Origin of the sequence: Streptomyces sp. NPDC005494, assembly GCF_042872025.1 — a bacterium.
GTDB lineage: Bacteria > Actinomycetota > Actinomycetes > Streptomycetales > Streptomycetaceae > Streptomyces.
This window is the reverse complement of record NZ_JBIAJR010000007.1, coordinates 112,668-167,650: the sequence shown is the minus strand read 5'-3', so window position 1 is coordinate 167,650 and position 54,983 is coordinate 112,668. Positions and strand designations below refer to the sequence as shown.

Annotated in this window: 53 protein-coding genes, 2 pseudogenes and 1 riboswitch (2 of these 56 cut by a window edge); of the genes and pseudogenes, 31 read left to right on the top strand and 24 right to left on the bottom strand. The window is 70.8% G+C overall.

What is annotated here, in order from left to right; genetic code table 11:
• Window positions 1-260, bottom strand: the 5' portion of a protein-coding gene (locus tag ACFYQ6_RS21410) for an ATP-binding protein (protein ID WP_388764311.1). Its footprint begins 181 nt before the window's first position; 260 of the gene's 441 nt are visible here — the first part of the coding sequence; the start codon lies at window positions 258-260; its stop codon lies off the left edge, out of view.
• Window positions 261-608: 348 nt separating this feature from the next.
• Between ACFYQ6_RS21410 and ACFYQ6_RS21405 the strand changes: the two genes are divergently transcribed.
• Complete coding sequence (locus ACFYQ6_RS21405) at window positions 609-1,049, top strand: hypothetical protein (protein ID WP_388764309.1); 441 nt, start codon at window positions 609-611, stop codon at window positions 1,047-1,049.
• A gap of 370 nt (window positions 1,050-1,419) precedes the next feature.
• Window positions 1,420-2,073, top strand: coding sequence for a hypothetical protein (locus tag ACFYQ6_RS21400; RefSeq protein WP_388764307.1), 654 nt, complete (start codon window positions 1,420-1,422; stop codon window positions 2,071-2,073).
• Window positions 2,074-2,306: 233 nt separating this feature from the next.
• Here the strand turns inward: ACFYQ6_RS21400 and ACFYQ6_RS21395 are convergent.
• Window positions 2,307-2,543: pseudogene (locus tag ACFYQ6_RS21395) on the bottom strand (asparagine synthase-related protein); the annotation flags it as partial.
• On the opposite strand from ACFYQ6_RS21395, the gene ACFYQ6_RS21390 reads away from it, so the two are divergent.
• Window positions 2,493-2,651 carry a hypothetical protein gene (locus ACFYQ6_RS21390; RefSeq protein WP_388764305.1) on the top strand — a complete coding sequence of 53 codons (159 nt, stop codon included), beginning with the start codon at window positions 2,493-2,495 and terminating at the stop codon, window positions 2,649-2,651. The pseudogene ACFYQ6_RS21395 and the gene ACFYQ6_RS21390 overlap by 51 nt on opposite strands.
• Here the strand turns inward: ACFYQ6_RS21390 and ACFYQ6_RS21385 are convergent.
• Complete coding sequence (locus ACFYQ6_RS21385) at window positions 2,639-3,865, bottom strand: MFS transporter (protein WP_361580631.1); 1,227 nt, start codon at window positions 3,863-3,865, stop codon at window positions 2,639-2,641. The two genes, ACFYQ6_RS21390 and ACFYQ6_RS21385, sit on opposite strands and share 13 nt — an antisense overlap.
• Before the next feature lie 578 nt (window positions 3,866-4,443).
• Here ACFYQ6_RS21385 and ACFYQ6_RS21380 point away from each other — a divergent pair.
• A pseudogene (locus ACFYQ6_RS21380) lies at window positions 4,444-4,530 on the top strand (2-phosphosulfolactate phosphatase); the annotation flags it as partial.
• 206 nt (window positions 4,531-4,736) lie between these two features.
• Here ACFYQ6_RS21380 and ACFYQ6_RS21375 read toward each other — a convergent pair.
• Entirely contained in the window at window positions 4,737-5,159 is a 423-nt protein-coding gene (locus tag ACFYQ6_RS21375; protein WP_361580649.1) for a secondary thiamine-phosphate synthase enzyme YjbQ, read from the bottom strand.
• Between the two features lie 109 nt (window positions 5,160-5,268).
• Between ACFYQ6_RS21375 and ACFYQ6_RS21370 the strand changes: the two genes are divergently transcribed.
• A complete protein-coding gene (locus ACFYQ6_RS21370; RefSeq protein WP_388764302.1) occupies window positions 5,269-6,351 on the top strand; it encodes an NAD(P)-binding domain-containing protein in 1,083 nt (360 codons plus the stop codon).
• Window positions 6,352-6,765: 414 nt separating this feature from the next.
• Here the strand turns inward: ACFYQ6_RS21370 and ACFYQ6_RS21365 are convergent, their stop codons facing one another.
• Complete coding sequence (locus ACFYQ6_RS21365; RefSeq protein WP_361580655.1) at window positions 6,766-7,392, bottom strand: hypothetical protein; 627 nt, start codon at window positions 7,390-7,392, stop codon at window positions 6,766-6,768.
• A gap of 50 nt (window positions 7,393-7,442) precedes the next feature.
• Complete coding sequence (locus ACFYQ6_RS21360) at window positions 7,443-9,251, bottom strand: ABC transporter ATP-binding protein (protein ID WP_388764300.1); 1,809 nt, start codon at window positions 9,249-9,251, stop codon at window positions 7,443-7,445.
• Window positions 9,252-9,412: 161 nt separating this feature from the next.
• Between ACFYQ6_RS21360 and ACFYQ6_RS21355 the strand changes: the two genes are divergently transcribed.
• From ACFYQ6_RS21355 to ACFYQ6_RS21335, 5 genes are all read left to right on the top strand, one after another.
• Window positions 9,413-9,859, top strand: a complete 447-nt coding sequence (locus tag ACFYQ6_RS21355) for a MarR family transcriptional regulator (RefSeq protein ID WP_361580661.1) — start codon at window positions 9,413-9,415, stop codon at window positions 9,857-9,859.
• Window positions 9,860-9,905: 46 nt separating this feature from the next.
• Window positions 9,906-12,848, top strand: a complete 2,943-nt coding sequence (locus ACFYQ6_RS21350) for an FAD-binding and (Fe-S)-binding domain-containing protein (RefSeq protein ID WP_388764298.1) — start codon at window positions 9,906-9,908, stop codon at window positions 12,846-12,848.
• 230 nt (window positions 12,849-13,078) lie between these two features.
• Complete coding sequence (locus ACFYQ6_RS21345) at window positions 13,079-14,908, top strand: ABC transporter transmembrane domain-containing protein (protein ID WP_388764296.1); 1,830 nt, start codon at window positions 13,079-13,081, stop codon at window positions 14,906-14,908.
• Window positions 14,905-16,686 (top strand): ABC transporter ATP-binding protein, encoded by a 1,782-nt coding sequence (locus ACFYQ6_RS21340; RefSeq protein ID WP_361580670.1) that lies wholly within the window; start codon window positions 14,905-14,907, stop codon window positions 16,684-16,686. The genes ACFYQ6_RS21345 and ACFYQ6_RS21340 overlap by 4 nt, the downstream gene beginning before the upstream one ends.
• 455 nt (window positions 16,687-17,141) lie before the next feature.
• A complete protein-coding gene (locus ACFYQ6_RS21335) occupies window positions 17,142-18,503 on the top strand; it encodes an NAD(P)/FAD-dependent oxidoreductase (protein WP_361580673.1) in 1,362 nt (453 codons plus the stop codon).
• A gap of 90 nt (window positions 18,504-18,593) precedes the next feature.
• Here ACFYQ6_RS21335 and ACFYQ6_RS21330 read toward each other — a convergent pair whose 3' ends face one another.
• Together ACFYQ6_RS21330 and ACFYQ6_RS21325 are read right to left on the bottom strand one after the other, a co-directional pair.
• On the bottom strand, window positions 18,594-20,132 hold the full coding sequence (locus tag ACFYQ6_RS21330) for an ATP-dependent DNA ligase (protein WP_388764294.1): 1,539 nt from the start codon (window positions 20,130-20,132) through the stop codon (window positions 18,594-18,596).
• A gap of 158 nt (window positions 20,133-20,290) precedes the next feature.
• The gene (locus ACFYQ6_RS21325; RefSeq protein WP_361580679.1) at window positions 20,291-21,082 is read right to left on the bottom strand and encodes a metal-dependent hydrolase; all 792 of its coding nucleotides are present in this window, start codon (window positions 21,080-21,082) and stop codon (window positions 20,291-20,293) included.
• A 155-nt stretch (window positions 21,083-21,237) separates the two neighbouring features.
• On the opposite strand from ACFYQ6_RS21325, the gene ACFYQ6_RS21320 reads away from it, so the two are divergent.
• The gene (locus ACFYQ6_RS21320; RefSeq protein WP_361580682.1) at window positions 21,238-23,751 is read left to right on the top strand and encodes a DUF3516 domain-containing protein; all 2,514 of its coding nucleotides are present in this window, start codon (window positions 21,238-21,240) and stop codon (window positions 23,749-23,751) included.
• Window positions 23,752-23,785: 34 nt separating this feature from the next.
• Window positions 23,786-24,661, top strand: a complete 876-nt coding sequence (locus ACFYQ6_RS21315; RefSeq protein WP_053931274.1) for an acyl-CoA thioesterase II — start codon at window positions 23,786-23,788, stop codon at window positions 24,659-24,661.
• Between the two features lie 15 nt (window positions 24,662-24,676).
• Here the strand turns inward: ACFYQ6_RS21315 and ACFYQ6_RS21310 are convergent, their stop codons facing one another.
• Window positions 24,677-24,904, bottom strand: a complete 228-nt coding sequence (locus tag ACFYQ6_RS21310) for a DUF6011 domain-containing protein (RefSeq protein ID WP_361580685.1) — start codon at window positions 24,902-24,904, stop codon at window positions 24,677-24,679.
• 73 nt (window positions 24,905-24,977) lie between these two features.
• Between ACFYQ6_RS21310 and ACFYQ6_RS21305 the strand changes: the two genes are divergently transcribed.
• The 4 genes from ACFYQ6_RS21305 (at window position 24,978) to ACFYQ6_RS21290 (ending at window position 29,743) form a co-directional block, all read left to right on the top strand.
• The gene (locus ACFYQ6_RS21305; RefSeq protein ID WP_361580688.1) at window positions 24,978-25,652 is read left to right on the top strand and encodes a hypothetical protein; all 675 of its coding nucleotides are present in this window, start codon (window positions 24,978-24,980) and stop codon (window positions 25,650-25,652) included.
• A 151-nt stretch (window positions 25,653-25,803) separates the two neighbouring features.
• Window positions 25,804-26,751: a DUF389 domain-containing protein gene (locus ACFYQ6_RS21300; RefSeq protein WP_361580690.1), complete on the top strand. Its 948-nt coding sequence runs from the start codon at window positions 25,804-25,806 to the stop codon at window positions 26,749-26,751.
• Window positions 26,752-26,851: 100 nt separating this feature from the next.
• Complete coding sequence (locus tag ACFYQ6_RS21295) at window positions 26,852-28,282, top strand: DUF2252 domain-containing protein (RefSeq protein WP_388764291.1); 1,431 nt, start codon at window positions 26,852-26,854, stop codon at window positions 28,280-28,282.
• Between the two features lie 129 nt (window positions 28,283-28,411).
• Complete coding sequence (locus tag ACFYQ6_RS21290; protein WP_361580695.1) at window positions 28,412-29,743, top strand: chloride channel protein; 1,332 nt, start codon at window positions 28,412-28,414, stop codon at window positions 29,741-29,743.
• Here the strand turns inward: ACFYQ6_RS21290 and ACFYQ6_RS21285 are convergent.
• Window positions 29,700-30,128, bottom strand: a complete 429-nt coding sequence (locus ACFYQ6_RS21285; protein ID WP_361580698.1) for a hypothetical protein — start codon at window positions 30,126-30,128, stop codon at window positions 29,700-29,702. The two genes, ACFYQ6_RS21290 and ACFYQ6_RS21285, sit on opposite strands and share 44 nt — an antisense overlap.
• Window positions 30,129-30,276: 148 nt before the next feature.
• On the opposite strand from ACFYQ6_RS21285, the gene ACFYQ6_RS21280 reads away from it, so the two are divergent.
• Genes ACFYQ6_RS21280 through ACFYQ6_RS21270 form a run of 3 tightly spaced genes read left to right on the top strand, consistent with a single transcriptional unit; the run spans window position 30,277 to window position 31,944 of the window.
• The gene (locus tag ACFYQ6_RS21280) at window positions 30,277-30,852 is read left to right on the top strand and encodes an XRE family transcriptional regulator (protein ID WP_361580701.1); all 576 of its coding nucleotides are present in this window, start codon (window positions 30,277-30,279) and stop codon (window positions 30,850-30,852) included.
• A 20-nt stretch (window positions 30,853-30,872) separates the two neighbouring features.
• Window positions 30,873-31,424, top strand: coding sequence for a GNAT family N-acetyltransferase (locus tag ACFYQ6_RS21275; protein ID WP_388764288.1), 552 nt, complete (start codon window positions 30,873-30,875; stop codon window positions 31,422-31,424).
• Window positions 31,425-31,455: 31 nt separating this feature from the next.
• Window positions 31,456-31,944 (top strand): glutathione peroxidase, encoded by a 489-nt coding sequence (locus ACFYQ6_RS21270; RefSeq protein ID WP_361580706.1) that lies wholly within the window; start codon window positions 31,456-31,458, stop codon window positions 31,942-31,944.
• Between the two features lie 117 nt (window positions 31,945-32,061).
• Here ACFYQ6_RS21270 and ACFYQ6_RS21265 read toward each other — a convergent pair whose 3' ends face one another.
• The gene (locus ACFYQ6_RS21265) at window positions 32,062-33,288 is read right to left on the bottom strand and encodes an acyl-CoA dehydrogenase family protein (RefSeq protein ID WP_361580708.1); all 1,227 of its coding nucleotides are present in this window, start codon (window positions 33,286-33,288) and stop codon (window positions 32,062-32,064) included.
• 173 nt (window positions 33,289-33,461) lie between these two features.
• Here ACFYQ6_RS21265 and ACFYQ6_RS21260 point away from each other — a divergent pair, with 173 nt between their 5' ends.
• On the top strand, window positions 33,462-34,112 hold the full coding sequence (locus ACFYQ6_RS21260; protein ID WP_356743983.1) for a TetR family transcriptional regulator: 651 nt from the start codon (window positions 33,462-33,464) through the stop codon (window positions 34,110-34,112).
• A 74-nt stretch (window positions 34,113-34,186) separates the two neighbouring features.
• Here ACFYQ6_RS21260 and def read toward each other — a convergent pair whose 3' ends face one another.
• On the bottom strand, window positions 34,187-34,738 hold the full coding sequence (gene def, locus ACFYQ6_RS21255; protein WP_388764285.1) for a peptide deformylase: 552 nt from the start codon (window positions 34,736-34,738) through the stop codon (window positions 34,187-34,189).
• 114 nt (window positions 34,739-34,852) lie between these two features.
• Here def and ACFYQ6_RS21250 point away from each other — a divergent pair, with 114 nt between their 5' ends.
• From ACFYQ6_RS21250 to ACFYQ6_RS21230, 5 genes are all read left to right on the top strand, one after another.
• Complete coding sequence (locus tag ACFYQ6_RS21250) at window positions 34,853-36,091, top strand: MurT ligase domain-containing protein (protein WP_329035149.1); 1,239 nt, start codon at window positions 34,853-34,855, stop codon at window positions 36,089-36,091.
• A 34-nt stretch (window positions 36,092-36,125) separates the two neighbouring features.
• Window positions 36,126-36,854, top strand: a complete 729-nt coding sequence (locus ACFYQ6_RS21245) for a glutamine amidotransferase (RefSeq protein WP_361580715.1) — start codon at window positions 36,126-36,128, stop codon at window positions 36,852-36,854.
• A gap of 187 nt (window positions 36,855-37,041) precedes the next feature.
• Window positions 37,042-38,067 (top strand): 6-phosphofructokinase, encoded by a 1,026-nt coding sequence (locus tag ACFYQ6_RS21240; protein WP_361580717.1) that lies wholly within the window; start codon window positions 37,042-37,044, stop codon window positions 38,065-38,067.
• Window positions 38,068-38,179: 112 nt separating this feature from the next.
• The gene (locus ACFYQ6_RS21235) at window positions 38,180-39,130 is read left to right on the top strand and encodes a cytochrome c oxidase assembly protein (RefSeq protein ID WP_388764283.1); all 951 of its coding nucleotides are present in this window, start codon (window positions 38,180-38,182) and stop codon (window positions 39,128-39,130) included.
• 67 nt (window positions 39,131-39,197) lie between these two features.
• Window positions 39,198-39,356, top strand: coding sequence for a hypothetical protein (locus ACFYQ6_RS21230; RefSeq protein WP_327121010.1), 159 nt, complete (start codon window positions 39,198-39,200; stop codon window positions 39,354-39,356).
• A 113-nt stretch (window positions 39,357-39,469) separates the two neighbouring features.
• Here the strand turns inward: ACFYQ6_RS21230 and ACFYQ6_RS21225 are convergent, their stop codons facing one another.
• A complete protein-coding gene (locus ACFYQ6_RS21225) occupies window positions 39,470-40,525 on the bottom strand; it encodes a PP2C family protein-serine/threonine phosphatase (RefSeq protein WP_361580724.1) in 1,056 nt (351 codons plus the stop codon).
• Window positions 40,526-41,081: 556 nt separating this feature from the next.
• Window positions 41,082-41,639, bottom strand: coding sequence for a putative immunity protein (locus tag ACFYQ6_RS21220; RefSeq protein WP_388764281.1), 558 nt, complete (start codon window positions 41,637-41,639; stop codon window positions 41,082-41,084).
• A 387-nt stretch (window positions 41,640-42,026) separates the two neighbouring features.
• On the opposite strand from ACFYQ6_RS21220, the gene ACFYQ6_RS21215 reads away from it, so the two are divergent.
• Both ACFYQ6_RS21215 and ACFYQ6_RS21210 read left to right on the top strand, forming a co-directional pair.
• Window positions 42,027-42,737, top strand: coding sequence for a lysophospholipid acyltransferase family protein (locus ACFYQ6_RS21215; protein WP_361584021.1), 711 nt, complete (start codon window positions 42,027-42,029; stop codon window positions 42,735-42,737).
• Window positions 42,738-42,824: 87 nt separating this feature from the next.
• Window positions 42,825-43,868, top strand: a complete 1,044-nt coding sequence (locus tag ACFYQ6_RS21210) for an NAD-dependent epimerase/dehydratase family protein (protein ID WP_388764536.1) — start codon at window positions 42,825-42,827, stop codon at window positions 43,866-43,868.
• Window positions 43,869-43,901: 33 nt separating this feature from the next.
• On the opposite strand, the gene ACFYQ6_RS21205 is transcribed toward ACFYQ6_RS21210, so the two are convergent.
• From ACFYQ6_RS21205 to ACFYQ6_RS21170, 8 genes are all read right to left on the bottom strand, one after another.
• Entirely contained in the window at window positions 43,902-45,479 is a 1,578-nt protein-coding gene (locus ACFYQ6_RS21205; protein WP_388764279.1) for an alpha/beta hydrolase, read from the bottom strand.
• Between the two features lie 151 nt (window positions 45,480-45,630).
• Window positions 45,631-46,416: an urease accessory protein UreD gene (locus tag ACFYQ6_RS21200; protein ID WP_388764277.1), complete on the bottom strand. Its 786-nt coding sequence runs from the start codon at window positions 46,414-46,416 to the stop codon at window positions 45,631-45,633.
• Window positions 46,413-47,090, bottom strand: coding sequence for an urease accessory protein UreG (gene ureG, locus ACFYQ6_RS21195; RefSeq protein WP_361584028.1), 678 nt, complete (start codon window positions 47,088-47,090; stop codon window positions 46,413-46,415). Before ureG ends, ACFYQ6_RS21200 begins: the two co-directional genes overlap by 4 nt.
• 45 nt (window positions 47,091-47,135) lie before the next feature.
• The gene (locus tag ACFYQ6_RS21190) at window positions 47,136-47,801 is read right to left on the bottom strand and encodes an urease accessory protein UreF (protein WP_388764275.1); all 666 of its coding nucleotides are present in this window, start codon (window positions 47,799-47,801) and stop codon (window positions 47,136-47,138) included.
• A 17-nt stretch (window positions 47,802-47,818) separates the two neighbouring features.
• Entirely contained in the window at window positions 47,819-49,540 is a 1,722-nt protein-coding gene (locus ACFYQ6_RS21185) for an urease subunit alpha (protein WP_388764273.1), read from the bottom strand.
• Window positions 49,533-49,844, bottom strand: a complete 312-nt coding sequence (locus ACFYQ6_RS21180; RefSeq protein ID WP_361584035.1) for an urease subunit beta — start codon at window positions 49,842-49,844, stop codon at window positions 49,533-49,535. Before ACFYQ6_RS21180 ends, ACFYQ6_RS21185 begins: the two co-directional genes overlap by 8 nt.
• Before the next feature lie 14 nt (window positions 49,845-49,858).
• Window positions 49,859-50,161: an urease subunit gamma gene (locus tag ACFYQ6_RS21175; RefSeq protein ID WP_145811582.1), complete on the bottom strand. Its 303-nt coding sequence runs from the start codon at window positions 50,159-50,161 to the stop codon at window positions 49,859-49,861.
• A gap of 139 nt (window positions 50,162-50,300) precedes the next feature.
• A complete protein-coding gene (locus tag ACFYQ6_RS21170) occupies window positions 50,301-50,921 on the bottom strand; it encodes a TetR/AcrR family transcriptional regulator (protein WP_361584038.1) in 621 nt (206 codons plus the stop codon).
• Between the two features lie 108 nt (window positions 50,922-51,029).
• Here ACFYQ6_RS21170 and ACFYQ6_RS21165 point away from each other — a divergent pair, with 108 nt between their 5' ends.
• Window positions 51,030-52,025: an ABC transporter permease gene (locus ACFYQ6_RS21165; protein ID WP_361584041.1), complete on the top strand. Its 996-nt coding sequence runs from the start codon at window positions 51,030-51,032 to the stop codon at window positions 52,023-52,025.
• Between the two features lie 121 nt (window positions 52,026-52,146).
• On the opposite strand, the gene ACFYQ6_RS21160 is transcribed toward ACFYQ6_RS21165, so the two are convergent.
• Entirely contained in the window at window positions 52,147-52,428 is a 282-nt protein-coding gene (locus ACFYQ6_RS21160; RefSeq protein ID WP_361584044.1) for a type II toxin-antitoxin system Phd/YefM family antitoxin, read from the bottom strand.
• Between the two features lie 97 nt (window positions 52,429-52,525).
• Here ACFYQ6_RS21160 and ACFYQ6_RS21155 point away from each other — a divergent pair, with 97 nt between their 5' ends.
• The 3 genes from ACFYQ6_RS21155 (at window position 52,526) to ACFYQ6_RS21145 (ending at window position 54,489) form a co-directional block, all read left to right on the top strand.
• A complete protein-coding gene (locus ACFYQ6_RS21155) occupies window positions 52,526-53,161 on the top strand; it encodes an ATP-dependent Clp protease proteolytic subunit (RefSeq protein ID WP_361584047.1) in 636 nt (211 codons plus the stop codon).
• Window positions 53,162-53,168: 7 nt separating this feature from the next.
• A complete protein-coding gene (locus tag ACFYQ6_RS21150) occupies window positions 53,169-53,477 on the top strand; it encodes a hypothetical protein (protein WP_361584050.1) in 309 nt (102 codons plus the stop codon).
• A 341-nt stretch (window positions 53,478-53,818) separates the two neighbouring features.
• A riboswitch (cyclic di-AMP (ydaO/yuaA leader) is annotated at window positions 53,819-54,015 on the top strand.
• A 3-nt stretch (window positions 54,016-54,018) separates the two neighbouring features.
• The gene (locus ACFYQ6_RS21145; protein WP_361584053.1) at window positions 54,019-54,489 is read left to right on the top strand and encodes a C40 family peptidase; all 471 of its coding nucleotides are present in this window, start codon (window positions 54,019-54,021) and stop codon (window positions 54,487-54,489) included.
• An 18-nt stretch (window positions 54,490-54,507) separates the two neighbouring features.
• Here the strand turns inward: ACFYQ6_RS21145 and ACFYQ6_RS21140 are convergent, their stop codons facing one another.
• Window positions 54,508-54,983 carry the 3' portion of a LysE family translocator gene (locus ACFYQ6_RS21140; RefSeq protein WP_361584056.1) on the bottom strand. 166 nt of this gene lie beyond the right edge of the window, so only the last 476 of its 642 coding nucleotides appear in the window; its start codon lies off the right edge, out of view — the gene reads right to left on this strand; it ends in the stop codon at window positions 54,508-54,510.

The window sequence follows — 54,983 nt, the reverse complement described above, 5'->3', positions numbered from 1 at the left end:
TCGGAGTCGTGGACACTCACATGCAGGCAGTGGCTGTCCCAGGTCAGAACCAGCTGGGCGTCACTGTGCGCGTGCACGTGCGCGTTGGTGACCAGCTCGGAAACAATGAGCAGTATCGCGTCAACCGTTTCGGGGGCGTCCCTTGTCCACTCCAGGGAGGCAAGGTGCTCACGCGTCCAACGGCGGCCGGCCCGCACACCTTGCGAGACCGGAAACGACTGAGCCCATCCCACCGCGCGCAGCGATGTGTCCTTCGTCATCGTCCCTCCCTCGCTCGGCACTTGTCATCCCTGTACCCCCGTCTTCGATGAACACCCCCGGCCCCGAGCCGCTTCCGGATCGAAGTCTTTCTGCAGGTGTCAGCACACCTCGCCCTCTGAGGCGGCACTCCATGCTCGATCTCCGCCACCTGCCCGGCAACAGCATTCGTCCTGCGGCCGACACGGCCCACGCACTGAGGACATGCTCCGGTCTGTCCGATCCCCTGACTTGCATCGAGATCCACCACCTGCCGGTGCTCTGTGGGGACGGGCTCGAGCAGTGAGCATGGGGGTCCCGCCAGGGCCCTGGTGCGGGAGACGGAGGACAGGCAGGCTAGTTTTGCTCGGATGAGTCTCCTTGATGACGTGGCCGAGCGCGACGGCTGGCGATGCTGGGTGTGTGACGAAGCAGTCGACCCCGACGAGTCGGTGAACGACCCGCGAGGGCCCAGCGTCGACAGCCGGACCGCCGACCGGAAGGCGAAGGTCGCCGAGCGACTCGCACACCGCGGATGCAACACCCGCAAGGGCGCCGTCAAGGTGGTCATCCCCTGGCCGGACAGTCTCTACGTGGTCGACCCCGCGCCGCTGATCACCGTTGCCGGGAGGCTGGAGCGCAAGGGGGGCCGCGAGATGGTGGGCCGCTGTCCGACCGAGCGGGACGCCCAAGAGGCGGCGGACTGGCTGGTGGACCGGTTCTCCCGACTGGTACCGGGGCTGCCGGTGACCGCCGCCGTCGAACCGGGCGGCGGCCAGTACCTCGTCGTCCTGGCGGCCGGCCGCCGCTGACCATCACCGGCGCACCCTCACGTCGAGCTGAATCGTCTTCCCACACTGATTCCGGGACTTCAGCGTCACTGCCGGTTCGGGCCCGGCGGCCTTCACGGGGCACCGCCCCGCCGGCGAGCGTCGCCCGCCGCCTACCGGCCAGTCTGCCTGTAGTGCACGAGAGCTGGAGGGAGAACGGGAACGTCGGCGGCTTCGCCGCCGTGCCCGGGAGGTACCGGAAGCGGGGCGGTAGCCTGCGGACCTGGCTACCCGCGCGCCGGGCTGAGGCTCCGGTGCCGTCGGCGCTTCTGGCGGCAGCGATGAACGGCAGGTCCGTCTGCTCCGATGCGACTACGCTTCGGGCGCTGTCAAACGTGAACGAAGGACGCATATGGCTCGCCCTTACAACCCCGGACCGAAGCAGTTCGTCTTCGCTGTCGGTGACGGCAACGACCAGCAAATCTCCGTGGGTGACCCTCAGGAAGCGTACGTAGCATTCTCCGCGTTCTTCCGGGGGCGAGATTCCGACACCTACACCATCGAAGATGTACCGGCGAGCCAGAAATTGGTGCTCATGCCCGGTCAAGGCGTGATCGCCCGGATCGAAATGGCGGACCAGCTCCGGTCCGAATACCTCAAGGTCGACATGGCCAATCGCTACATGCCGAGCGCGATGCTGTTCTTCGAGAACGGATATGCAGGCCTCGACCACTTCGGCCAGTGGTTCTCGGACCTTGCCGATCTCGACGCGTCACCGGAGGCTCGCGGTGCTGCCCGCGCCGCCACGATCACGACCGAAGCCGCGGCAATCGAAGAAGTCGCTCGGATCTGGGCGAATTCGGGGATCGTGGACCCGAGCGACCAGTACTACGTCTTCTTCGACTCGCATGGTGCCGACGATGACCTAGCCGAACGAGCTGAACTGCTCAGGCTGATCGAATTCCTCGGTCTCGAACGAGTCGACGCCCCGGCCGAGGCCGCAGACGGCGAGGTCCGAGTGCGCACCGACACGCGCCTCGACGTCGAATTTGAACGGTGGTCATGAACTGCGTCCCCCGATACCCACCGCGACCACGTCCGGCACAGTACCCGCACCGGCGGGAACAGCACGCCGTCCGCATCCAGCGCCATCCCAGCCGGTGAAGAAGTGGTGACCCGTGCATTGCGCTGCGCCGGGGTCACGCTCGCCGCCCTGGCCGAGCTCACTGCTTGCGGCGGGCGTCCGGAACGGTGCCCGGCGCTCGACCTCATCCCGACGGTCGGCGTGCTCATGAACTTCTCCAGGCCGGTCTCACCTGCCAGGACCGGGACTTCGGCAATGGCGTCGCCGCAGCTGGAGCGCCGGTATGCGGGAATGTCGAGGGTTCCCAGCAAGCCGCCGTCGACCAGCGGTGTGCCGTCGTGGAACGGTCCCGGAGTCGTGGTCAGCCAGGGGAAAGTTTCGGCGGTGAGGACCTCGGGGTCGTGGAACCAGCTGTAGCTGCCGAAGAGTTCGTCGGCGGATTCGCCGGACAGTGCGACCGTGGAGCGTTCCCGTACCGGCCCTTCGCAGCGGCGTGGCTGCGGCGGACCGAACGCCGGACAGGAGCCCTGGGTGAGGAGCCGTGGCCCTACGGCTGGTGAGCCGGCTCGGGCCAGGTGACCTTTCGGGCGTGGTGAACGCCGGTGGCCACCACGGTGAAGACCGCGGCCGTGCCGGCGAGTGCCATGACCATGGACGGGGAGGACCGGTCGACCACCACGCCTCCGGCCAGGGCGCCCATCGAGATGGTGGCCTGGAACGACGCCGTGAAGAGCACCGATGAGGCCTCGGCGGAATCGGGACATGCCTTGGCGAACCAGGTCTGGGAGCAGACCGGAACGGCCCCGTACGCGACACCCCACAGGATCAGCAAACTCACCGCCCCGAGCCGGCTGCCGCCGAGCACCGGGAGCAGCAGGGTCGCCCCGCCGATCATCGCGGCGGCTGCCGCGAAGGTGGCCCTCGGGTATCGCCCCACGAGTGATCCGCCCAGGAAGTTCCCGGCGATGCCGGCTGCCCCGTAGATGAGGAGAAACACGGTGATGAGCCCGGCGCCCACCTGCGTCACCTGTTCCAGGAACGCGGTGACGTAGGTGTAGGCCCCGAAGTGGGCGAGCACGACCAGGAAGGTGATCACCAGCGCGAACCTGGTGTTGACGCTTTTCAGCATGCCGGTGAGCACGCGCAGACGTGTGGGCTCCTCCGCGGGCAGGGACGGGACCACCAGGATCAGCAGGACGAACACGGCGAGAGTCAGCACTCCCATCACCAGGAAGGCTGTACGCCACCCCGCGACGTCCCCGATGAACGTGCCCATCGGTACGCCGAGCACAGATCCGAGCGGTACCGCGGAAAAGATCACGGCGGTGGCGCGGCCGACCGACTCCGGAGGCACCAGCCGGCCGGCCAGTCCCGCCCCGATCGACCAGAACCCTCCGATGGTGATGCCCACCATTACCCGGGAGACCAGGACCAGCCAGTAGCTGGACGCGGCGGCCGCCAGGAAGTTCGCCAGCGCCAGCAGGAGGATGAACGCCCCCAGCATGAGACGCCGGTCGAGGCGCCCCGTTGCCACGGTGACCAGAGGTGCCGAGATGGCCGCCAGGAAGCCCGGCATGGTCATCATCAGGCCGGCCATTCCATCGGAGATGGTGAAACTCGACCCGATGGAGGTAAGCAATCCGATCGGCAGGATCTCGGTGGTGACGATCGAGAAAATTCCCAGCATCACCGAGATCACAGCCAGCCACGAGACAAGTGGCGACCGTGCCGGCAGTTCAGCGGGGTCGATGGAAGTAGTCGTTGCTGTGGACACGAATCCCGTCCTGTTATGGGGCCACACACATGGTTGTGAGCACTATTGCAGCAGGGACAGGAGACGCCTTCTGGCAGTTTTCCGACGTCAACAAGAGCGCCCGGGCACCCCGCCGACCCGTCGGCCGAATTGCGTCAGGGCCGGAGAGCCCGGCGTTGCGGCTGTTCAGGCGGTTCCGGGTGGGCTGGGAGGCCGGTGACGGGACGCCCCTCATTCGGCGGCAAGTGCACGCTACTTCGTCAAGTCGGCGAGCGCAGAGAAGGCGAACTCCCGAGCGAAGAGAGGGCACGGGATCGGCGCGTTCAAATTTTCACTTTCCTCCAACAGAAATGCATGAACCAGAAAGGAAGCGGTCAACTCGGACTGCTGCCCGGTCCGGAGATCAGCGCTGCGGGTTCGCCGTAGTGCTCGGGCGCACAACGCGATCGGCTCTCGTCGCCGGCACGCTGGGACCCGTCGGCGACGAGAGCCCGGGACGAAGGAGTGCGCGGAGGTGCCATATGGGGCGACGACCTCTCAGTAGGGGGCGGAAAAGATCGTCCTCGCCACGTCGCTGGACGAAGCCCTGGCGCTCAAGGGCGCTGGCGGTCAAGGAGGCGCGACTGGTGCTGTGCGCCAGCTTCGTCGTGGCGGAGGCAACGACCCGGCTCCTGCGGACACGCGGGGGTTGAGGTGTCACGAGGCCTCGGCCTCCGATGCACGATCGCCGCGCGTTCCACAACGTGCGTCGTCCGGAACAGAGGGTCGGTCCGGGAGGGCGCCCACCAGAGGTGGAACCACACTCGGCGACCCGGGGACCGGCGGGCAGCCGCGCCCACCACTCAGTTGGCGCGGCCGGACTTCTCCTCCACAGTTCCTTCGAAGCGACTCACTAACTCAGGAAGCTCAGCCGCACCTGCCGGTCCCTGTTGTCGACGTTGGTGTCCACGAGACAGACCGACTGCCACGTCCCCAGCTCCAGCCGCCCCCCGATCACCGGCAACGTCGCATGCGGCGGTACCAGCGCGGGCAGGACGTGGTCGCGCCCGTGGCCCGGGGTGCCGTGGCGGTGGCGCCAGCGGTCGTCGGCGGGGAGCAGGGTCTGCAGGGCGGTGAGGAGGTCGTCGTCGCTGCCGGCGCCGGTCTCCAGGATGGCGATCCCGGCCGTCGCGTGGGGCACGAAGATGTTGAGCAGGCCGTCCCTGCCGTGGGAGGCGCGGGCGAGGAACTGCGTGCAGTCGTCGGTCAGGTCCAGGACCGTCTCGGTCCGTCCCGTGGTGACGTTCAGTACGTGCGTGGTGAAGGTGTCGGGCATGACCCCATTGTGTCGTCGGCCTGTGCAGTCGGCCCGGCGGATCGGCCTGTGCAGTCGGCCCGGTGGATCGCCCGGGAAGATCCGGAGCTTCTCACGGGTTGGTAGAACCGTGAACGATTTCGGGACGCGCGAGCTCGACGTGGTGGTCATCGGTGCCGGGCAGGCGGGGCTGTCCGCCGCCTACCATCTGCGGCGCATCGGGCTCCTGCCCGGCGAGAACTTCGTCGTCCTGGACCACGCACCCCGGCCGGGCGGAGCCTGGCAGTTCCGGTGGCCCTCGCTCACGTACGGCAAGGTGCACGGCATGCACTCCCTGCCCGGAATGGAGCTGACGGACGCCGACGACGACCGCCCCTCCTCCGAGGTGATCGGCGCGTACTTCGAGGCGTACGAGCGCCGCTTCGGCCTCCAGGTGCACCGTCCCGTCGAGGTGAGCGCCGTGCGCGAGGGCCAGGAGGGCCGGCTGCTCGTCGAGACCTCCGAGGGCACCTACTCCTCGCGCGCGCTGATCAGCGCCACCGGCACCTGGGACCGGCCGTTCTGGCCGCGCTATCCGGGCCAGGAGACCTTCAGAGGGAGGCAGTTGCACACCGCGAACTACCCGGGGCCCGGGGAGTTCGCCGGCCTGAGGGTGGTGGTGGTCGGCGGGGGCGCCTCGGGCACTCAGCACTTGATGGAGATCGCCGAGGTCGCGGCGGAGACGTACTGGGTGACACGGCGTCCTCCCGTGTTCCGCGAGGGACCGTTCGGCGAGGAGCAGGGACGCGCCGCCGTGGCCATGGTGGAGGAGCGGGTACGCCGTGGACTCCCGCCGCAGAGCGTGGTGAGTGTGACCGGACTGCCGCTCAACGACGCTGTCCGGCGCGCCCGCGAGCAGGGGGTCCTCGACCGGCTCCCGATGTTCGAACGGCTCACCCCGGACGGGGTGGCCTGGGCCGACGGCCGGTCGGTGGAGGCCGACGTGATCCTGTGGGCCACGGGCTTCCGCGCTGCCGTCGACCACCTGGCGCCGCTGCGACTCCGCGAGCCCGGAGGGGGCATCCGCATCGAGGACACGAGGGCCGTACGCGACGGGCGTGTGCACCTCGTCGGCTACGGACCGTCCGCCAGCACCATCGGAGCCAACCGTGCCGGCCGGGCGGCCGCGCGTTCGGTGAGCCGGCTGCTGGACCTGGACGGCGTGCCGGCCTGACCGGCGGCCGGGTCCAGCGGCCCGGGCATCAGAGCGGGGCGGCCCACGCGCTCCGCCGCCCGGCCGACCGGGCCGTACGCAGGAACCACCGCATCACCAGAACACACGAACACGGGATCGGGTGTTCGCTCGAACGCGTGGTCGTTCCGGTTTTGGTTGCCCGTCACCCCTTCGGCAGCTGATGCTTACTGAGCGCACACGGCGGGCTGCAGACCGCTACGGCGCATGTCCCACAGATGCACCACGCACTAGGAGAAAACCCGATGAACTTCCTGACCAACCTGCTTGCCGGTGTCGTCCACTTCGTGGGTTGGCTCGTCTGACCGTCGCTGCACCACGGCGCCGCCGCTCCCCGTCCCACGGGAGCGGCGGCGCTGCCGTGTGGCTCGACGCGTCAGGCCCCGGCCCGCCGCGTCACGCTCGGGCTGCCGGCCCGGCGAACGGCGGCAGAGCCGCGAAACCGGGGTCCACGGTGACGGCCTCCGCGAGCGCGTCCAGCGTCCGGCGCACCCGGCTCAGCGGGTGGTCGGGGAATTCCGCGTCCCACCGGGCGTGGTCCGCCGCGTGGAAGGGAAGGCCGCCCTGCACCTCGGGTGCGTAGGGGTGCGGCCGGAAGTACGAGTCGGGGCCGACCTTCGCCATGACGACGGCTTCCCGCATCCCCGTCATACCGCGCTCGGGAGCCTGGATCTTGACCACGGTGCTGCACCCCTGGCGCGGCACCGTGAAACTGCCGATGAAGACCTGCCCGCTGGGTTGCTGAGGCAGCGGCACCTTGAGTATCTGCCGCAGGGCGGGCAGTTCACCCAGTCGTTTCACCGTGGCCTCGATCAGCCCGCCGCCCGCCTGAGCCGTCCAGTGGGTGAGGGTGTGACGCAGGGCCGGGCCGTCCTCCAAGGCCGCCGGAAGATCCGGCGGCAGTGCGAAGCAGTGCAGGGACAGCACGTCGCCTTCGTCGTTCATCCAGGCGTCGCCGTGCTCTGGGCCGCTGTTGTCCAGCGGCCGGAATCCGGGGAGTTCGACCCCGAGCAGTGCTCTCATGGGCCGTGATCATGCCGCACCGTTCGACAGCCGTGGGGCCCGGTCCGCCTTCAGGTCGCCGCAGGTGCCGCCACGCCGCTGTCGCGGCGGATCAGAGCGGCATAGCGCCCGTCCAGGGCGAGCAACTCCTCGTGCGTACCGCGCTCGGCCACCCTGCCGTCGTCCAGCACGACGATCTCGTCCGCGTCCCGGACGGTGGAGAGCCGGTGGGCGATGGTGATCGTGGTGCGCCCCTTCGACAGGGCGTCGATGGCCTGCTGCACCGCGTGTTCCGTACGGGTGTCGAGAGCGCTGGTCGCTTCGTCGAGGATCAGCACGGGCGGGTCGCGCAGGATCGTGCGCGCGATCGCCAGCCGCTGCTTCTCGCCGCCGGAGAACCGGTACCCGCGCTCACCGACAAGGGTGTCGTAGCCGTCGGGCAGGCCGGCGATGTGGTCGTGGATCTGCGCGGCACGGGCGGCGGTCTCGATCTCCTCGTCGGTGGCGTCCGGCTTCGCGAAGCGGAGGTTCTCGGCGACCGAGGCGTGGAAGAGGTAGGTCTCCTGGGAGACCACGCCCACGGCCCGGGCGAGCGTGTCGAAGTCCAGGTCCCGCACGTCGACCCCGTCGAGGGTGACCCGGCCGCCGGTGACGTCGTAGAGCCGCGGCACCAGATAACTGAGCGTGGACTTGCCGGATCCTGTGGGACCGACGACGGCCAGACTGTTCCCCGCGGGCACGGTCACGTCGATGCCGCTCAGCGTCGGGCCGCTCTTCTCGTCGTAGCTGAAGGCGACGTCCTCGAAGGCGATCTCGCCCCGGACCTTGTCCAGCCGGACGGGCTTCTCGGGCTCGGTGATGTCCACGTCGAGGTCGAGGTACTCGAAGATGCGCGCGAACAGGGCCAAGGACGTCTGCATCTGCACACCGGTGGAGAGCAGGCTCACAGCCGGCCGGAACAGCCCCTGCTGGAGCGAGACGAAGGCGACGAGCGTGCCGACGGAGACAGCGCTGACTCCTGACTGGAGGGTGAGTCCCGCAGCCCAGTAGATGACTGCGGGCATCGCGGCCATCACGATCCCTATGGTCGACATCCGCCAGCGTCCGGCCATGTTGGAGCGCACTTCGAGGTCGACCAGGCGCTCCGACTCCTCCGTGAACGTCTTGGTCAGGGAGTCCGAGCGCCCCATGGTCCGGCCGAGCAGGATGCCGCTGACCGAGAGCGATTCGGTGACCGTTGCCGCCATCGCCGCCATCTGACGCTGGCGCTGGGTGGTGATCTTCTTGCGCTCCCGGCCGACACGACGGCTGATCCAGACGAAGACGGGGAGCAGGAGCAGCGAGACGACGGTGAGCCGCCAGTCCAGCGCGAGCATGGCGACCACGGTGGCGACGACCGAGGTGAGGTTGGAGACCAGCGAGGTCGCGGTGGAGGTGACCGTCGCCTGCATCCCGCCGATGTCGTTGGCGATGCGGGACTGGACCTCACCCGTGCGGGTGCGGGCGAAGAAGGCGAGCGGCATCCGCTGCAGCTGGGTGTAGACGGCGGTACGCAGATCGTGCATGACGCGCTGGCCGACCGTGGTGGAGATCAGGGTCTGCAGGACTCCGAAGACGCTGGTCATCACGGCGGTGAGGATCATGCCGAGCGCGAGCAGCGTGAGCAGCCCCGTGCGCCCCTGCGGAATCGCGGTGTCCAGGATCTCGCGGAGCAGGAACGGGGAGGCGACCGTGACCAGCGAGGCGGCGCCGACCAGCAGCCCGACCACGGCGAGTCGGCCGCGGTACGGACGGAAGAGCCGGAAGATGCGGCGCAGCTCCGCGGGCGGCTGACCGGCCTCCGCCGAGGGGGGTGTCCAGGTGGGTTCGTCGGGTTTCATGGGCTCCTTCGACTGCGTGCGGGAGGGAGGGGGCGCGGGTCGCGGCAGCTCCCGCATGCGTCCGGGAGCCGAGGTATGAGGCGGCAGGTGAGCCGATCATCGAGAGCCTAGCTCATTGTTACCTCTATTCACAATGAACGAGATCCTGATATTGTTCCCTCATGGACTCCCCCGACTCCGACGGCATGCTCGCCGAACAGCTGCTGCGGCTCACACGCCGCCTCCAGCGCATCCAGAGCCGTCAGCTGGAGCCGATAGGCATCACACCGGCGCAGTTCCGTCTCCTGCGCACGACCGCGCACTACGACGGCCCGCCACGGATGGCCGATCTCGCCGAGCGGCTGGACGTCGTCCCCCGCGCGGTGACCACTCTGGTGGACGGCCTGGAGGCCGCGGGCCGGGTGCGCCGCGCCCCGGATCCGACCAACCGCCGGGTGATCCGCATCGAGATCACCGAGGAGGGCCGTTCCGTACTCCGTTCGATGCGCGACGCGCGCAAGGCCGCCGCGGAGGAGATCCTGGCTCCACTGACCGCCGATCAGCGCGAAGTGCTCGGCGGTCTGCTGACCGCTCTGGTCGACGGAATGCCGGAGCGTCGCCGCTGCTGAGGCATGCGGTGCGGCCACCGCACCGCGCCGTCGAGGGGACTGTGACATGCCGCTGCTGGAGCCCAAGCCCGAGGCCCTGCGCCCCCGCACGGCGCGGGCGCCGTCCCCCGATCGGGTGCCCGACCGGCAGTCGTCCGGAACCCCCGCTGAGCTGCGGGCCGCCCTGACCGCACTCCTCGGCCCGGAGAAGGTGCTGTGGAAGATCTCCGACCTCGTGCGGTACGCATCCGATGCCAGCCCCTACCGCTTCCTGCCGCAGGTCGTGCTGGTCCCCGAGGATCTGGACGACATCTCGGCCATCCTCTCGTACGCACACGGGAACGGACGCGACGTCGTCTTCAGGGCCGCCGGCACGAGCCTCAACGGCCAGGCACAGGGCGAGGACATCCTCGTGGACGTGCGCCACCACTGGAGGGGGATCGAGGTACTGGACGGCGGCGCCAGGGCCCGCATCCGTCCTGGCACCACCGTGATGCGGGCCAACGCCGCACTGGCCCGGCACGGCAGGATCCTGGGCCCGGATCCGGCCAGCGCCATCGCTTGCACCATCGGCGGCGTCGTCGCGAACAACGCCTCCGGGATGACCGCGGGCACCACCCGGAACTCGTACCGCACGGTCTCCTCCCTGACGTTCGTCCTGCCGAGCGGCACCGTGGTGGACACGGGTGAGACGGAGGCCGACGAGCTGCTGCGCCACGCGGAGCCGCGTCTGTGCGACGAGCTGCTGGCCATCAAGGCGGCCATCGAGGCGGACGAGCGGCTCACCGCCCGGATCCGCGCCAAGTACGAGATCAAGAACACCAACGGCTACCGCCTCGACGCCTATCTCGACGGATCGACGCCCGTGGAGATCCTGCGGGGGCTCATGGTCGGCTCCGAGGGCACCTTCGGTTTCATCTCCGAGGTCGTCTTCGACACCCTGCCCCTGGAGCGCCTCGTCTCGTCCGCGTTGCTGTTCTTCCCCTCGCTCCCTGCCGCCGCCGCGGCGGTCCCGGGATTCAACGAGGCGGGCGCGGTCGCCGTCGAGCTGATGGACGGCAACACACTGCGCGCCTCGGTGCGCGTCCAGGGCGTCCCCGCGGACTGGGCGGGACTGCCGGAGGGGACGACGGCGCTCCTCGTGGAGTTCCGCGCACCCGACGAAAGCACCCTCACGGCCTACGAGAGGGAGGCCGCCGCCGTCGTCGCGGGCCTCGACCTGGTGACACCGGTCGTGTCCGTGACCAACGAGTTCACCCGGGACGCCGCCACCGTCTCCGGGTACTGGAAGGCGCGCAAGGCGTTCGTGACCGCCGTCGGCGGCTCCCGGCCCTCGGGGACGACGCTGATCACGGAGGACTTCGCCGTCCCGCCGTCCCGTCTCTCGGAGGCCTGCGAAGCGCTGCTCGCCCTCCAGGCCGTCCACGGTTTCGACGCCGCCGTCGCGGGCCACGCCGCACACGGGAACCTGCACTTCCTGCTCGCCTTCGACGCCGCGAAGCCCTCCGACGTCGACCGCTACGCCGCGTTCATGGACGAGTTCTGCACGCTGGTCGTCGACCGGTTCGACGGGTCCCTCAAGGCGGAGCACGCGACCGGCCGCAACATCGCGCCGTTCCTCGAGCGGGAGTGGGGTACCGAGGCGACAGCGCTCATGTGGCGTACGAAGCAGGCGATCGACCCTGACGGCGTACTGGCGCCGCGGATCGTCCTCGACCGCGATCCGCGGGCGCATCTGCGCGGGCTCAAGACCATCCCCAAGGTGGAGCCGGTCGCGGACCCGTGCATCGAGTGCGGGTTCTGCGAACCGACCTGCCCCAGCGAGGACCTCACCACCACCCCCCGTCAGCGGATCGTGCTGCGGCGGGAGATGATGCGGCAGCCCGGCGGCTCCCCCGTGGAGGCCGGCCTGCTCGACTCCTACGGCTACGACGCCGTGGACACCTGCGCCGGGGATTCCACCTGCAAGCTCGCGTGTCCGGTCGGCATCGACACCGGGGCGCTGATGAAGAGCTTCCGGCATCTGCGCCACTCGCCCCGGGAGGAGCGGGTGGCGGCGCTGACGGCCCAGCACTTCGGAGCGGTCGAGGCCTCGGCCCGGATCGTGCTCCGTGTGGCCGACGCCGTCTCCCGCCGGGCCGGTGACCGTCTGCCGGCCGCCCTGACCCGGCTCGCCCGCAAGGCCGTGCGACCGGACCTGGTGCCGGAATGGCTGCCCGAGATCCCCGGGGCCGCGTCCCGCACCCTGCCTCCGACCTCGCGGACCCGGGCGAGCGCCGTCTACTACCCGGCCTGTGTGAACCGCATCTTCGCCGGCCCCCCGGACGCGGGGACACTGTCGCTCGCCGAGGCCGTGGTCTCCCTTTCCGCACGGGCGGGCAGGCCCGTCTGGATTCCCGAGGACGTCTCCGGGACGTGCTGCGCGACGATCTGGCACTCCAAGGGGTACGACGTCGCCAACGCGGTCATGGCCAACCGCATCGTGGAGGCCGCCTGGGGGTGGACCGCCGGTGGTGCGCTCCCGCTGGTCGTCGACGCCTCCTCGTGCACGCTGGGCCTCGCCCACGAGGTGGTGCCGTACCTCACCGAGGACAACCGGGGACTGCACCGCGAGATGACGTTCGTCGACTCACTCGTCTGGGCCGCCGACGAACTCCTCCCCCACCTGACGGTGTTCCGAAGGACCGGATCCGCCGTACTGCACCCCACCTGCTCGATGGAGCATCTGGGTGACGTCGGCCGTCTGCGTACGGTGGCCGAGGCCTGTGCCGACGAGGTCGTCGTGCCGGACGACGCCGGCTGCTGCGGATTCGCGGGCGACCGCGGCCTGCTGCACAAGGAACTCCCGGACAGCGCTACGGCCAGGGAGGCGGCCGAGGTCAACACGCGGGAGTACGACGCGTACCTGTCGGCGAACCGGACGTGCGAGATCGGCATGGACCGGGCGACGGGCCACCACTACCACTCGGCGCTCATCGAGCTGGAACAGGCGACCCGGCCCGTCCTCTGAGCCGGTCGGGAGACGAATAATCGGTTGCCTCCGCGGGGGGCGGGACGCGAACCTTGCACGGTTTGGTCCCCCACCACGAGGCCCGCAAGGATCTCGCGCACGACAAGGTCCGTCCACGGACCCGCTCCACGAGGTCCGTCGACGGATCTCGCGCTCCACGAGGTCCGTGCACGGACCTCCTGTTCCACGAGATCCCTCATGGATCTCCGCCGTCCGATCCTTGGGATGTCATGCAGATTCGCGATCTTCCGTACTCGGATCCCGGCGATCCCGACGTCCGTTCGGGTCCCCGTTTCCTGGTCTGGCTCGGCCGCAGCCAGCTCACCGGTCAGCTCAAGTCCCTTGCCTGGGGGCTGCTCCACCACTGCGCGATCGCCGGGCTTCCGCTCGCCGTGGGACTGGCGGTGCAGGCCGTCGTGGACCGGTCCGGTCAGGACCTCGTGCTGGCCGGTGTCCTCCTCGTCCTCCTCGGCGTCCTCATCGCCGTGGGGGACACCATGCTCCACCGCACGGCCGTCACCAACTGGATCACCGCGGCGGCCCGGGTCCAGCAGCTGCTGGCCCGCAGGGCCGCCGAGCTGGGCTCGGCCCTGACCCGCCGGGTGGCGGCCGGTGAAGTGGTATCCGTATCCACAGGTGATGTCGAGAAGATCGGCTGGTTCGTCGAGGCGCTCTCCCGCTTCGTCGCCGCCGCGACCGCGCTCGTGCTGATCTGCGTCGGGCTGGTGATCTACCTGCCCTCACTCGGCGTGCTGGTCGCCGTGGCCACCCCGGTCCTCGCGCTGGCCGTCCTGCCCCTCCTCCCCCGGGCCACCCGCCGGGCGGACCTCCAGCGGGAGAAGGCGGGCCGCGCCACCGAGCTGGCCTCCGACACCGTCGCGGGACTGCGGGTGCTGCGCGGCATCGGCGGCGAGGAGCTCTTCCTCGGCCGCTACCGGCGTGCCTCCCAGGAGGTCCGCAAGGCCGCTGTCCGCAGTGCACGGATGTGGGCGCTCATCTCGGCGATCCAGGTGCTGCTGCCGGGACTTCTGCTGATCTCGCTGGTCCTGTACGGCGCGACACTCGCCCGCGACGGCCGGATCGACATCGGCCAGCTGGTCACCGTGTACAGCGCGGCGACGCTGATGCTGTTCCCCCTGCGCAACGTGGAGGAGATCGCCATGGCGTACTCCTTCTCCCGCCCCTCCGCGCAGCGCGCCGTACGGGTCCTGTCCCTGCGGCGTACCGCGGGCCCCGCGACGCTCGACGCCGAAAGCCCTCGCGGCGACCTCTACGACCCGGTGACCGGACTCATGGCGCCGCAGGGCCGGTTCACCGCCGTGGTCTGCGGAGATCCCGACGAGGCGGGCCGCCTCGCGGAACGGCTGGGCGGCCATGCCGAGCCCGAGGACCCGTCGGCGGCGGCCCCCTCGGTGCTGCTCGGCGGTGTGGCGCTGGACGAACTGCCGCTCGACACCGCGCGGACCGCGGTGCTGGTGCAGGACAAGGATCCCGTACTGCTGTCCGGGACGCTGCGGGAGCTGCTGGACGTGCCGTCCTCGGGCGGCGTCACGGCCGAGGAGGCTCTGGCCGCCGCCCAGTGCGGTGATGTCCTGGACGCGCTGGCCCAGGCGTCCGTCGACGCGGACGGCGATCCGATGAACACCAGGATCACCGAACGCGGCAGGTCCCTTTCCGGCGGCCAGCGGCAACGGCTCGCGCTGGCCCGTTCGCTGGTCACCGATCCGGAGGCGCTGGTGCTCGACGAGCCGACGTCCGCCGTCGACTCGCACACGGAGGCCCGGGTCGCCGCAGGCATCCAGCGGCTCCGCCGCGGCCGTACGACGGTGGCGTTCGCGTCGTCCCCGTTGCTGCTGGACCTGGCCGACCGCGTCGTGCTCGTCCACGGAGGCACGGTCGTGGCGGCGGGCTCCCACCGCGAGCTGCTGCGGGACGAACCGCGCTACCGGGCGGTCGTGACCCGTGACACCGATGACGAGACCGCGGCGACGGACGGGGCCGACGCGGTCGACGGGCTGCCGCCGGCCCGGGCGAACGAGGAAATCGAGGAGAAGGCATGATCGGCCTGGCACCCCCGGCGTACGACCCGGCGGCCCCGGAGTCGGCGACGACCCTGCCCGTAGGAACGCCGACGACCGTACGGGCCTATGTGCGCGGACTGCTACGGCGCCACCGCAAGCCGTTCGCCGTGCTCGTCGCGGCCAACGCGGTCGCCGTGATCGCGTCGATCACCGGCCCCTACCTGCTGGGCGGACTGGTCGAGGACCTGTCCAACGGGGTCACCGACCTCCATCTGGAGCGCACGGCCGCCGTGTTCGCCGTGGCGCTGATCGTGCAGACCGTGTTCACACGGACCATGCGTGTGCGCGGAGCCATGCTCGGCGAGGAGATGCTCGCCGACCTGCGCGAGGACTTCCTCGTACGGTCGGTCGGTCTGCCGCCCGGTGTACTGGAGCGGGCCGGCACCGGCGATCTGCTGTCCAGGATCACCACGGACATCGACCGGCTGGCCAACGCGATGCGTGAGGCGGTGCCCCAGCTGGCGATCGGCGTGGTCTGGGCCGGACTGCTCCTCGGCGCGCTCACCGTCACCGCCCCTCCCCTGGCCCTCGCCGCGCTGATCGCGCTTCCCGTGCTGATCATCGGCTGCCGCTGGTACTTCCGGCGGGCGCCCTCGGCGTACCGCTCGGAGTCGGCAGGCTACGCGGCGGTCGCGGCGGTCCTCGCCGAGACGGTGGACGCCGGACGGACCGTGGAGGCCCACCGGCTGGGCGACCGCAGGATCGCGCTGTCGGACCGGCGGGTGGAGCAGTGGACCGCGTGGGAGCGGTACACCCTCTTCCTCCGCTCGGTGCTCTTCCCCGTCATCAACGCCACCTACGTGACGATCCTCGGCGCGGTCCTGCTGCTCGGCGGCTGGTTCGTGATGGAGGACTGGATCACGGTCGGGCAGCTGACCACGGGGGCACTGCTCGCACAGATGATGGTGGACCCGATCGGCCTGATCCTCCGCTGGTACGACGAACTGCAGGTCGCGCAGGTCTCGTTGGCCAGGCTCGTCGGCGTACGGGAGATCGAGCCCGAGCCGGGCGACGACCTGCTCGGCCCCGACGGCCGCGAGGTCCGGGCCGACGACGTGCGCTTCGGCTACCGGGCAGGGGTGGACGTCCTGCACGAGGTGTCGCTGGACGTGGCGCCGGGGACACGGCTGGCCCTGGTCGGCCCGTCCGGTGCCGGCAAGTCGACACTGGGAAGACTGCTGGCGGGGATCTACGCTCCCCGCTCGGGTTCGGTGACCCTGGGAGGTGCCCAGCTGTCCCGTATGCCTGCGGAGCGGGTGCGCACCCATGTGGCCCTCGTCAACCAGGAGCACCACGTGTTCGTGGGCTCGCTCCGGGACAACCTCCTGCTGGCGCGCACGGATGCCGAGGACGCGGAGCTCTGGGCGTCCCTCGCCGCGGTGGACGCGGACGGCTGGGCGAAGGCACTGGACGAGGGGCTGGAGACGGAGGTCGGCTCGGGCGGTCTGGCCCTCACCCCCGCGCAGGCGCAGCAGATCGCCCTGGCGCGCCTGGTCCTGGCGGATCCGCACACGCTGGTACTGGACGAGGCGACCTCGCTGCTCGACCCGCGCGCGGCCCGTCACCTGGAGCGTTCGCTGGCGCGGGTGCTGGACGGCCGTACGGTGGTGGCGATCGCCCACAGGCTGCACACCGCGCACGACGCCGATGTGATCGCGGTCGTCGAGGACGGGCGGATCAGCGAACTGGGCAGCCATGACGAGCTGGTGGCCGCGGACGGCGCGTACGCGGCGCTGTGGCGCTCCTGGCACGGCTGAGTACAGGGCACCGGGCCTGACGGGGGGTGTACAGCGCGGCAGGTGGTGAGCCGGTACTCCGGTCCAGCTCAGCGAGCCGTTCGTCGAGGCCGGAGGCGCGGCGGGCGGCTGGTCGGCAGTGGTCCGATGTGCCGTCATGGCACCGGACGGCCGGTCCGGAGCGCTGGGCGGGCTCCTCGGCGTACCGGACGGCGGCGACCTCCGGCCAGGTGGGTCCGACGCTCTGCCAGGTGTCGTCGGCCGCGACGCCGTTGCCGTCGATCGCGGTGCCGCCGCGGTCGGCGACGACGCTGCTCCTGCTGTCCGGCGCGGCTCGCGCGGCGGGCCCGGTCGGGTGGTGGCGTCCACCGCACAAGAGGCGAAGTCCGTGACCTCCGGTGAGGATGAGGAGTGACTGGCCCCGGATCCGGGGCAGGCGAGCGATGACCGCGTAAGCCCGAGAAGGGACGCACACCGTGGCACGACCCAGGATTCTCGTTGTCGGCGCCGGCTTTGCCGGGGTCGAGTGCGTGCGCCGGCTGGAACGCAGCCTCGCCCCCGGTGAGGCGGACATCGCGCTCGTCACCCCGTTCTCGTACCAGCTCTACCTGCCGCTGCTGCCCCAGGTCGCCTCGGGGGTGCTCACGCCCCAGTCGGTCGCCGTCTCCCTGCGCCGAAGCCGGCGTCACCGCACCCGGATCGTGCCGGGCGGGGCGATCGGGGTGGACACGAAGGCGAAGGTCTGTGTGGTCCGCAAGATCACCGACGAGATCGTGAACGAGCCGTACGACTACATCGTGCTGGCCGCCGGCAGCGTCACGCGGACCTTCGACATTCCCGGGCTGGTCGAGAACGCCCGGGGCATGAAGACACTGGCCGAGGCCGCCTACATCAGGGACCACGTCATCTCGCAGCTCGATCTCGCGGACGCGTCCCACGACGAGGAGGAGCGGGCTTCCCGGCTGCAGTTCGTGGTGGTGGGCGGTGGGTACGCCGGCACGGAGACGGCCGCGTGCCTGCAACTGCTCACCACCAACGCCGTCAAGCACTATCCCCGGCTGGACCCCAAGCTGATCAAGTGGCATCTGATCGACATCGCGCCCAAGCTGATGCCGGAGCTGGGTGACAAGCTCGGCACCAGCGCCCTCGAGATCCTGCGCAAGCGCGGCATCGAGGTCTCCCTGGGTGTCTCGGTGGCCGAGGCGGGCCCGGACAAGGTGACGTTCACGGACGGCCGGGTGCTGCCCTGCCGGACGCTGATCTGGACCGCCGGTGTCGCGGCGAGTCCGCTCGTCGCCACGCTGGGGGCCGAGACGGTACGCGGGCGGCTCGCCGTGACGCCGGAGATGTCAGTGCCCGGGAACGACAGTGTGTTCGCGCTCGGCGACGCGGCGGCCGTGCCCGACCTGGCCAAGGGGGACGGGGCGATCTGCCCGCCCACCGCACAGCACGCGATGCGCCAGGGCCGGGCGCTGGCGGACAACATCATCGCGCGGCTGCGCGGCCGTCCGCTGCGTCCGTACGTCCACAAGGACCTCGGGCTCGTCGTGGACCTCGGCGGGCGGGACGCGGTCTCCAAGCCGCTGGGCATCGAGCTGAAGGGCCTGCCGGCCCAGGCCGCGGCGCGGGGCTACCACTGGGCGGCGCTGCGGACCAATGTCGCCAAGACCAGGGTCATGACCAACTGGCTGCTGAACGCGATCGCCGGCGACGACTTCGTCCGCACGGGATTCCAGGCACGCAAGCAGGCCACCCTGCGCGACTTCGAGTACACCGACGCCTATCTGACGCCGGAGGAGATCCGGGCGCACACCGCGGGCGCGGACGCCCGCGGCTGAGCTTGCCTCCCCGGCCCTCCTCTCCCGGCCCTCTCCCCCGGCATCCGCCGCGCGGGCGGGGGCCGGAGGCGTGCCGAGCGGGATCGATCGTCACGTCCGGCGGGAGAGCACCGTCTCGACCGTGTCCGCCTCGTCGGCCCGCTTGTCCTCGCGGTAGCGCAGGACGCGGGCGAACCTCAGTGTGACGCCCTCCGGGTAGCGCGTGGAGCTCTGGAGCCCGTCGTAGGCGATCTCCACGACCAGTTCCGGGCGCACTCTCACCACGTGTCCGTCGTCGGCGGTGGCGAGCTCACGGAGGCGATCGGTCTGCCAGGCGAGCATGGTGTCCGTGAGCCCCTTGAAGGTCTTGCCCAGCATCGCGAACGTGCCGTCGTCCCTGCGCGCCCCCAGGTGCAGGTTGGAGAGCCGCCCGGTGCGTCTGCCGTGGCCCCATTCGGCGGCCAGCACGACGAGGTCCAGGGTGTGTACGGGTTTCACCTTCAGCCAGGCGGCGCCGCGCCGGCCGGCGCTGTAGGCGGACGCGGTTCCCTTGACCACGACACCCTCGTGACCGCGGGCCAGGGTCTCCTCGGAGAACGCCACCGCGGCCGCCCGCGCGGTCTCGTCCCGGGGGTCGTCCACGACGTGACGGCGCACGCGCATCGGTTCGGGAACGAGATCGGCCAGCTCCCGGTGGCGTTCGGCGAAGGAGAGGTCGAGGAGGTCACGTCCGTCCACGGACAGCGCGTCGAAGAAAACGGGGACCACGGGGACGGCATCCGCCGCGGTGGCGACATCGCGCCGGGACCCCACCCGGCCGGCGGTCTCCTGGAACGGCCGGGGCCTCCCGTCGGGCCCGAGGGCGATCACCTCGCCGTCGAGGATGAACTGTCCGGCGGGGAAGCCGGTGACCGCCGAGGCCAGTTCGGGGAGCCTGTCGGTGATGTCGTCGAGCGTGCGGGTGTAGACGCTGACCCGCGGCCCGTCCCTGTGCACCTGGACGCGGATGCCGTCCAGTTTCTCCTCGACGACGCAGGGTCCGCCGAGCCGTTCGATCGCTTCGGTCACCGAGCGTGCGGTGTGGGCGAGCATGGGCTGGACCGGCCGGCCGACGGTGAGCCGGAAGTCAGCCAGGGCCCCCGGGCCCTCCGCGAGGAGCGCATGGGCTACGGGCCCGAGCGACCCGGCGAGCATCACGGCCCGCCGCACCTCCGGACGCGGCGCCCCGGCGGCGTCCGCGAGTGCGTCGACGGCGAGAGCGTCCAGGGCTCCCTGGCGTACCTCTCCGGTGAGCAGTCCGCGCAGGAAGTACTGCTCGTCAGCGGTGGCCGCGCCGAGCAGCCGGGACAGGCGCTCCTTGCGGGCGGCCTGCGAGCCGGGACCGGACAGAGCGCCGATGGCGGTCAGCTCCGCGTTCGTCTCCACCACGGTCAGCGTGGGTTTTTCGGCCGGTGTCACCGGAACGCGCAGGGCGCTCCATCCGATGCCGAGGCGGCCCTGCGGGAGCCGGCCGGCCAGATAGGGAATCACGACCGGGACGTCGTCCGGTTCCGCCTCCCGGAAGAGTCCGGCGAGCAGGGCGGTCTTCCGGGTCCGGGCCGTCGTCGCGGCGACTTCCAGGGACACGTGGGCGAGCCGGGCGAGCAACATGCCGCCATGGTGCTACGGCGGCGGGCTCGCCGCCCCCCGGAGAGCGCCCGGCCTTCACCCAGTCCCGACCGCCGTACGACCTCCGGCGTCCTACGGTCCCGCCCGTCGGACGGTCCCTGGGCGTCGTACGACGTCGGCCGCCGTCCGGGCCCAGGGCGTCATATGACGTTGAGCGCCGCCGCCCCGCCCAGGCCCCCGAGAATCATGAAGGCGGGCATCAGCACCTTGAGCTCCACCCAGCTGCCCGCCCGGAAGCGCATGGCCTTCGGCGGCCCCAGCGGATACCAGCGCTTGCGCCCCAGCGGGATGGGCCACAGGATCGGGCAGCCCGAGACAGTCAGCGCGTCGCCGATGTCGTGGACGAGGGCGCCGAGCACGATCGGGAGCCCGAGCCAGAGGTACTCCTGGCCGGGCGCGGCGAACAGCCAGTCCGAGCCGTTGCCCGGCTGGTCCAGGACGCCGGCCAGGATCCAGGCGCTGGTCGCGCCGAGCAGCCAGACGAGCACGTCGCTGGAGACCCTCGCCGCCCGCCACAGCAGGCCCTCGACGGCGAGGACGAGGTGGACGAAGAGGATGGCCAGGACCGCCCACCGGCCACCGGTGACCGCCGCCACGGAGGCGGCTCCCCCGGTCAGCACCGCCCAGAGCCAGGTGTGCGTCAGGGTGCGGTGACCGCCGGTCCTGCGCGGGTCACCGGGTCCCTTTGTCGCCTTGTAGACCGCGTAGGAGAGCTTGTCGACGATCTCGCAGACAGCCTTGGAGACCGGTCCGAACGCGCGCGAGATGGTGGCCGACTTGTGGTCCAGGTCGGGGGCCAGCGCGGCTCCCGCGGTGATCAGCGCCCCGACGACCAGGACGGGCCAGGGCATGGTGTGGCCCGCGGCGGCCGCCGCGGCGCCCACCCCCAGCCAGGCCGCCGCCCCTGACAGAGAGTGTGCCGGTCCCATCATGGCTGTTCCCGCCCCCATCGTGATTCGGCCGCGCGTGCGACCTGGCCGCCATTGCCTGTGCGCGACAGCCGAGTTGAGTGGGCAGCGTATCGTCCGTGATCTTCCCCTGGTCCTCCGGTTCCCGCATCCGGGCAGGAGGCAGGCAAGATGGGGGCGTGACCCTTATCGATCAGCTGCCCCCGACCGCCGACCCGGACGCCCTCTTCGAGTCCTTCTCGTCATGGACCGAATCGCAGGGCATCACCCTCTATCCGGCTCAGGAGGAGGCGCTGATCGAGGTGGTCTCCGGGGCCAACGTGATCCTTTCCACCCCCACCGGCTCCGGAAAGAGCCTGGTGGCGGCGGGTGCGCACTTCACGGCGCTGGCCCAGGACAAGGTCACGTTCTACACCGCGCCGATCAAGGCACTGGTGTCGGAGAAGTTCTTCGACCTCTGCAAGCTGTTCGGCACGGAGAACGTCGGCATGCTGACCGGGGACGCCTCGGTCAACGCCGACGCCCCGGTCATCTGCTGCACCGCCGAGGTGCTCGCCTCGATCGCGCTGCGTGACGGCAAGTACGCCGACATCGGCCAGGTCGTGATGGACGAGTTCCACTTCTACGCGGAACCCGACCGCGGGTGGGCCTGGCAGATCCCGCTGCTGGAGCTCCCGCAGGCTCAGTTCGTGCTGATGTCGGCGACGCTGGGCGACGTCTCGATGTTCGAGAAGGATCTGACCCGCCGCACCGGCCGCCCGACCTCCGTCGTGCGTTCCGCGACCCGGCCGGTGCCACTGAGCTACGAGTACCGGCTGACGCCGATCACCGAGACCCTCACCGAGCTCCTGGACACCCGGCAGTCGCCCGTCTACATCGTGCACTTCACCCAGGCGGCGGCCGTGGAGCGGGCGCAGTCGCTGATGAGCATCAACATGTGCACGAAGGAGGAGAAGGAGAAGATCGCCGACCTGATCGGCAGCTTCCGCTTCACCACCAAGTTCGGCCAGAACCTCTCCCGCTACGTGCGCCACGGGATCGGGGTGCACCACGCGGGCATGCTCCCCAAGTACCGCCGCCTCGTGGAGAAGCTCGCCCAGGCGGGTCTGCTGAAGGTGATCTGCGGGACGGACACGCTCGGCGTCGGCGTCAACGTCCCCATCCGCACGGTGCTGTTCACCGCCCTGACCAAGTACGACGGCACCCGGGTCCGCACGCTGCGCGCCCGCGAGTTCCACCAGATCGCGGGGCGCGCAGGGCGGGCCGGATTCGACACGGCGGGCTTCGTCGTGGCCCAGGCGCCCGAGCACGTCATCGAGAACGAGAAGGCCGTCAAGAAGGCGGGCGACGACCCCAAGAAGAAGCGCAAGGTGGTCCGCAAGAAGGCGCCGGAGGGCTTCGTCGCCTGGTCCGAGACCACCTTCGACAAGCTGATCCAGTCCGAACCCGAGCCTCTGACCTCCCGCTTCCGCGTCACGCACACGATGCTGCTCTCGGTGATCGCCCGCCCCGGGAACGCCTTCGCGGCGATGCGTCATCTGCTCGAGGACAACCACGAGCCGCGCAAGGCACAGCTGCGGCACATCAGGCGGGCCATCGCGATCTACCGCTCGCTCCTGGACGGCGGTGTCGTGGAACAGCTCGACACCCCCGACGCGGAGGGCCGGATCGTACGGCTGACGGTCGATCTCCAGCAGGACTTCGCCCTCAACCAGCCGCTGTCCACCTTCGCACTGGCCGCCTTCGACCTGCTGGACGCCGAGTCGCCCTCGTACGCCCTGGACATGGTCTCGGTCGTCGAGTCGACGCTGGACGACCCGCGGCAGATCCTGGCGGCCCAGCAGAACAAGGCGCGGGGCGAGGCCGTCGGGCAGATGAAGGCGGACGGCGTCGAGTACGAGGAGCGGATGGAGCGGCTCCAGGAGGTCACGTATCCGAAGCCGCTGAGCGAGCTGCTGTGGCACGCCTACGACGTCTACCGCACCAGCCACCCGTGGGTCGGCGACCACCCGGTCTCGCCGAAGTCGGTGATCCGGGACATGTACGAACGGGCCATGACCTTCACGGAGTTCACCTCGAACTACGAGCTGGCCCGCACCGAGGGCATCGTCCTGCGGTATCTGGCGAGCGCGTACAAGGCCCTCGAGCACACCATCCCCGACGACCTGAAGTCCGAGGACCTGGAGGACCTGATCTCCTGGCTGGGCGAGATGGTGCGTCAGGTGGACTCCAGTCTGCTGGACGAGTGGGAGCAGCTGGCGAATCCGGAGGTGGAGACCGCCGAGCAGGCGCAGGAGCGGGCCGACGAGGTCAAGCCGGTCACGGCCAACGCCCGCGCCTTCCGGGTCCTGGTGCGCAACGCGATGTTCCGCAGGGTGGAGCTCGCCGCCCTGGACCGGGTGCGCGACCTGGGTGAGCTGGACGCCGACGCGGGCTGGGACGAGGACGCGTGGGGCGAGGCGATGGACGACTACTGGGACGCGCACGACGACCTGGGAACGGGCCCGGACGCGCGCGGACCGAAGCTGTTGAAGATCGACGAGGACCCGGAGCACGGTCTGTGGCGGGTGTGGCAGGCCTTCGCCGACCCGGCCGGGGACCACGACTGGGGAATTCGTGCGGAGGTCGATCTCGCGGCCTCCGACGAGGAGGGCCGGGCAGTCGTCCGGGTCACGGCCGTGGGCCGGCTGTGACGGCGCGCCGGCCAGGAGAGTGGAGAAGAACCGCATGACGAACCCCGCCGACAGCCTGGTCGACCTGCTCGACCTGGAGCGGATCGAGGTCAACATCTTCCGTGGCCGCAGCCCCGAGGAGTCCCTGCAACGGGTCTTCGGCGGGCAGGTCGCGGGGCAGGCGCTGGTCGCTGCCGGCCGCACGACGGACGGGGACCGCCCCGTCCATTCGCTGCACGCCTACTTCCTGCGGCCCGGGCGGCCAGGCGTGCCGATCGTGTACGACGTGGAGCGGGTCCGGGACGGCCGGTCCTTCACGACGCGCCGGGTCACGGCCGTGCAGCAGGGCCGCACGATCTTCAATCTGACGGCGTCCTTCCACCGTCCGGAGGAGGCCGGTTTCGAGCACCAGCTGCCGCCGGCCCGTGTCGTGCCCGATCCCGACGAGCTGCCGACGGTCGCCGACGAGGTGCGCGAGCACCTGGGCGGCCTGCCCGAGGCGCTGGAGCGGATGGCGCGACGTCAGCCCTTCGACATCCGCTACGTCGACCGGCTGCGCTGGACGCAGGAGGAGATCAAGGACGCGGACCCGCGCAGTGCGGTGTGGATGCGCGCGGTCGGCCCGCTGGGCGACGACCCGCTGGTGCACACCTGCGCGCTGACGTACGCGAGCGACATGACGCTCCTGGACGCGGTACGGATCCCCGTGGAGCCTCTGTGGGGGCCGCGTGGCTTCGACATGGCCTCGCTGGACCACGCCATGTGGTTCCACCGGCCGTTCCGGGCGGACGAGTGGTTCCTGTACGACCAGGAGTCACCGATCGCCACGGGTGGCCGTGGACTGGCCAGGGGCAGGATCTACGACCGCCAGGGGCAGTTGCTGGTCTCCGTGGTGCAGGAGGGACTGTTCCGCAGGCTCGACGGCGCGTAGCCCTCGGAGGTTGGTTCAGGTGCCCGGGATCGGGTCCTGTTCCACCTCGTGGCGGCGGGTGCGGATGTCCGGGCCCGGCGGATGCAGTTTGGCGTCGCAGGCGGGGCCGAGTCCGGCGCGGCGTGAGTCGGCGCCGGTGAGGGGCCGCCCGCACAGGGCGCAACGGACCGGCCGGCGGCTCGCCGGCGGCTCCGGCCGGGCCGGTGGTTCGGGAAAGTCGGGAAAGGGCTCGGGGGACTCCACAGGAGGATCTTCTCAAGCCGGTGCGCTGGGAGGCGAAGGCATGTGGGGTACGGCGGCGGGGAGCGTACTGAGGATGGGGCCCGCACCCCGGGACCCCGGGCCGGCGCCCGGGGCCGGAGCGCCCGCTCCGGTGCGCGATGTGGTGCGGCTCTCGGACGACGGGGGGAGCGACCGCGTGGTGGCGTACGTGGAACGTGAACTGCCGCCGGGCGGGATTTCCGCCTACCGGGCGACACGGGGTGACGGGACCCGCTCGTTCGCGCTGTGGGCGGACGAGCAGCGCGGGGAACGGCTGGCCACCCTGGTGACGGTGTCGGCCGGGAGCGGAGTCGCGCGCTACCAGGTGATCGGGGCGCACGGCGAGCTCATAGGCACGGTCGTCCGCGAGAAGGCGCTGCGCGGCAAGGGCCTGCGTACCCGCTGGACGGTGATGCCGGCGGGCGGTCCGGCGGCGGTGGGTTTCAAGGGCCGGATCTGCTGGTGGTACGTGTGGTGGCTGCTGTCCCCGCTGCAGCTGCTGGTCGTCGTGCTGAGTCTGCTGAGCGGTGACGGCGACGCGGCACGCGGCCCGCGTCGCATCGTGTGGCGCGCGGGCGGTCAGGCTCCGCTGGAGTTCAGGGCGAAGGACGACGCGGTGCTCGTGCACGCGCCGGACTACGACTGGCGGCTGGGGGCCGCGCTCGTGGCGGTGCTGGGCACGTTCGACAGCTGGCTGCTCGGCACGGAGTGGGACGACAGGAAGGACTGACGGCCGGCCCGGCGGGCGTCTTACGCCCCGGACCGCGCGCCGCTGTGGGAAGGTAACGGTCCATGACCGTCCGATCACTGTCATACCCCCATGGAAGCCGCTTTTCGTCACCCCCGGGCGCGCCGCCCACCCGGCCGGGCAGGGGCGCCGGATGGACATGATCCACGTCCGCGTCGTCAGCCCTGCGGACCTCACCGACCAGGTCGAGGGGATCCTGGCCGGCAGCCCCTATGTCCTGAACCTGATCGTGCAGCGGGGCGCGGCACGCAACCCCGACGGGGACGCCGTCGCCTGCGACGTGGTCGGCGGCGCCGCGAACGAGGTGCTGCGTGGTCTGCGGGGCCTCGGGGTCGACGCACGGGGAACGATGGTCGTCGAGCCGGTCGACATGGCCTTCACCGGGCAGGCCTCGGAGCGTGCGGTTCGCCGGCTCGGCGCACTGGCGAACGCCCCGGTCTGGGACCAGGTGGAGGCGCGCATCAGGTCCGAGGGCAGGTATGCGCCGAGCTTCTACCTCTACCTCGTCATCGCCGGTCTCATCGGGTCGGTCGGCATCGTGACCAACTCGCAGATCCTGATCGTCGGGGCGATGGTCGTCGGCCCCGAGTACGGTGCCATCGTCGCGGTGGCACTGGGTATCGACCGGGGTGAGCGGACCATGATCCGCAGGGGACTGACCGCACTGGGGGCGGGCCTCCTGCTGACGATCGTGGTCACCTTCCTCTTCAGCCTGGTCATCCGGGGGTTCGGTCTCGAGTCGACGGCCTTCCAGAAGGGGCTGCGGCCGGTGTCCGACCTGATCAACACCCCCAACTTCTTCTCCGTCGCGGTCGCCGCGCTGGCCGGTGTCGTGGGCATCGTGTCGCTCACCGAGGCCCGCACCAGCGCCCTGCTCGGGGTGTTCATCTCGGTCACCACCATCCCGGCGGCGGCCGCCATCAGCGTCTCCACGGCCTTCGCCAGCTGGTCCGAGGCGCGGGGTTCCCTCATCCAGCTGCTGGTCAACATCGCGGTGCTCATCGTCGTGGGAGCGGCGGCGCTGCGATGTCAGCGGGCGCTCTGGCGGAAGGTGGCCCTGCGCCGGTCGCGGCAGACCTGAGCTCCCGAACCCGCCGGCGACGGGCCGGACGGTGGCGGAGCCGTAATGATGGGAAGGCAGGCCCACATGCCGGCAGCCCCGGCAGTCAGGAGGGTCCACGATGGCCCAGGACGCCCCTTCCCCGCTCCGTGCCGTACCCGGTTCGACACCCGAGGAGCGGGCCGCGCTCGGCAGAGCGGCTCGCCGGCAGGCCCCCCGCTCCAGCCATTGCGTGTACGACCCACCGGGCGACCGGCCCGATCCGCTGGCGGTCCTGGAGGCGCAGTCGGCGGCCAGGGTCCCCGAGCTGGTGCCGATCCGCTACGGGCGGATGACGGAGTCACCGTTCCGGTTCTACCGGGGCGCCGCGGCGATCATGGCGTCCGATCTGGCCGGGACTCCGGCCAGCGGAATCCGTGCGCAGTTGTGCGGTGACGCCCACCTGCTGAACTTCAGGCTGCTCGCCTCCCCCGAGCGCCATCTGCTCTTCGACATCAACGACTTCGACGAGACGCTGCCCGGCCCCTGGGAGTGGGACGTGAAGCGGCTCGCAGCCAGTCTCGTCATCGCGGGGCGGGCGAACGGTTTCTCGGACAAGGAGCGGCGGGGCATCGTGCGTGACACGGTGCGTTCGTACCGGGAGTCGATGATCCGGTTCGCGGGCATGCGCAATCTCGATGTCTGGTACACGCGGACGGATGTGGACCAGCTGCGGGCCGTGGCCGAGGACAAGCTGGCCCCTCGCGGGCGCAGACAGCTGGCCAGGGCGACCGAGAAGGCCCGCGCCCGGGACAGTCTGCAGGCCTTCGGGAAACTCACCGAGGTCACCGACGGGCGTATCCGGATCGCCGCCGACCCGCCCTTGCTCGTCCCGCTGCGGGATCTGCTGCCCGCCCCGGAACGCGGCCTGATGGAGGCGCAGCTGGGGAAGCTGCTCCGGAGCTACGGCCGCACCCTCCCCTCGGACCGCCGTTCCCTGCTCGCCGACTTCCGGCCCGTCGACATGGCCCGGAAGGTCGTCGGCGTCGGGAGCGTCGGGACCCGCTGCTGGATCATCCTGCTGCTGGGCAGGGACGGCGGGGATCCGCTGTTCCTCCAGGCCAAGGAGGCCGACACCTCGGTGCTCGCCCCGCACGTGGGAGCGAGCGCGTACCGGAACCAGGGCGAGCGGGTGGTGGCCGGCCAGCGCCTGATGCAGGCGGCGGGTGACATCTTCCTCGGCTGGCAGCGGGTGGACGGGATCGACGGGCGGCGCCGGGACTTCTACGTACGGCAGCTGCGCGACTGGAAGGGCATCGCCGAGCCGGAGCAGATGCTGCCGCGCGGCATGGGCACCTTCGGCGAGATGTGCGGGGCGACCCTGGCCCGCTCCCACGCGCGGTCCGGGGACCGGATCGCGATCGCCGCGTACCTGGGGAACGGCGACGTGTTCGACCGGGCGCTGGCCGCCTTCGCCGAGCTGTACGCCGACCAGAACGAGCGGGACCACCGGGCGTTGACGGACGCGGTGGCGGCCGGCCGCCTTCCTGCGGCCGAGGCGGGCGCGAGGTGACGGAGACCGAAACGTCAGAGCTCCACAGCGGGTACATGGCGGACATACCGCCACATCGTGGTATCACCGTGTGGATCCCGGCGGGACAGCGTGTTCCGGCCGGGACCCGACGCTGAGGAGACCATGACGATGTCGGCCGAACCCGGCGCAGCACCCGGGCCCGAACACCCGGATCCACTCGCCGTGGTCCGCACCAGGGGATACGCCGTCCTGCTGATCATGGTGGCGGCCCTCGGGGTCCCCATCTCGGCGCTCGCGTTCGGCTTCCTGGCCCTCGTGCACGAACTCCAGACGCTGACCTACGAGGACCTGCCCCGGGGGCTCGGGTTCGGGACGACCCCTTCGTGGTGGCCGGTCCCGTTGCTCGCCCTGGCCGGTCTGCTGACCGCACTGACCATCCGCCACCTCCCGGGCACGGGCGGGCACAACCCGGCGGAGGGCATGGCGCACGGGGGGCCGCCGGCGGCGGCGGAGCTGCCCGGTATCGCGCTCGCCGCGCTGGCCTCGCTCGGGCTCGGAGCCGTGCTCGGGCCGGAGGCGCCGCTCATCGCGCTGGGCGGCGGACTGGCCCTCCTGGCGGTGCGCCTGGTCAAGCCCGGCATCGCGCCGAGCGCGGGCGCGATGGTCGCGGCGGCCGGGAGCTTCGCAGCCGTCAGCACCCTGCTGGGATCGCCCCTCCTCGGCGCGTTCCTGCTGATGGAGACGTCCGGCCTGGCCGGGATGACGCTCGGACTGGTGCTCGTCCCGGGCCTGCTCGCCTCCGGCATCGGCTCGCTCATCTTCATCGGCCTGGGTTCGTGGACGGGGCTGGGAACGTACTCCCTGACCCTGCCGGGCGTTCCGCACGCGGACGACCCCACCGTGGGCGCGTTCGGCTGGGCGATCGTCCTGGGAGCCGCGGCGGCCTTCACCGGCACGGGGATCAAGCGGCTCTCCCTGTCGCTCCAGAAACACACCGGACGGCGGACGGTGTCGTCCGCCGTCGTGATGGGTCTGGTCGTCGGCGTGCTGGCCCTCCTGTACGCGGAGAGCACGGGTCACGACGCGTCCCAGGTGCTCTACTCGGGCCAGGACGCCCTCGGCCCGCTGCTCGCCACGGACGCGGGACTCTCGGTCGCCACGCTCGTGATCCTCGTCGTGTGCAAGGGACTCGCGTACTGCGCGTCGCTGAGCAGCTTCAGAGGCGGGCCCATCTTTCCTTCCATGTTCATCGGAGCGGCGGGCGGGCTGGCCCTGTCCCATCTGCCCGGACTGGACACCACGTCGGGTTTCGCGATGGGCGTCGGGGCCATGTGCGTGGCGATGCTGAAGCTTCCGATGACCTCGGTGCTGCTCGCCACCCTGCTGCTGGGTTCCGAAGGGATCACCGTTATGCCGCTCGTCATCGTGGCAGTGGTGGTCTCCTACGTCCTGACGCTCAGGCTCGATCCCGGTGCGGCCCCACGCACAGCGCCCAGATGACGAAGACGTTGATGGCGATGAGCACCAGCGACCAGAACGGATAGTAGGGGAGCCAGAGGAAGTTGGCGATCACCAGGAGGCCTGCGAGCAGGACACCGACGGCGCGGGCCCAGAGAGCGCCGCTGAAGAGTGCACAGCCGGCGAGGACGACCACGATCCCCAGGATGAGGTGCACCCAGCCCCAGCCGGTCAGGCTGAACTGGAAGACGTAGTTGTCCGTCGCGACGAACACGTCGTCCTTGGCGATGGCCGCGATGCCCTCGAAGATGGCCATCGCCCCGCCGAAGATCATCATCACCGCCGCGAAGACGGTCCAGCCCGACTGAGCCCCACTTCTGCCCGTCGCGCCCTTTCCCTCTCGGGTCCCGCTCACACTTCCAGCCATGTCGGCCTCCTCGAATTCCAGCCGATCGGCGGCTCGGGCGAGCCGCTATGCGGCTTATATACTATTTATCAGCCTGACACGGCATCATCTGATCGGCACACCGGACGACCCTCGACCCCCTTCTCTGCATTGAGATAGAATCCCGCATATGAGAGACGTGGAGACACCGGACTCCGTGGACGCCAGGCTGGCGGCCCGGCTGGGGCTGCTCCGCACCGAGCACGGCTGGTCGCTCGACGAGCTGTCGCGTCGCGCCGGCGTCAGCCGCTCGACGCTGTCCCGGCTGGAGCGCGGCGAGCTGAGCCCCACCACCACCGTGCTGAGTCAGCTCTGCACGGTGTACGGGCGGACGATGTCGCGCCTGCTCATGGAGGTGGAGGCGGAGCCGCCGCATCTGGTTCCCGCCGCGCGGCAGCCCGTGTGGCGTGACGCGCGCTCCGGATTCGTCCGCCGCTCCGTCTCACCCCCGCACCCCGGACTGCGTGCGGAGATCATCGAGGGCACACTCGACGCGGGCACCGACATCGCGTACGAGAACGCGCCCGTACCCGGTGTCGAGCAGCACATCTGGGTACTCGAAGGCACGGTCGAGATCACCGTCGACGGCAGGGTGCACACCGTGCACCAGGGCGACTGCCTGCGCTTCAGGCTGCGCGGCCCGTCCCATTTCCACTGCCCGGGCCCTCACCCGGTCCGCTACGCACTGATGATCGTCCTGCCGTGAATGTGAAAGGACCCCGCTCCATGACCGAGATCGTCCCCGTGTCCGGCCCCGAACTGGTCACCTACGCCGATGAACTCGCAGCCCTGCTGATCGAGGCCGTGGAAGGCGGGGCGTCCGTGGGGTTCCTCGCGCCGCTGGACCGGGCTGACGCGGCCGCGTGGTGGCGGGAGCGGGCCGCCGCGGTCGACGCCGGGAGCCAGCAGGTCTGGATCGCCCGCGACGGCGAGCGGCTGGAGGGCACGGTCGGCCTGGTCAAGGCACCCCTGCCCAACGCAGGCCACCGCGCGGAGGTGGCCAAGCTGATCGTCAGGCCCTCCGCCCGCGGCCGGGGGGTCGGCCGCGCACTGCTCACGGCCGTCGAGGAGTGGGCCGCCGGGGTAGGGCTGACGCTGCTGGTCCTGGACACGGAGACGGACAGCCTCGCCGAGCGGCTGTACGCCGCGGCGGGCTGGACGGCCTGCGGCTCCATCCCCCGGTACGCGGCGGACCCCTCCGGCGCACTCAGGGGAACGACCCTCTTCTACAAGGAGCTCGCCCGCCCCGCTGCGGGCGAGGCGGGCGCGTCACAATGACTGTGACGCCCTACGACCGAGGAGATCACGCATGACGCTGCACGACATCCCGCTCCACACCCTCGCCGGCGAGCCGACGACGCTGGGGGCCTACGAGGGCTCGGCCGTCCTCCTGGTCAACGTCGCCTCCAAGTGCGGGCTCACGCCCCAGTACGCCGGCCTGGAGCGGCTGCAGAAGGAGTACGGGGACCGCGGGTTCACCGTGCTCGGCGTGCCCTGCAACCAGTTCGCGGGCCAGGAGCCGGGCAGCGCCGAGGAGATCCAGACGTTCTGCTCGACGACGTACGGCGTCAGCTTCCCCCTGCTGGAGAAGATCGACGTGAACGGCGAGGACCGCCACCCGCTCTACGCCGAGCTGACGAAGGTCAGCGACTCCGAGGGCGCGGCAGGTGACGTCCAGTGGAACTTCGAGAAGTTCCTTATCTCCCCGGCCGGCGAGCCGGTCGCCCGGATCCGCCCCCGGACCGAGCCGGAGGACCCGGAGGTCGTGGCGGCCATCGAGGCGCAGCTTCCGCGGTAGCCGGAAGCGGTACGAGGGCACGCGGGGCCGGACCGCCACACGGTCCGGCCCCGCCTCACCGCCGGCCCTTGATCCGGGGAGCCCCGAGGGCCCGGCACGCGCCCCGGACGAGCGGCCTCAGCGGATCGGCATGCCCGACAAGGTGCGGGCGATCACCAGGCGCTGGATCTCGCTCGTGCCCTCGAAGATGGTGTAGATCGCGGCGTCCCGGTGCATGCGCTCGACCGGGTACTCGCGCGTGAAGCCGTTGCCGCCGAGGATCTGGACGGCCTGGGCGGTGACCGACTTCGCCGTCTCGCTGGCGAAGAGCTTGGACATCGAGCCCTCCGCCGCGGTGAAGGGCTTACCGGCGCTCGCCATCCAGGAGGCGCGCCAGACCAGGAGCCGCGCGGCATCGATCTGCGTGCGCATGTCCGCCAGCTGGAAGGCGACGCCCTGGTTGTCGATGATGGGGCGGCCGAACTGACTGCGGGTCTTCGCGTAGTCCAGGGCGACCTCGTACGCCGCGCGCGCGGTGCCGACCGCCATGGCGCCGACGGCGGGGCGGGACGCCTCGAAGGTGGCCATCGCCGCGTTCTTGACGCGCTCGCCGCCGGACCTGGCGCGCTCGCGGGCCCGGGCAAGGCGCTCGTCGAGCTTCTCCTTGCCGCCGAGCAGGCAGTGACCGGGAATCCGGACGTCCTCCAGGACGACCTCGGCCGTGTGCGAGGCACGGATGCCGTGCTTCTTGAACTTCTGCCCCTGGGAGAGGCCGGGCGTGGCGGGCGGGACGATGAAGGAGGCGTGCCCCTTCGAGCCCAGCTCCGGGTCGACCACGGCGACGACGACGTGGACGTTGGCGATGCCGCCGTTGGTCGCCCAGGTCTTGGTGCCGTTGAGCACCCACTCATCCTTGGCCTCGTCGTACACGGCGCGCGTACGCATCGAGGCGACGTCCGAGCCGGCGTCCGGTTCGGAGGAGCAGAAGGCGGCGACCTTCACGTCGGACGCGTCGCCGTACATCTGCGGAATCCAGGTGCCGATCTGCTCCTCGGTACCGTTGGCCAGCACACCGACCGCCGCGAGCCCCGTACCGACGATCGACAGGGCGATGCCCGCGTCACCCCAGAAGAGCTCCTCCATCGCCATGGGGATCCCCAGACCCGTAGGGTCGAAGAACTGCTGGGCATAGAAGTCGAGGGAGTAGATGCCTACCTTGGCCGCCTCCTGGATGACGGGCCAGGGCGTTTCCTCACGCTCGTCCCACTCCGAAGCGGCCGGCCGGATCACCTCGGCGGCGAATCCGTGCAGCCAGTCACGGACCTGCTTCTGGTCGTCGTTGAGCTCGAGCGTGAACTCGGCCATGTTCCCTCCATGCACTTCAGGAAAACCCGTTACTAGCGGTAACAACAGTCTGTTACCAGCAAGTAGCCTGTGTCAACCGGTCAGCTGGGGATCCGCGCGTGGCGGAGCAGGGTGTTACGTTGCCCGGGCGTGACGAGATCGCAGGACAGCTGGGTGGGGCGGGAGAGAAGACGATGGAGACCGCACGAGGGGCCGAACGGCAGCGGACGGCGGCCGAGAGACGCCGTCGGGAGCTGCTGGAAGCCGCGGACCGAGTGGTGCTCAGGGACGGCCCCAAGGCCTCGATGAACGCGATCGCCGCGGAGGCCGGGATCACCAAGCCCATCCTCTACCGGCACTTCGGCGACAAGGGCGGCCTCTACCGCGCGCTCGCCAAGCGCCACACCGATGCGCTGCTCAGCGCCCTGCGGGCCGCGCTCGACGCGCCCTCCGAGCGGCGCGCACGGGTCGAGTCGACGCTCGACACGTACCTCGCCGCGATCGAGGCACGTCCGCAGGTCTACCGCTTCCTGATGCACCCCTCGGACGACGCGGCCCCCTCACCCGAGCAGGGCTTCGACGTCGGCCGCCACTCGGCCCCACTGCTGCGCCGGCTGGGCGAGGAGCTCGGCAAGGTGATCGTGGAGCGGGTGGACCTCGGCCCGGACGGCGAGCAGATGGCACGCATCTGGGGCCACGGCATCGTCGGCATGATGCACGCCGCAGGGGACTGGTGGCTCGGTGACCGGCCGTGTTCGCGCGAGACGCTCGTACGCAGTCTCGCCGACCTCCTGTGGGGCAGGCTCGCCGAGGCGGGCGACCTGCCGGGCGGCCCGGGGTTCTGAGCGCCCGCCGGGCCGCGATCGCCGCCGCGCACGCCCGGCCCGGGGCCGCGCGTTCCCAGGCCCCTCGGCCGGGCTCAGGCGGTGACCGTGCGTCCCCAGGGGGCCCGCCGGGCGGCACGGAGCGCCCTGGCACGCCGCAGGCCCGTCAGGCGGTCCGTGTAGATCCGGCCTTCGAGGTGGTCGCACTCGTGCTGCAGGCAGCGGGCGAACCAGCCGGTGCCCGTGATCCGCACCGGCTCCCCGGTGACGGACCGGCCCTCGACGACCGCGTGGTCGAAGCGCGGGGTGCCTGCTTCCAGGCCCGGAAGTGAAAGGCAGCCCTCCGGTCCGCGTACGGTGATCCCGTCGGCCTCGACGAGGACGGGGTTGACGATGTGGCCCACGTGCCGGACCTCGTCGTCGTCCGGACAGTCGTACACGAAGACCTTGAGCGGTACGCCGATCTGGTTCGCGGCGAGTCCCACGCCGTTCGCGGCGTACATCGTGGCGAACATGTCCTCGACCAGGCGGGCGAGGGAAGGTCCGAAGTCGGTGACGTCGTCACAGGGAGCGTGCAGCACCGGGTCACCGAACAGGCTCATGGCACGGACGCGTCCGGAACTGCCGGGGATCGGGCGGTTTCGCATGGGGAGAAGCGTACGTTCCACGTGACCTCCACCTTCCCCGTGGTGCCGAGGTGCGGTCGCCGCGCCGGACATCGATAGGCTGGGCGCGGACTTACGCAAGGAGGATCTAGGACGATGGCAGGCAACACGGAGCCGTTGTCGCCGCGGGCCAAGCTCGCCGTGACGGCGGGCAAGGCCGCGGCGGCGGTGTCGCGCGCTGCGGGGCGCGGCAGCGGATCGGTGATCGGCGGCCGGGTGGCGCTCAAGCTCGACCCCGACCTGCTCGGGCGGCTGGCGCAGCACCTGGACGTGATCCTCGTGTCCGCGACGAACGGCAAGACGACCACCACCCGGCTGATCGCCGAGGCACTGCGGGCCGCCGGGCCCGTGGTGTCCAACGCGCTCGGGGCCAACATGCCCGCGGGGATCACCTCCGCGCTGGCGGGCGGCTCGGACGCGCGGTACGGCGTGATCGAGGTGGACGAGAAGTACCTCGCCGGTGTGGCACGCGACACGACCCCCAAGGTGATCGCGCTGCTCAACCTCTCCCGCGACCAGCTGGACCGCGCGGCGGAGACCCGGATGCTGGCGGAGAAGTGGCGTGAGGGGCTGTCCGGCTCCAAGGCCGTGATCGTGGCCAACGCCGACGACCCGCTGATCGTCTGGGCGGCTTCCTCCTCCCCCAACGTGGTGTGGGTCGCCGCCGGACAGGCGTGGAAGGACGACGCCTGGTCCTGCCCGTCCTGCGGCGGTGTGATGCAGCGGCCGGGCGACGACTGGTTCTGCGGCGAGTGCGGCTTCCGCCGCCCCGCGCCGAGCTGGGCGCTGAACGGCGACTACGTCCTGGACCCGCACGGTTCGGCGTGGCCGATCCACCTCCAGCTGCCGGGCCGTGCCAACAAGGCCAACGCCACCAGCTCGGCCGCCGTGGCCGCCGTCTTCGGTGTGCCGCCGCAGGTCGCGCTGGAGCGCATGTACCAGGTGCAGGCGGTGGCCGGCCGCTACGACGTCGTCTCCTTCCTCGGCCGCGAGCTGCGGCTCCTGCTGGCGAAGAACCCGGCGGGCTGGCTCGAGACGTTCTCCCTGATCGATCCGCCGCCGACGCCCGTGATCCTCTCGGTGAACGCACGCGGCGCCGACGGCACGGACACCTCCTGGCTGTGGGACGTCGACTACACGCAGCTCTACGGGCACCCGATCTTCGTGCTCGGCGACCGCAAGCTGGACCTCGCGGTCCGGCTCGAGGTGGCCGGACTGGACTTCCGTGTCTGCGAGAACCTCGACGAGGCGGTCCAGATGGCTCCGCCCGGCCGTATCGAGGTCATCGCCAACTACACCGCCTTCCAGGATCTGCGCCGTCGTGTCGGCAACTGACCCCCGCGCGGGCAACCCCCGGAGAGGACGAAGCATGAGCAACAACAGCCTGCGGCTGGTGTGGGTCTATCCCGACCTCCTCAGCACCTACGGCGACCAGGGCAACGCCCTGGTGGTGGAGCGCCGGGCACGCCAGCGCGGCCTGGACGTGTCGCGTGTCGACGTGCGCAGCGACCAGCCCATCCCGACGTCGGGCGACATCTATCTGATCGGCGGCGGGGAGGACCGGCCCCAGCGGCTCGCAGCGGAGCGGCTGCGCCGGGACGGCGGACTGAGCAGGGCCGCGTCGAACGGCGCGATCATCTTCTCGGTCTGCGCCGGCTACCAGATCCTCGGCCACGAGTTCATCAACGACCTCGGGGAGCGGGAGCCCGGTCTCGGGCTGCTGGACGTCGTCTCCACCCGGGGCGAGGGCGACCGGTGCGTCGGTGACGTGCTCGGCGACATCGACCCGAACCTGGGGCTGCCGCCGCTGACCGGCTTCGAGAACCACCAGGGCGTCACCCACCTCGGCCCGACGGCCCGCCCGTTCGCGCGGGTCCGGCTCGGCCGGGGCAACGGCACGGGTGACGGCACGGAGGGCGCGTACAACGACACCGTCTTCGGTACGTACATGCACGGGCCCGTGCTCGCGCGGAACCCGCTCATCGCGGACCACCTGCTCAAGCTGGCCCTGGACGTGAACGCGCTGCCGCCGAGCGACGACCGGTGGTACGAGGCGCTGCGCGCCGAACGGATCGCCGCGGCGACCCAGCCCGCCTGACGTATTTCCTGCGGACCGGCCCGTCCCACGGGCCGGTCCGCAGGTGTGAGCGGCCGGTGTACGTCCGGTGGACGTCCAGCAGTCGGACAGTGGGTTCGGTCCCGTCACCCCGCGCCGGTAGGGTGGCGGGGATCCAACCGGACGACGTGGTCCGGCGTCGGCCCACGTTGCAAAGGTTTCCCGGGCAATGCGAATTGGTGTGCTCACCTCCGGCGGCGACTGCCCCGGCCTCAACGCCGTCATCCGTTCCGTCGTGCACCGTGCGGTGGTCGACCACGGCGACGAGGTCATCGGCTTCCACGACGGCTGGAGGGGCCTCCTCGAGTGCGACTACCGCAAGCTCGACCTCGACGCGGTCGGCGGCATCCTCGCTCGTGGCGGCACCATTCTCGGCTCCTCCCGCGTCCAGCCCGCGCATCTGCGTGACGGCGTCGAGCGGGCCAGGGGCCATGTCGCCGACCTCGGCCTGGACGCGATCATCCCGATCGGCGGCGAAGGCACGCTGAAGGCCGCCAACCTGCTCTCCGAGGCCGGCCTGCCCATCGTCGGGGTGCCCAAGACCATCGACAACGACATCGCCTCCACGGACGTGACGTTCGGCTTCGACACCGCTGTCGGAGTCGCGACCGAGGCGCTCGACCGGCTGAAGACCACGGCCGAGTCGCACCAGCGGGTGCTGATCGTCGAGGTCATGGGCCGTCACACCGGGTGGATCGCGCTTCACTCCGGCATGGCGGCCGGCGCGCACGCCATCGTCGTACCGGAGCGTCCCTTCGACATCGACGAGCTGACCGAAGTGGTCGGCCGGCGCTTCTCCGACGGCAAGAAGTTCGCGATCGTCGTCGTGGCCGAGGGCGCGAAGCCGCGGGAGGGCTCCATGGAGTTCAACCAGGGCAAGAAGGACATCTACGGCCACGAGCGCTTCGCGGGGGTGGCGACGCAGCTCTCCGGTGAGCTGGAGCAGCGCCTGGGCAAGGAGGCCCGCCCGGTGATCCTCGGCCATGTGCAGCGCGGCGGCACCCCGACCGCGTACGACCGCGTCCTCGCCACCCGCTTCGGCTGGCACGCCGTCGAGGCGGCGCACCGCGGTGAGTTCGGCATGATGACGGCACTGCGCGGTACGGACATCACGATGGTGCCGCTGGCGGCGGCGGTGGAGACCCTGAAGACGGTGCCCGCCGAGCGCTACGCCGAGGCGCAGGTCGTCCTCTGACCCGCCACACCTTCCGCTGAACCGCCCCCGGCCGCACTCGCGGCCGGGGGCGGTTCTACTCTGGTCCGGACAACCGGCACGAATCGGGGACGTCCCCGGCGGGAGTGAACAGATGGATCACAGCGGGCACGGCATGAACATGGATCTGCCGCCGTTCACGCTGGGACGCGGACTCGAATTCTCCGCGGACCCGTTCTTCCTGGTCGGCTGCGTCGCCGCCCTCGTCCTGTACGGCTACGCGGTCGCCCGACTGCGCGGCCGGGGCGACAGCTGGCCGGTCAACCGGATCGTCTTCTTCGTCCTGGGCGTGCTGACCATCGCCCTGGTGATGTGCACCGGTCTCAACGACTACGGCATGGTCATGTTCAGCGTGCACATGGTGCAGCACATGGTGATCAGCATGGTCTCTCCGATCCTGCTGCTGCTGGGTGCCCCCGTCACGCTCGCTCTGCGAGCGCTGCCGGTGGCGGGCCGGGACCGTACGGGCCCGCGCGAGCTGCTGCTCCAGCTGCTCCACAGCCGCTACCTGCGGATCATCACGCACCCGGCGTTCACGATCCCGCTGTTCATCGCGAGCCTCTACGCGCTCTACTTCACCCCGCTGTTCGACTTCCTGATGGGCTCGAAGCCCGGCCACATCGCGATGATGGTGCACTTCCTGGCGGTCGGTCTGGTGTTCTTCTGGCCGATCATGGGCGTCGACCCCGGCCCTCACCGGCCCGGCTACGTGATGCGGATGCTGGAGCTCTTCGCGGGAATGCCGTTCCACGCCTTCTTCGGGATCGCGCTGATGATGGCGAGCCAGCCGATGGTGAAGGCGTACGAGAACCCCCCGGCCTCCCTGGGTGTCGACGCGCTGAGCGACCAGTCCGTGGCGGGAGGCATCGCCTGGGCGTTCAGCGAGATCCCGTCCGTGCTGGTGCTGATCGCTCTCGTCTTCCAGTGGTACCGCTCCGACCAGCGGTCCGCGAAGCGCTCCGACCGCGCGGCGGACCGCGACGGCGACCAGGAGCTGAAGGCGTACAACGCCTACCTCGCCTCATTGCAGACACGCGGGCAGTAGCGGTGGGCGCGCCTCAGGGGTGACCATGGCTCCAACGGCCGTGCGGCCGGGTGAGGAGCGTGTGCTCATGCCTGGATCCACGAAGACCATGGGGGTGCTCACCGTCGGCACCCTGGTCGCGGTGACGGCGTACACGGTGGCGCTGGGGAGCAACGGCTGGCTGTGGTTCGGCTGGGTGGTGCTGGGGTTGGCCACCCTGGGGATGGCCGCCACCCGCGACACCTGAGCCGACGGCGGGACGGGGCCTCGAAGAGGACCCGTCCCGCGCTCGGCTCGGCGTCGGAGGAGGCGGGGCCCGGGGTGCCGCCGCAGCCGGGCGGCGTGGCGTAGCCCGCGTTTCTACGTGGCCGGGCGGCCGATCGCGATCATGGCCGCGTCGTCGCCCAGCCGGCCGCCGGCGTGGTCCAGGAGATCCCGCCTGAGCCGGCGCAGGAACGCGTCGGGGTCGTTCTCGGTCCAGCCCGCGATCCGCTCGGTGAGCGGGTAGAACGAGCCCGAAGGACCGCGGGCCTCGATGACGCCGTCCGTGTAGAGCAGCAGGAGGTCTCCCGCCTCGAAAGTGAACGTGTCGATGTGGTACTGCGGGCGGGCGAGGTCGCCCAGGCCCAGCGGAGGAGCGGGCCGGGAGGCTTCGATCGTCGAGGCGCAGCCGTCGCGCAGCAGGACCGGGGGCGGGTGCCCGCAGTCGATCATGTGCACCATGGAGCCCTCGTCGGGGATGTCCAGGACGGCGGCGGTGATGAAGCTCTCTGCGGACCGGTCCGTCTCCCCTGGTTCGGTCATGCCCCAGCACACACTGCCGTCGAGGTACGTCACCAGCTCGGTCAGGGTCGCCTCCCGGTGGGCCGCGGCCCGGAACGCGCCGAGCAGCAGGGCCGCGTCACCCACGGCGGTCATACCTTTGCCCCGTACGTCGCCGATGATCAGCCGGGTGCAGGAGCTGGCGCGTACGGCCGCGTACAGGTCACCGCCGATCTGCGCCTCGGCCTCGGCGGCAAGGTAGAGCGACGCGACCCGCAGCCCTCCGATCCGCCGGGGCAGCGGCCTCAGGACCACGCGCTGGGCGGTCTCGGCCACGTATCTCACCTGCGTCAGTTCGTTCGCGCGGCGCTCCCGCAGTACGCAGAAGACCACGAGGCTCGCTCCGACCAGGATCAGCCCGGCCATCTGTGCCTCGTGGTTCGCCGAGAACAGGTCGTCGCGATCACGGAGCACGGCGATGACGCCCTGAGCCACGACCGCGAGTGCCGCGACCAGCCCCGTCCCCCACGGGCCGGCGAACGACGCGGTGATCGCCGGGGCGGCGACCAGCAGGGGACCCAGGTGGATGTCGGGAGGAGCGAGGACGTCGATCACGACGATCGCCGTCATCAGCGCGATCGGGACGGCCAGCATCGCCCGGCTTCCTGGCCCCGAGCGTCGATGTCCCACGAACCGATGCACCACCCCTTCTCTCTACACCCGCGCCGCCCGGTGCGCACCAGCAGGCGGACCCGGCCCGCTCGGGGCCGGGTCCGCCTCACTTCGCGGGGCCGGGCCGGTGGCACATCCGGGGGTGCGAGCGGGACCCGGGGGCAGGACGGCGAGGGCGGCCCTGTCCCCGCCGCCGAGCTGGCCGATCGGCACGACAACGCGCTGCGCGTCGGTGACCTGCACTTTCGCCAGTTCGGCGCGCACCGCGGTTTCGCCGGCCCTCTCCCCACCGTGTCCTGCCACGAGGACACCGGTGCTCAGCCCCGAGGATGCTCCCGGAGCGGTCGGCGTCCCGGTCGATTTCGGCGGCCTCGCCTTCAGCCCTGGTGACGACCTGCCGCCGATGGCGACGGCATCGTCCTCCTCCCCGACACACCTGAACGGCACGGGAGAACTCCAACCCGCCCGTCGGGGTGGAGCCGCAGGCTGGACGACGGGATGAGGCCGCGCCCTCCCGGGCGCCGGACGGCCATGAACATCAGGCGGGGAGGGCGAGCGCGCGGAGACCGTCGTCCAGCAGCCGGATCAGCTCACCGACCCGTCCGCCGCCGCTCGGCGCCGCCGGGAAGCGCCGGAGCACGTCGACGACGGCCGGAGTCGCGCGGCTCACCACCTGCTGGACATGCTCCGCACCGATGCTCCGGTCGTCGCCGGCGGCGAGTTCCACCGCTCGGGCGGCGTAGGCGCCGGCGCCGAGGATGTGCTTGACCTGGGTGGCCTTGGCCAGCGGATGCAGGTAGGCGGAGCCTGCCGCGGACATGGCTGCCCATGCCGCCTCGTGCGCGGCCGCGGTCTCCGCGCTCTTGGCCGCCTTCAGGGCCGCCGACGCGGTGTCGCGCAGAGCCCTCCCCCGCTCCCCGCCCCGGGCGAAGTCCCATGCGGCACCGACGGCGTCCCGGGGCCGCGCGTCGTCCGGCCGGTCCGCCTCGAAGATCGCGAGCACAGCCTCCGCGCAAGCGCCGGCGAATGCGGCGACCTCACGGAGATCCTGCTTGCTCAGAACGATCTCGCCCACGTCTCCCGCGTCCCCAGTCATGCCTCCATCTTGCCCGGGGTCACGGGGGCCCGGGGGCCCGGGGTCACGGGGGCCCGGGGGCCCGGGGCCGCAGGGCTGCGGGGCCGCGGCATTCGGCGCCCGGCCGGGCGGTGTGTGCCGCTGTCGTTCCCGCCGTTCGCGGCGCACCAGGGAACGGCGGCATCGGGGCCGGTTCGGCGATCCGGAGGGGCCCGACCCGACGTGCGCCGCTCCGGACCCTGGGTGGGCGCCCGAAACGGGGCTACGATCGATCGTTCAGGAGTAGTACCGAGTTCGAACGGTCTGCCGACTGATGGCGCGTCAGGTAAGTCGGTCAAGAGCGACACCGTCATGTGTGATCCGGCAGAACGCGGCAACCAGCCCGGTCAGAAGGCTAGGAGAGAAGCTGTGTTCTATTACGTCCTGAAGTACGTCGTCCTGGGCCCCCTGCTCCGGCTGGTGTTCCGTCCCCGCATCGAAGGGCTGGAGCACGTTCCCGACGAGGGTGCGGCCATCGTCGCGGGCAATCATCTGTCCTTCTCCGACCACTTCCTGATGCCCGCGATCATCAAGCGCCGCATCACGTTCCTCGCGAAGGCCGAGTACTTCACCGGCCCCGGGATCAAGGGCAAGCTGACGGCCGCCTTCTTCCACAGCATCGGTCAGATCCCCGTGGACCGTTCCGGCAAGGAGGCCGGGCAGGCGGCGATCCGCGAGGGGCTGGGGGTGCTGGGCAGGGGTGAGCTGCTCGGCATCTACCCGGAAGGCACCCGCTCGCACGACGGGCGGCTGTACAAGGGCAAGGTCGGGGTCGCCGTGATGGCGATCAAGGCAGGGGTCCCCGTCGTCCCCTGCGCGATGGTCGGTACGTTCGAGATCCAGCCGCCGGGGCAGAAGGTGCCCCGGATCAAGCGGGTCACGATCCGCTTCGGGGAGCCGATGGACTTCTCCCGCTACGCGGGCTTGGAGAACGAGAAGGCGGCGATCCGCGCGGTGACGGACGAGATCATGTACGCCATCCTCGGGCTCTCGGGGCAGGAGTACGTCGACGAGTACGCCGTCAAGGCGAAGGCTGCACAGGCCGAGCAGCCCAGGAAGTTCCCGCGACGGTCACGCTGAGCGTGGACTCTGCCGACGGCAGATTCGCCTGGTCCCGGGGCGTGCCGCGGCCGTAGCGTTCGGTGCATGACCGGAGGACGAGCGTTCGTGCTGGGCGCGACAGGACAGGTCGGCCGGGCCGTGGTGCGGGCCCTGACCGAGGACGGCTGGGAGATCACGGCGGCCTCACGCGGAGGTGGCCGGGACGCCGCATGGAGCGGTGGAGTGCGCGCCCTCGCACTCGACCGGGAGGAGGAGGGGGCGCTCGCGGCGGCGCTGGGCGACGGCTGCGACGTCCTGGTGGACATGGTCGCCTTCGGCCGGGATCACGCAGCCCAGTTGTCGGGGCTCGCGGACCGGATCGGTTCCGCGGTCGTCATCTCCAGCGGCGCGGTGTACGCGGACGACCGGGGCCGGAGTTTCGACACCCAGGACGAGCCGGACGGCTTTCCGTCGTATCCGGTTCCCATCCCGGAGTCGCAGCGCACTGTGGACCCGGGGGAAGCGACGTACGGGACGCGGAAGGCCGCACTCGAAGAGGAACTGCTCGCGGCCGGTGAGCGGCTGCCGGTGACGCTGCTCCGGGCGGGCGCGATCCACGGCGAGCACTGCCGCACGCCGCGCGAGCTGTACTTCGTCAAGCGCCTGCTCGACGGCCGTGCACGACGGGTTCTCGCCTACGACGGGCAGAGCCGCTTCCACCCGGTGCATGTGACCAACCTTGCCGAACTGATACGTCTCGCCGCCCGCCGTCCGGGCTCCCGGGTGCTCAACGCGGGTGATCCGCAGGCGCCGACGGTCGCGGAGATCGCCGCCGCCGTCGACGGCGTACTCGGCGTGCGTACCGAGACGGTACTGGTGGCCGGTCCTCCGCCCGAGGGAGGTGTCGGACAGACCCCGTGGTCGGGTGCCCGTCCCGTGGTCTACGACATGTCGCTCGCCGAGCGGGAGCTCGGCTACCGCCCGGTGACGGGTTACGCAGAATCGCTCCCCGGGACCGTCGAGTGGCTCGCGGCACAACTGCGTGGCCGGGACTGGAGGCATGCCTTCCCGAAGATGGTGCGCAGCTACGGCGAAGGCCTCTTCGACTACACGGCCGAGGACGCCTGGCTCGAGCGGTACGACCGTGGACGCGAGAGCGGGCGGCCCTGAGAATCCCGGCCGCCCGCTCCCCTCACGGGGTCCTTACGGCTTCGGCGTGGCGTGCGGGGTGCACGTCACATCGCGCCGGTCGGTCTTCCCGGTGAGCAGGTAGGTGTCCACCCGCTCGTTGATGCAGGGGTTGACCAGGCCGGTGACACCGTGCGAGCCGGCGCCCTCCTCGGTGATGAGGCGGGAGCCCTTGAAGCGCTTGTGGAGCTCGACAGCGCCTTCGTACGGCGTGGCGGCATCACGCGTGGACTGCACGATCAGCACGGGAGGGAGTCCCTTGCCGGTGCGCACGTCCAGCGGCGTCTGCTGCTTGGACGGCCAGGTCGCACAGGGCAGGTTCATCCAGGCGTTCGCCCAGGTCATGAACGGGTACTCCTGGTGCAGCCGGGTGTTGTCGCGGTCCCACTTGCGCCAGCTCGTGGGCCACTTGGCGTCCGCGCACTCCACTGCGGTGTAGACGGCGTTGCCGTTCTCCGAGCTGATGTTGCCCGCGGTGTCCGACAGGTCGGGTGCCGCGGCGTCGATCAGCGCCTGGGTGTCGCCGCCCAGGTAGTCGCTCCAGATCTGGGCGGTGGGCGCCCAGGCGGAGTCGTAGTACGGCGCGCCCTGGAAGAATCCGATGAGCTCGGCGGGTCCGACGACGCCACCGATCGGGTTCTTCTTGGCCGCCGCGCGCAGGGTCAGCCACGCCTGCTCGACCTTCTCCGGCGTGTCACCGATGTGGTAGGCGGCGTCGTTCGCTGCGACCCATGCCTTCCAGTCGTCCCAGCGTGTCTGGAAGGCGATGTCCTGGTTGAGGTTGGCCTCGTACCAGATGTTGTCCTTCGCGGGGTTGACCACGCTGTCGACGACCATGCGGCGGACGTGCGACGGGAAGAGCGTGCCGTAGACCGCGCCCAGGTAGGTGCCGTAGGAGACGCCCAGGAAGTTGAGCTTCTTCTCGCCGAGCGCGGCCCTGATGACGTCCAGGTCGCGTGCGGTGTTGGGCGTGGTCATGTGCGGCAGCATCTCGCCGCTGCGCTCGGCGCAGCCGTCGGCGTACTCGGCGGCGAGCTTGCGCTGAGCACGCTTGTCGGCCTCGCTGTCGGGGACCGGGTCCGCCTTCGGGGCCTTCACGAACTCCTGCGGATCGATGCAGGAGATCGGCGCCGAGTGGCCGACACCTCGCGGGTCGAAGCCGACGAAGTCGTATGCCTTCGCGGTCTTCGCCCACAGCGGGTTCTTGTTGACGATGCGCTTCGGGAACGCCATACCCGAGCCGCCGGGGCCCCCGGGGTTGTAGACGAGCGCGCCCTGGCGCTCGTCCTTCGTGCCCGTGCTGACGTGCCGGTCGACGGCGAGCTTGATCTGCTTGCCGTCGGGCTTGCTGTAGTCGAGCGGCACCGTCACCCAGCCGCACTGGATGGGCGCGGCGATCGCCCAGTCGGCCGGACAGTCCGTCCAGTCGATTCCCTTCTTCTCCGCCCGGGCCGCGGCGGTCTGGACTCCGCGCGCCTCCCGGTCGCCGTGGTGACGGCTGTCGGCGCCTGCGGCCGGTGCGGCTATCGCCCCTGCTATGAGCGTGCCCGCGATCAGAGTGCCGGCCGAACCGAGCACCGCTGTGCGTCTCAAGTGGAACCTCCCCCTGTGTGATGCGCCGCCGGTGGCGGCGCTTCGTTCGTTCGTCCCGTGGATCCTTTCGCCTGTGAGCCTGCTGAGAACAGGGCGTACACGTGTTTCTTTACCGAACCAATAACCGGTGTCACTGTCCCGCTGAGCGAACTCAGGCCCTTCCGTGGGCCCTTGTCTCCTTCAGAAGGCCCTCCAGGGCCCCGTCCAGCACCGCACGGAGCAGCCGCGCGTCGGCAGCGAGCGCCGTCACGAGGACGGCGGGGCCGGCCAGTGGCGCCAGCACGGCGGTGGGACCGAGGACGCGGGGTGCGGGAGGTCCTTCGCCGAACGCGGGGTCGACGACGAGCAGTTGTCCTACTGCCCGATGGCCGCCGAGGACGGCCGCACCGTCCCAGCCTCCGGGTGCCCCCGGGCCGTACGTCAGCTGCTGGTCGAGCAGCGGACGGCCGGCCCTGCGGACGATCAGGCGGGTGGAGAGCCTGCCGGTGGATTCGCCGTGGCGCCCCAGGACCTGTTCCTCCCGGAGCACCAGACGGGCGGTGGGCGCGAGTTCAGCGCGGGTGGTCATGTCGAGGTCACTGCCGTGCGCGGAGACGAGCGGTTCGGGGAGCCAGCGCAGCTCCGCCTCCTCCCCCACGCTCAGCCGCACGTCGTACGTGGCCGGTCCCGCGTCCGGGTCGGCTCCCGGCAGGGCGACGGTCGCGGCGGCGGAGTCCACGCTCAGCCGCGCGCCGTCCTCGGCCCGCACCTCGACGGCGAGCCGGTCGCCACCCAGGGGGGCACTCATCGCGCCGACCACGGTGACGCGCGCGTACGCGGTGTCGGGGGATCTGGTGCGGCGCACTGCAAGGGGGCCGGCGCTCTCCAGCACGGGCAGCACCGTGCCGCCCGGCCCGCCTGCCACGGCGGTGATCCGGGCGGTGGCCTCGACGCTCATGCGGCCCAGGCGGCGAGCTGTGCCCGCACCCAGTCGGCGACGGGCGCGACACCGTCGGCACCGGTCAGGGAGGTGAACACCACGGGAAGTTCGCCCCGTTGCGCCGCGGCGTCCTCGGCCATGCGTTCCAGGTCGGAACCGACATAGGGAGCGAGGTCGGTCTTGTTGACGACGAGCAGGTCGGCGGTGGTGACGCCGGGTCCGCCCTTGCGCGGGATGTCGTCTCCGCCCGCGACGTCGATCACGAAGATCTGGGCGTCGACGAGGCCCCTGGAGAAGGTGGCGGTGAGGTTGTCGCCGCCGGATTCGACGAGGATCAGGTCCAGCGGCCCGACGGAGTCCTCGAGGTCCTCGACCGCTTCGAGGTTGGCGGAGATGTCGTCCCGGATGGCGGTGTGCGGACAGGCGCCGGTCTCGACGGCCTGGATGCGCTCGGGGGGCAGTACGGCGTTGCGCAGCAGGAAGGCGGCGTCCTCACGGGTGTAGATGTCGTTGGTGACGACGGCGATGGAGATCCGGTCGCGCAGGGCTCGGCAGAGTGCGGCGACGGTCGCGGTCTTGCCGGAACCGACCGGCCCGCCGAGGCCGATGCGCAGGGCTCGCCGGGTGCCGTCGGGACGTGCGGCGTCGGCGCTGACGGCTGCGGGCCCGCTGTGGGCATGGTCGAGGTGCATGGAATGCGGCTCCTGGTGTCGTCTGGTGCGGTCGGAGGGCTGGATTCAGGACGCGAACAGGCGGACCGGCCAGGCCGCGTGGGCCTCGGCCGAGATGTCGAGCATCGGAGCTGACGCGGCGGGCAGGGCCTCGATGCCCTTCCGTGCGGCTTCCGCTGCCTGCTCGGCGACCTGGTCGAGTGCGGGGGCGAGCCGGGCGAGGACGGCGGTGGCCTCGAAGGGGTCGAGGGAGAGCAGCCGGACCACCGCGGTGGCGGGGCCGCTGACCGTCTCGTAGGCGACGCAGTGCGCGGCGTCCTCGGGGCCGAGACCCGCCGCCCGGGCCGTGAGGCCGAGGACGACGGGCTGGTGGGCACCGCGTGGCCGGGCTTCGGCCAGCGCAGTGAGTTCAGGGCTGGGCCAGGTGGCCCGGGCGGCCCTCATCAGCTGGCGTCCGAGCTTGCGCGCGACGTTCCTGAGTGCGGGTGAGGGGGTCCGGGCGTCGGCGGCCTCGTCGAGCGCGAGCGGGTCGAGACCGTGGGCCGCCGCGGCTGCGAGTGCCGCGGAGGTGAGCCCGGTGGTGTGGAGCCGGCCCAGGCAGAAGGCCGCCAGGTCCTGGGCGTTGCGGATGTGTCCTGCCTTGACGGCCGGTTCGGCGCCACCGGAGTGGGCGTGACCTCCGGCGGGGAACCGGCCGTCGGCGAGGACGAGCAGGGCTGCGCGTTTCGTCATGAAGTGCTGTCCTGCCCTCAGAAGAGGAAGTACCGCTGCGCCATGGGCAGTTCGGCGGCGGGGGCGGGTTCGACCGGATCGCCGTCGATGGTCACGGCGAAGCTGTCGGGGTCGACCTCGACCCGGGGCAGGGCGTCGTTCTCGCGCATGTCCGCCTTGGTGACGCCTCGGGTGCTGCTGATCGGTACGAACGCCTTGCCCAGACCCAGACGTTCCGGGAGCCCGTCCTCGACGGCCGATGCGGAGACGAAGTTCAGGGAGTTGGCTGCGGGCGCCCTGCCCACGGCTCCGAACATCGGGCGGGGCATGACCGGCTGCGGGGTGGGGATCGAGGCGTTCGCGTCGCCCATCTGCGCGTACGCGATCTGGCCTCCCTTGATCACTGTCTGCGGCTTGACCCCGAAGAAGGCCGGGTCCCACAGGACCAGGTCGGCGAGTTTGCCGGTCTCGACGGATCCGATCTCCCGGTCGAGCCCTTGGGCCACAGCCGGGTTGATCGTGTATTTGGCGACATAGCGACGTGCACGGTGGTTGTCGGCGCGGCCGTCGCCCGGCAGGGCGCCGCGGCGCCGCTTCATCACGTGAGCTGTCTGCCAGGTCCGCAGGATCACTTCACCGATGCGCCCCATGGCCTGCGAGTCGGAGGAGATGATCGAGATGGCTCCGAGGTCGTGGAGGATGTCCTCGGCCGCGATGGTCGAGGGCCGGATCCGGGACTCCGCGAAGGCCAGGTCCTCCGGCACCGTGGGATTCAGGTGGTGGCAGACCATCAGCATGTCGAGGTGTTCGTCGATGGTGTTGAGGGTGTGCGGCCGGGTCGGGTTGGTGGAGCTGGGCAGTACGTACGGCTCCGAGACCACGCTGATGATGTCGGGCGCGTGCCCTCCCCCCGCGCCTTCCGTGTGGTACGCGTGGATGGAGCGCCCCGCGATGGCGGCCAGGGTGTCGGCGACGAAGCCGGCCTCGTTGAGCGTGTCGGTGTGGATGGCGAGTTGGGCGCCGGTCTCCTCGCAGACGCTCAGACAGGCGTCGATGACCGCGGGAGTGGCACCCCAGTCCTCGTGGATCTTGAATCCCAGCGCACCGGCGCGCAGCTGGGAACGCATGGCCTCGCGGGACATCGTGTTGCCCTTGCCGAGCAGTCCGATGTTGACGGGGTAGCCCTCGAGCGCCTCGAACATCCGGGCGAGGTGCCAGGGGCCGGGGGTGATCGTCGTCGCCTTGGTTCCCTCCGCCGGCCCGGTGCCGCCGCCGACGAGCGTGGTGATGCCGGAGGCCAGGGCCTGGTCGACGAGGGTCGGCGAGATGAAGTGGACGTGTGCGTCGATGGCTCCGGCGGTGATGAACTTGCCGTTGCCCGCGATGATCTCCGTCTCGGGTCCGATGACCAGGTCCGGGTGGACACCGTCCATGGTGTCGGGGTTTCCGGCCTTCCCGATGCCGGTGATACGGCCGTCGCGGATGCCGATGTCGGCCTTGACGATGCCCCAGTGGTCGATGATGACGGCGCCGGTGACGACGGTGTCGGGCGCGCCTTCCGCACGCGTGGTGCGCGCCTGGCCCATCGACTCACGGATCACCTTGCCCCCGCCGAACACGGCCTCGTCACCCGCACGTCCGGGGCCGCCTGACCTGTCCTCCTCGATCTCGACAACGAGATCGGTGTCCGCGAGCCGGATGCGGTCGCCGGTGGTGGGCCCGAACAGGTCGGCGTACACGGGGCGGCTGAGTTCAGGCATCGAGCGGACCTCCGGTGTCGCCGCGCAGTCCGGGGACGATGCGCAGTCCTGCGAGCGGGACGAGTTCGACGTCGACGGGAATGCCGGGCTCGAAGCGCACGGCGGTCCCGGCGGCGATGTTCAGCCGCAGCCCGTGGGCGGCACCGCGGTCGAAGTCCAGGCCCGGGTTGGCCTCGGCGAAGTGGTAGTGGGAGCCGACCTGCACGGGCCGGTCGGCGGCGTTGAGGACGGTGAGGCGGGTGACGGGGCGCCCGTCGTTGAGGGGCACCGGACCGTCCGCGTACAGGATCTCTCCGGGAATCATCGGCCGATCCCCCGTCAGACGATCGGGTCGTGGACGGTGACGAGCTTGGTGCCGTCCGGGAAGGTGGCCTCGACCTGGACGTCGTGGATCATCTCGGGGATGCCGTCCATGACGTCCTGCCGGGTGAGCACCTTCCTGCCGGAGGCCATCAGTTCGGCCACGGTGCGGCCGTCGCGCGCCCCTTCCAGCAGGTGGGAAGTGATCAGCGCGATCGCCTCGGGGTGATTCAGCCGCAACCCACGTGCCCGGCGCTTCTCTGCGACATCGGCCGCCACATGGATGAGCAGGCGTTCCTGTTCGTGCGGAGTCAGTTGCACGCTTCCACCCTCTTCGTCTTCCGCCCGGTACCTGCCCCGGGCGCAGCGGGACCCTATCCCGCCTTCAACACTCTGTTGAACGATGAAGAGGATTCCGCGGCCAGGTATTGCACGTTAGGGCGGAAGTTTTTCCGGCGCGTTAACTGATCTTTTGCGGAACCATGGACATCAGCCCGCGCAGCCCGCTCTCCAGGACCTCGGGCTCGGCCCCGCCGAACAGTGCCTCCTGCGCCAGGAAGCCCTGCGCGGTCGCGATCATGGTGCGGGCGACGTCGTCGGCAGGCACACCGGGCGGCATGAGACCGGCGGCGCGATAGGCCTCCACCAGCTTCGTCCAGGCCTCCCGCATGCCCGCGAAGCCCTCCCCGAGGGTCTGCGCCAGCCGGTCGTCCCGCAGGGTCTCTGCCCACACCTGGACCATGAGCGCGGCACACTCGCGGCGCTCCAGGTCGAAGATCCGCCCTTCGAGGACGCCGCGCATCACCCTCCCCAGCAGCACGTCGGGGGTCGGCGGCGGAACGAGGTCCACCGCCTCCTCGAACGCCTTGCGGATGATCCGGAACGCGTCGTCGGCGATGGCCGCGATCAGGTCCCCCTTGCCGGCGAAGTAGCGGTAGACGGCTCCGGCCGACAGCCCGACCTCCTTCAGCACGTCCTGCATGGACGTGCCGTGGAAGCCGCTGCGGGCGAAGCAGCGCGCGGCGCCCGCGAGGATCTGCCGGCGGCGGGCGTCGAGGTGCTCCTGGGATACGCGTGCCATGGCGCAAACCTAAAACGAACATTCATTCTTGACAAGCTCCCCCACCGGCGTGACAGTGGACGCACATCTAAAACGAACGATCCTTCTCTCTGAAACGAGGCGCTCGTCATGCCTGCTGCACCGAACCACCGTGCGGTGGCGGTCACTCTGCTCGTTCCGCTCATCGTGACGCTGGCACTCTGGGCCTTCGCCTGGCCCGCCGCGCGGATCGCCCCGCGGGACCTGCCCGTGGGAGTGGCCGGCGCGGCACCGGCCGCGGAGCGGCTGGAGAAGCAGTTCGAGAGCCGGGACGGCGCCTTCGAGGTCCACCGGTACGCAGACGCGGACGCCGCCCGCACCGCGATCGAGGACCGGGCCGTATACGGCGCGGTCGTGGTCACGGCCGAGGGCCCCCGCCTGCTCACCGCCTCGGCCGCGAGTCCCGTCGTCGCGCAGTTGCTCACCGAGGCGGTCGCGAAGGCGGCACCCGGCGGAACCGCGGTACCGGTCACGGACGTCGTCGCCGCCCCCGACACCGATCCTCGCGGCGGAGCGCTCGGGGCGAGCGTGCTGCCGCTGACCCTCGCGGGAGTAGCCGCGGGAGCCCTCGTGACCCTGCTGCATCTGCGCGGCGCCCGGGCGGGAGCGGCCCTGACGGGCGCGGCGGCACTGGTCGGCGTCGCCGCCACCGCCCTGGCCCACAGCTGGCTCGGAGTGATCACGGGCGACTGGTGGACCGAGGCGGGCGTCATCGCGCTGACCACGCTGGCGGCGGGTGCGACGGTAGCGGGATTCGCCGCCCTGATCGGGACGCGGGGCATAGGCGTAGGGGCGCTGCTGATCGTGCTGCTGGGCAATCCGTTCTCCGGCGTCACCAGCGCGCCCGAACTGCTGCCCTCACCGGTCGGGGCGATCGGCCAGTGGCTGCCGCCGGGCGCCGGGGGCTCCCTGCTGCGCTCCGTCGCCTTCTTCGACGGGAACGCGGGAGGCAGGCCCGCGCTCGCCCTCACCCTGTGGGCGCTCCTGGGCCTGGCCGCCGTACTGATCGCGGGCCGCACGCGCCCGAAGTCCGTCACCCCCACGGCCTCCGTGAGCAGCGCTCCGGACGCGGCGCTCGCCCACTGACCCGCCCGCACCCGAAACAGGCCGCGCGCTCCCCGCGAGGGAGTGCGCGGCCGCTTGGCGTCCGGGCGGCGCTCCAGTGGTCGCCGCCGCCCGGCCTTCACTCCACCCGCTCTGCGCCCGGTCAGTCGTCCTGGCCGTGACCGCGGTGTTCCGCGGCGATACCGAAGCGGCGCCGTTCGCCCTCAGCGGATGACGTCGAGTGGATCGACGAGACCGAACGGATCACCTGCTCCTCGGCCGGCTGCTCCTCGTTCTCGAGTCGTTGCAGATCAGCGGCGGAAACCAGCGCCACGAGCGGCTTGCCATGGCGCGTCACGACCACCCTCTCGCCGCCGTACACAACACGGTTGATCAGCTCGGCGAGCTCTGCGCGGGCTTGCGTCACCGGAATCTCGTAGGCCATGGTTCCCATCATAACCGTCTGTACGTCCTGTACATTTTTTACGTACTGCTCGTACGGGCCGGTTCCACCTGTGGGAAATCAGAGGAGAGGGTCCGCCATGTTCCGTCCCGCCGACCGCCACGTCCTGCCCGAGTTCACCGAGCGCACCGCTTACGGGCCCCGGACGACGGATCCGTACGCGAAGCTCCTGTCCGAGCGCATCGTCTTTCTCGGCACGCCGGTCGACGACACGGCGGCGACCGATCTGATCGCTCAGTTCATGTACCTGGAGCACGCGGATCCGGACCGTCCGCTGTCCCTCTACATCAACTCGCCCGGTGGCTCCTTCAACGCCATGACAGCGATCTACGACACCATGCGCTACCTGGCGTGCGAGGTGGAGACCTTCTGTCTCGGACAGGCGGGATCGAGCGCCGCGGTACTCCTCGCGGCCGGTGCGCCCGGACGCCGACATGCCCTGCCCGGCTCCCGGGTAGTCATCCAGCAACCCGCCCTGGACGAGCCGTTGCGGGGGCAGCCCTCCGATCTCGAGATCGCGGCCTCCGAGTTGCTGCGCGAGCGCGAGTTGCTCACGGCCATGCTGGCGCGTCACACGGGGCGTTCCGTACAGGAGATCAGCGCCGACATCGACCGGGACACCGTTCTCGACGCGCCCGCCGCCCTGGCGTTCGGGCTGGTGGACCACGTCGTGGAGAACCGCATGCCGTCCCTGCCGCCGCATCCCGCGAGGTGAACGCCCGATGCTTTCGCCCCAGTTCCCGCCGCTCCCCGCACTGACCCGCGCCGAGGCCGAGTTCATCGACTGCTACCTGGAGACCCTCGACCAGCTCGGCCGCATCAACCCCGCGCGCGGCAGCGACACCTATGGAGCGCTTCGCGCCGCACAGGCGCTCGCCTCCCGCGCCACCGCCCTCCGCGACGCACTCGCGCTGATGCACGAGCGGGGCGAGTCACAGATCCACGCGGCCACGCTGGCCCGGGCACTGCGACTCCTGGACGGGGAGCGGCGCGCCGGCCGCGTCGCACTGCCCCCGGCCGCGTCGAGTTGACCGCGGAGCACGCCCGACTCCGGCGTCCGGCCCGCCTTTCGGCCCCCTCACCCGACACGCCCGGCCAGGTGATGAGTTTTCCTCGCTCGTTCGGCTCAGGGGCTCCCCCGCCCGAGGGACGACCCAACTTGCGCAGCGGATGCGGACGCTGAGCGGAATCCATCGTTCCGTCGCTGGTACGCGGCTGGTCCGGCAGCAGCGCCCGGTCCTCGGGCAGGCCCCGTCCACCCGAACGGATCAGTGGTGACGACTCTCACATATCGGAACTTCGACGAGGAAAAGGGGCGGTGCGTGCGTAAAGATCCCTGGGACGACAAGCCCCCGCCACCGCGGCGGGGCGGTCCGGGCGGACGCCGAGTCCTGCCGCCGTCCGGATGCCTGGTCGACAGGAGTGGATCGGCAGGAGTGGAGGACCCGAGCACAACGGGCCGACCGGACATCCGGACAGCCCTCGGGGTGAAGCCGCTTCGCGCGGCCGGGCAACTTCGCCAGCCCGAACCCGACAGGTCATCCTTCACAGGCGGCTGACGAAGGGTTGCGCATGCCTGCGCAGGTTCATGTCCCGTCTCTCATCGCCCGGGTCGGTACGGCCTCGGTTCTCACATTCGCCGTCGGCACCACGATGCTGGCCCCCGGTCTCGTGAACGAGGCCGAGGCCGCAGGCCATTCGACGAGGGCGCTCGACATCGCGGCCTCCAAGAAGGGTGCGCCGTACAGATGGGGGGCCACCGGCCCCCACAGGTTCGACTGTTCCGGCCTCACGCTCTACGCGTTCAAGAAAGCGGGCAAGAAACTCCCCCGCACGGCCCAGCAGCAGTACAACAAGACCCGCCATATCTCCAGGTCGCAGCGGAAACGCGGCGACCTGGTCTTTTTTCACGCGGGTCGCAGCGTCTACCACGTCGGTATCTACGCCGGCAACGGAAAGATGTGGCACTCACCGAAGACCGGGGCCGTGGTCCGGCTGGAGCGGATCTGGTCCAACAGCGTCTGGTACGGGAGGGTCCGCTGAGAGCTCTCCCCCTCCGGGTCAGCGCAGCAGGGGCCCGGTCACCAGTACGAGTCCCAGCGCGGTGAGCGCCGTGCCGCTGCCGCCCTCGATCGCACGGGCGGTACGCGGCCGGCGCAGCCACCGGCCCAGGCGGTCCACCAGCAGCGCCACGGCGGGGAACCAGACGAGCGCGAGCAGCACGACCACCGAGGCCAGCAGCAAGGTCCTGGGGAGTGGCGGCGAGCCGTCGGGAACGAACTGGGGCAGCAGACTGAGGAAGAGGACGGGTGCCTTCGGGTTGAGGGCGTTCGTCAGGAAGCCCTGGCGCAGGGAGCGGGCCCACGTCGTCGGCGTTCCGCCACCCGGCCCTTCCTCGGCCGCTTCTCCCCGGACCACGTTCCGCCGCAGCGCGTACAGGCCGCTGAGCCCGAGCCAGAGCACATAGGCGCCGCCGAGCAGCTGAACGGTACGGAACAGGACCGGCATGGTCACGAGCACGGCGGCGAGCCCGGCGA

Coding starts and splice junctions, on each gene's coding strand:
- ACFYQ6_RS21405 (WP_388764309.1), top strand. CDS start 609: ATGAGTCTCCTTGATGACGTGGCCGAGCGCGACGGCTGGCGATGCTGG.
- ACFYQ6_RS21400 (WP_388764307.1), top strand. CDS start 1,420: ATGGCTCGCCCTTACAACCCCGGACCGAAGCAGTTCGTCTTCGCTGTC.
- ACFYQ6_RS21375 (WP_361580649.1), bottom strand. CDS start 5,159: ATGCCCGACACCTTCACCACGCACGTACTGAACGTCACCACGGGACGG.
- ACFYQ6_RS21365 (WP_361580655.1), bottom strand. CDS start 7,392: ATGAGAGCACTGCTCGGGGTCGAACTCCCCGGATTCCGGCCGCTGGAC.
- ACFYQ6_RS21360 (WP_388764300.1), bottom strand. CDS start 9,251: ATGAAACCCGACGAACCCACCTGGACACCCCCCTCGGCGGAGGCCGGT.
- ACFYQ6_RS21355 (WP_361580661.1), top strand. CDS start 9,413: ATGGACTCCCCCGACTCCGACGGCATGCTCGCCGAACAGCTGCTGCGG.
- ACFYQ6_RS21350 (WP_388764298.1), top strand. CDS start 9,906: ATGCCGCTGCTGGAGCCCAAGCCCGAGGCCCTGCGCCCCCGCACGGCG.
- ACFYQ6_RS21345 (WP_388764296.1), top strand. CDS start 13,079: ATGCAGATTCGCGATCTTCCGTACTCGGATCCCGGCGATCCCGACGTC.
- ACFYQ6_RS21340 (WP_361580670.1), top strand. CDS start 14,905: ATGATCGGCCTGGCACCCCCGGCGTACGACCCGGCGGCCCCGGAGTCG.
- ACFYQ6_RS21330 (WP_388764294.1), bottom strand. CDS start 20,132: ATGTTGCTCGCCCGGCTCGCCCACGTGTCCCTGGAAGTCGCCGCGACG.
- ACFYQ6_RS21325 (WP_361580679.1), bottom strand. CDS start 21,082: ATGATGGGACCGGCACACTCTCTGTCAGGGGCGGCGGCCTGGCTGGGG.
- ACFYQ6_RS21315 (WP_053931274.1), top strand. CDS start 23,786: ATGACGAACCCCGCCGACAGCCTGGTCGACCTGCTCGACCTGGAGCGG.
- ACFYQ6_RS21305 (WP_361580688.1), top strand. CDS start 24,978: ATGGGGCCCGCACCCCGGGACCCCGGGCCGGCGCCCGGGGCCGGAGCG.
- ACFYQ6_RS21300 (WP_361580690.1), top strand. CDS start 25,804: ATGGACATGATCCACGTCCGCGTCGTCAGCCCTGCGGACCTCACCGAC.
- ACFYQ6_RS21295 (WP_388764291.1), top strand. CDS start 26,852: ATGGCCCAGGACGCCCCTTCCCCGCTCCGTGCCGTACCCGGTTCGACA.
- ACFYQ6_RS21290 (WP_361580695.1), top strand. CDS start 28,412: ATGTCGGCCGAACCCGGCGCAGCACCCGGGCCCGAACACCCGGATCCA.
- ACFYQ6_RS21285 (WP_361580698.1), bottom strand. CDS start 30,128: ATGGCTGGAAGTGTGAGCGGGACCCGAGAGGGAAAGGGCGCGACGGGC.
- ACFYQ6_RS21280 (WP_361580701.1), top strand. CDS start 30,277: ATGAGAGACGTGGAGACACCGGACTCCGTGGACGCCAGGCTGGCGGCC.
- ACFYQ6_RS21275 (WP_388764288.1), top strand. CDS start 30,873: ATGACCGAGATCGTCCCCGTGTCCGGCCCCGAACTGGTCACCTACGCC.
- ACFYQ6_RS21270 (WP_361580706.1), top strand. CDS start 31,456: ATGACGCTGCACGACATCCCGCTCCACACCCTCGCCGGCGAGCCGACG.
- ACFYQ6_RS21265 (WP_361580708.1), bottom strand. CDS start 33,288: ATGGCCGAGTTCACGCTCGAGCTCAACGACGACCAGAAGCAGGTCCGT.
- ACFYQ6_RS21260 (WP_356743983.1), top strand. CDS start 33,462: ATGGAGACCGCACGAGGGGCCGAACGGCAGCGGACGGCGGCCGAGAGA.
- def (WP_388764285.1), bottom strand. CDS start 34,738: ATGCGAAACCGCCCGATCCCCGGCAGTTCCGGACGCGTCCGTGCCATG.
- ACFYQ6_RS21250 (WP_329035149.1), top strand. CDS start 34,853: ATGGCAGGCAACACGGAGCCGTTGTCGCCGCGGGCCAAGCTCGCCGTG.
- ACFYQ6_RS21245 (WP_361580715.1), top strand. CDS start 36,126: ATGAGCAACAACAGCCTGCGGCTGGTGTGGGTCTATCCCGACCTCCTC.
- ACFYQ6_RS21240 (WP_361580717.1), top strand. CDS start 37,042: ATGCGAATTGGTGTGCTCACCTCCGGCGGCGACTGCCCCGGCCTCAAC.
- ACFYQ6_RS21235 (WP_388764283.1), top strand. CDS start 38,180: ATGGATCACAGCGGGCACGGCATGAACATGGATCTGCCGCCGTTCACG.
- ACFYQ6_RS21230 (WP_327121010.1), top strand. CDS start 39,198: ATGCCTGGATCCACGAAGACCATGGGGGTGCTCACCGTCGGCACCCTG.
- ACFYQ6_RS21225 (WP_361580724.1), bottom strand. CDS start 40,525: ATGCTGGCCGTCCCGATCGCGCTGATGACGGCGATCGTCGTGATCGAC.
- ACFYQ6_RS21220 (WP_388764281.1), bottom strand. CDS start 41,639: ATGACTGGGGACGCGGGAGACGTGGGCGAGATCGTTCTGAGCAAGCAG.
- ACFYQ6_RS21200 (WP_388764277.1), bottom strand. CDS start 46,416: ATGAGCGTCGAGGCCACCGCCCGGATCACCGCCGTGGCAGGCGGGCCG.
- ureG (WP_361584028.1), bottom strand. CDS start 47,090: ATGCACCTCGACCATGCCCACAGCGGGCCCGCAGCCGTCAGCGCCGAC.
- ACFYQ6_RS21190 (WP_388764275.1), bottom strand. CDS start 47,801: ATGACGAAACGCGCAGCCCTGCTCGTCCTCGCCGACGGCCGGTTCCCC.
- ACFYQ6_RS21185 (WP_388764273.1), bottom strand. CDS start 49,540: ATGCCTGAACTCAGCCGCCCCGTGTACGCCGACCTGTTCGGGCCCACC.
- ACFYQ6_RS21180 (WP_361584035.1), bottom strand. CDS start 49,844: ATGATTCCCGGAGAGATCCTGTACGCGGACGGTCCGGTGCCCCTCAAC.
- ACFYQ6_RS21170 (WP_361584038.1), bottom strand. CDS start 50,921: ATGGCACGCGTATCCCAGGAGCACCTCGACGCCCGCCGCCGGCAGATC.
- ACFYQ6_RS21165 (WP_361584041.1), top strand. CDS start 51,030: ATGCCTGCTGCACCGAACCACCGTGCGGTGGCGGTCACTCTGCTCGTT.
- ACFYQ6_RS21160 (WP_361584044.1), bottom strand. CDS start 52,428: ATGGCCTACGAGATTCCGGTGACGCAAGCCCGCGCAGAGCTCGCCGAG.
- ACFYQ6_RS21155 (WP_361584047.1), top strand. CDS start 52,526: ATGTTCCGTCCCGCCGACCGCCACGTCCTGCCCGAGTTCACCGAGCGC.
- ACFYQ6_RS21150 (WP_361584050.1), top strand. CDS start 53,169: ATGCTTTCGCCCCAGTTCCCGCCGCTCCCCGCACTGACCCGCGCCGAG.
- ACFYQ6_RS21145 (WP_361584053.1), top strand. CDS start 54,019: ATGCCTGCGCAGGTTCATGTCCCGTCTCTCATCGCCCGGGTCGGTACG.